Source organism: Erwinia sorbitola (assembly GCF_009738185.1).
Taxonomy (GTDB): domain Bacteria; phylum Pseudomonadota; class Gammaproteobacteria; order Enterobacterales; family Enterobacteriaceae; genus Erwinia; species Erwinia sorbitola.
Window position 1 is genome coordinate 1,761,888 of record NZ_CP046509.1, and the last position, 57,671, is coordinate 1,819,558.

At 55.3% G+C, this 57,671-nt stretch carries 41 protein-coding genes (2 of these 41 cut by a window edge); 17 read left to right on the top strand and 24 right to left on the bottom strand.

Features of this window, described 5'->3' with window-relative positions; translation table 11 throughout:
• The 3 genes from fepD to GN242_RS07955 form a co-directional block, all read left to right on the top strand.
• Positions 1-817: the 3' portion of a Fe(3+)-siderophore ABC transporter permease gene (gene fepD / locus GN242_RS07945; RefSeq protein WP_156287240.1), read on the top strand. It extends 209 nt beyond the left edge of the window; 817 of the gene's 1,026 nt are visible here — the last part of the coding sequence; its start codon lies beyond the left edge, outside the window; it ends in the stop codon at positions 815-817.
• Positions 818-1,200: 383 nt separating this feature from the next.
• Positions 1,201-2,232, top strand: coding sequence for an iron-enterobactin ABC transporter permease (fepG, locus tag GN242_RS07950; protein ID WP_156287241.1), 1,032 nt, complete (start codon positions 1,201-1,203; stop codon positions 2,230-2,232).
• Positions 2,233-2,234: 2 nt separating this feature from the next.
• The gene (locus GN242_RS07955) at positions 2,235-3,041 is read left to right on the top strand and encodes an ABC transporter ATP-binding protein (RefSeq protein WP_154751582.1); all 807 of its coding nucleotides are present in this window, start codon (positions 2,235-2,237) and stop codon (positions 3,039-3,041) included.
• 103 nt (positions 3,042-3,144) lie between these two features.
• Here GN242_RS07955 and GN242_RS07960 read toward each other — a convergent pair whose 3' ends face one another.
• From GN242_RS07960 to fes, 3 genes are read right to left on the bottom strand one after another with little or no spacing between them, the layout of a single operon-like run.
• On the bottom strand, positions 3,145-11,682 hold the full coding sequence (locus tag GN242_RS07960) for a non-ribosomal peptide synthetase (RefSeq protein WP_156287242.1): 8,538 nt from the start codon (positions 11,680-11,682) through the stop codon (positions 3,145-3,147).
• 60 nt (positions 11,683-11,742) lie between these two features.
• Positions 11,743-11,955 (bottom strand): MbtH family protein, encoded by a 213-nt coding sequence (locus GN242_RS07965; RefSeq protein WP_154751580.1) that lies wholly within the window; start codon positions 11,953-11,955, stop codon positions 11,743-11,745.
• Between the two features lie 5 nt (positions 11,956-11,960).
• A complete protein-coding gene (gene fes / locus GN242_RS07970; protein ID WP_231617143.1) occupies positions 11,961-13,307 on the bottom strand; it encodes an enterochelin esterase in 1,347 nt (448 codons plus the stop codon).
• A 369-nt stretch (positions 13,308-13,676) separates the two neighbouring features.
• Here fes and GN242_RS07975 point away from each other — a divergent pair, with 369 nt between their 5' ends.
• The 5 genes from GN242_RS07975 (at position 13,677) to GN242_RS07995 (ending at position 21,857) form a co-directional block, all read left to right on the top strand.
• Positions 13,677-15,803, top strand: coding sequence for a TonB-dependent siderophore receptor (locus GN242_RS07975; RefSeq protein WP_231617155.1), 2,127 nt, complete (start codon positions 13,677-13,679; stop codon positions 15,801-15,803).
• 446 nt (positions 15,804-16,249) lie between these two features.
• Positions 16,250-18,436: a TonB-dependent siderophore receptor gene (locus GN242_RS07980; protein ID WP_156287244.1), complete on the top strand. Its 2,187-nt coding sequence runs from the start codon at positions 16,250-16,252 to the stop codon at positions 18,434-18,436.
• Positions 18,437-18,575: 139 nt separating this feature from the next.
• The gene (locus GN242_RS07985) at positions 18,576-18,923 is read left to right on the top strand and encodes a two pore domain potassium channel family protein (protein WP_154751577.1); all 348 of its coding nucleotides are present in this window, start codon (positions 18,576-18,578) and stop codon (positions 18,921-18,923) included.
• A 217-nt stretch (positions 18,924-19,140) separates the two neighbouring features.
• Positions 19,141-21,090 (top strand): sigma-54-dependent Fis family transcriptional regulator, encoded by a 1,950-nt coding sequence (locus GN242_RS07990; RefSeq protein ID WP_156287245.1) that lies wholly within the window; start codon positions 19,141-19,143, stop codon positions 21,088-21,090.
• Between the two features lie 17 nt (positions 21,091-21,107).
• Complete coding sequence (locus GN242_RS07995; protein WP_154751576.1) at positions 21,108-21,857, top strand: lipoyl protein ligase domain-containing protein; 750 nt, start codon at positions 21,108-21,110, stop codon at positions 21,855-21,857.
• Between the two features lie 37 nt (positions 21,858-21,894).
• Here GN242_RS07995 and GN242_RS08000 read toward each other — a convergent pair whose 3' ends face one another.
• The 3 genes from GN242_RS08000 to GN242_RS08010 all read right to left on the bottom strand — a co-directional run bounded on the left by GN242_RS08000 (position 21,895) and on the right by GN242_RS08010 (position 25,876).
• Positions 21,895-22,950, bottom strand: a complete 1,056-nt coding sequence (locus GN242_RS08000; protein WP_154751575.1) for a 2,3-butanediol dehydrogenase — start codon at positions 22,948-22,950, stop codon at positions 21,895-21,897.
• 217 nt (positions 22,951-23,167) lie between these two features.
• Positions 23,168-24,625: an AMP nucleosidase gene (locus tag GN242_RS08005; protein ID WP_156287246.1), complete on the bottom strand. Its 1,458-nt coding sequence runs from the start codon at positions 24,623-24,625 to the stop codon at positions 23,168-23,170.
• Positions 24,626-24,685: 60 nt separating this feature from the next.
• A complete protein-coding gene (locus GN242_RS08010; protein WP_156287247.1) occupies positions 24,686-25,876 on the bottom strand; it encodes a LacI family DNA-binding transcriptional regulator in 1,191 nt (396 codons plus the stop codon).
• A gap of 703 nt (positions 25,877-26,579) precedes the next feature.
• Here GN242_RS08010 and GN242_RS08015 point away from each other — a divergent pair.
• The 4 genes from GN242_RS08015 to GN242_RS08030 all read left to right on the top strand — a co-directional run bounded on the left by GN242_RS08015 (position 26,580) and on the right by GN242_RS08030 (position 29,725).
• On the top strand, positions 26,580-27,023 hold the full coding sequence (locus GN242_RS08015; protein ID WP_154751572.1) for a PTS sugar transporter subunit IIA: 444 nt from the start codon (positions 26,580-26,582) through the stop codon (positions 27,021-27,023).
• A 25-nt stretch (positions 27,024-27,048) separates the two neighbouring features.
• A complete protein-coding gene (locus tag GN242_RS08020) occupies positions 27,049-27,336 on the top strand; it encodes a PTS sugar transporter subunit IIB (RefSeq protein ID WP_062742735.1) in 288 nt (95 codons plus the stop codon).
• Between the two features lie 10 nt (positions 27,337-27,346).
• Complete coding sequence (gene ulaA / locus GN242_RS08025) at positions 27,347-28,606, top strand: PTS ascorbate transporter subunit IIC (RefSeq protein WP_154751571.1); 1,260 nt, start codon at positions 27,347-27,349, stop codon at positions 28,604-28,606.
• A gap of 213 nt (positions 28,607-28,819) precedes the next feature.
• Positions 28,820-29,725, top strand: coding sequence for a LysR family transcriptional regulator (locus tag GN242_RS08030; protein WP_154751570.1), 906 nt, complete (start codon positions 28,820-28,822; stop codon positions 29,723-29,725).
• Between the two features lie 53 nt (positions 29,726-29,778).
• On the opposite strand, the gene aroD is transcribed toward GN242_RS08030, so the two are convergent.
• From aroD to GN242_RS08065, 7 genes are all read right to left on the bottom strand, one after another.
• On the bottom strand, positions 29,779-30,537 hold the full coding sequence (gene aroD / locus GN242_RS08035) for a type I 3-dehydroquinate dehydratase (RefSeq protein WP_156287248.1): 759 nt from the start codon (positions 30,535-30,537) through the stop codon (positions 29,779-29,781).
• Between the two features lie 23 nt (positions 30,538-30,560).
• A complete protein-coding gene (locus GN242_RS08040; protein ID WP_154751568.1) occupies positions 30,561-31,790 on the bottom strand; it encodes an MFS transporter in 1,230 nt (409 codons plus the stop codon).
• A gap of 12 nt (positions 31,791-31,802) precedes the next feature.
• Positions 31,803-32,666, bottom strand: coding sequence for a shikimate dehydrogenase (locus tag GN242_RS08045; RefSeq protein ID WP_156287249.1), 864 nt, complete (start codon positions 32,664-32,666; stop codon positions 31,803-31,805).
• A gap of 62 nt (positions 32,667-32,728) precedes the next feature.
• Entirely contained in the window at positions 32,729-34,726 is a 1,998-nt protein-coding gene (locus GN242_RS08050; RefSeq protein ID WP_156287250.1) for an oxidoreductase, read from the bottom strand.
• A gap of 302 nt (positions 34,727-35,028) precedes the next feature.
• Positions 35,029-35,385 (bottom strand): Aca2/YdiL-like domain-containing protein, encoded by a 357-nt coding sequence (locus GN242_RS08055; protein WP_156287251.1) that lies wholly within the window; start codon positions 35,383-35,385, stop codon positions 35,029-35,031.
• Between the two features lie 335 nt (positions 35,386-35,720).
• Entirely contained in the window at positions 35,721-36,320 is a 600-nt protein-coding gene (locus GN242_RS08060) for a hypothetical protein (protein WP_154751564.1), read from the bottom strand.
• A 17-nt stretch (positions 36,321-36,337) separates the two neighbouring features.
• Positions 36,338-36,634 (bottom strand): hypothetical protein, encoded by a 297-nt coding sequence (locus GN242_RS08065; RefSeq protein ID WP_154751563.1) that lies wholly within the window; start codon positions 36,632-36,634, stop codon positions 36,338-36,340.
• Between the two features lie 310 nt (positions 36,635-36,944).
• On the opposite strand from GN242_RS08065, the gene GN242_RS08070 reads away from it, so the two are divergent.
• Positions 36,945-39,308, top strand: coding sequence for a membrane-bound PQQ-dependent dehydrogenase, glucose/quinate/shikimate family (locus tag GN242_RS08070; protein ID WP_156287252.1), 2,364 nt, complete (start codon positions 36,945-36,947; stop codon positions 39,306-39,308).
• 36 nt (positions 39,309-39,344) lie between these two features.
• Here GN242_RS08070 and GN242_RS08075 read toward each other — a convergent pair whose 3' ends face one another.
• The 8 genes from GN242_RS08075 to GN242_RS08110 all read right to left on the bottom strand — a co-directional run bounded on the left by GN242_RS08075 (position 39,345) and on the right by GN242_RS08110 (position 50,197).
• Complete coding sequence (locus GN242_RS08075) at positions 39,345-40,499, bottom strand: CdaR family transcriptional regulator (protein ID WP_156287253.1); 1,155 nt, start codon at positions 40,497-40,499, stop codon at positions 39,345-39,347.
• A 91-nt stretch (positions 40,500-40,590) separates the two neighbouring features.
• Positions 40,591-42,033, bottom strand: a complete 1,443-nt coding sequence (gene pyk / locus GN242_RS08080) for a pyruvate kinase (protein ID WP_156287254.1) — start codon at positions 42,031-42,033, stop codon at positions 40,591-40,593.
• Positions 42,034-42,155: 122 nt separating this feature from the next.
• Positions 42,156-43,307 carry a glycerate kinase family protein gene (locus GN242_RS08085; protein WP_154751559.1) on the bottom strand — a complete coding sequence of 384 codons (1,152 nt, stop codon included), beginning with the start codon at positions 43,305-43,307 and terminating at the stop codon, positions 42,156-42,158.
• A gap of 16 nt (positions 43,308-43,323) precedes the next feature.
• Entirely contained in the window at positions 43,324-44,637 is a 1,314-nt protein-coding gene (locus tag GN242_RS08090) for a GntP family permease (protein ID WP_154751558.1), read from the bottom strand.
• A gap of 368 nt (positions 44,638-45,005) precedes the next feature.
• Complete coding sequence (locus tag GN242_RS08095) at positions 45,006-45,794, bottom strand: inositol monophosphatase family protein (protein ID WP_156287255.1); 789 nt, start codon at positions 45,792-45,794, stop codon at positions 45,006-45,008.
• A 23-nt stretch (positions 45,795-45,817) separates the two neighbouring features.
• Entirely contained in the window at positions 45,818-46,879 is a 1,062-nt protein-coding gene (locus tag GN242_RS08100; protein ID WP_154751556.1) for an ABC transporter ATP-binding protein, read from the bottom strand.
• Positions 46,876-49,107: an ABC transporter permease gene (locus GN242_RS08105; RefSeq protein WP_156288225.1), complete on the bottom strand. Its 2,232-nt coding sequence runs from the start codon at positions 49,105-49,107 to the stop codon at positions 46,876-46,878. The genes GN242_RS08100 and GN242_RS08105 overlap by 4 nt, the downstream gene beginning before the upstream one ends.
• 61 nt (positions 49,108-49,168) lie before the next feature.
• Complete coding sequence (locus GN242_RS08110; RefSeq protein WP_154751555.1) at positions 49,169-50,197, bottom strand: ABC transporter substrate-binding protein; 1,029 nt, start codon at positions 50,195-50,197, stop codon at positions 49,169-49,171.
• Between the two features lie 230 nt (positions 50,198-50,427).
• On the opposite strand from GN242_RS08110, the gene GN242_RS08115 reads away from it, so the two are divergent.
• Both GN242_RS08115 and GN242_RS08120 read left to right on the top strand, forming a co-directional pair.
• Positions 50,428-51,468 (top strand): LacI family DNA-binding transcriptional regulator, encoded by a 1,041-nt coding sequence (locus GN242_RS08115; RefSeq protein ID WP_154751554.1) that lies wholly within the window; start codon positions 50,428-50,430, stop codon positions 51,466-51,468.
• Positions 51,469-51,576: 108 nt separating this feature from the next.
• Positions 51,577-52,590: a zinc-dependent alcohol dehydrogenase family protein gene (locus GN242_RS08120; protein ID WP_156288227.1), complete on the top strand. Its 1,014-nt coding sequence runs from the start codon at positions 51,577-51,579 to the stop codon at positions 52,588-52,590.
• An 18-nt stretch (positions 52,591-52,608) separates the two neighbouring features.
• Here the strand turns inward: GN242_RS08120 and GN242_RS08125 are convergent, their stop codons facing one another.
• Positions 52,609-53,481 (bottom strand): LysR family transcriptional regulator, encoded by an 873-nt coding sequence (locus tag GN242_RS08125; protein ID WP_156287256.1) that lies wholly within the window; start codon positions 53,479-53,481, stop codon positions 52,609-52,611.
• Between the two features lie 99 nt (positions 53,482-53,580).
• On the opposite strand from GN242_RS08125, the gene GN242_RS08130 reads away from it, so the two are divergent.
• Together GN242_RS08130 and GN242_RS08135 are read left to right on the top strand one after the other, a co-directional pair.
• The gene (locus GN242_RS08130; RefSeq protein WP_154751552.1) at positions 53,581-54,570 is read left to right on the top strand and encodes a nitrilase family protein; all 990 of its coding nucleotides are present in this window, start codon (positions 53,581-53,583) and stop codon (positions 54,568-54,570) included.
• 515 nt (positions 54,571-55,085) lie between these two features.
• Positions 55,086-55,895 carry an alpha/beta fold hydrolase gene (locus GN242_RS08135; RefSeq protein WP_154751551.1) on the top strand — a complete coding sequence of 270 codons (810 nt, stop codon included), beginning with the start codon at positions 55,086-55,088 and terminating at the stop codon, positions 55,893-55,895.
• A gap of 61 nt (positions 55,896-55,956) precedes the next feature.
• On the opposite strand, the gene GN242_RS08140 is transcribed toward GN242_RS08135, so the two are convergent.
• Together GN242_RS08140 and GN242_RS08145 are read right to left on the bottom strand one after the other, a co-directional pair.
• Positions 55,957-56,985 (bottom strand): methionine synthase, encoded by a 1,029-nt coding sequence (locus GN242_RS08140; RefSeq protein ID WP_154751550.1) that lies wholly within the window; start codon positions 56,983-56,985, stop codon positions 55,957-55,959.
• Positions 56,986-57,012: 27 nt separating this feature from the next.
• A protein-coding gene (locus GN242_RS08145; RefSeq protein ID WP_156287257.1) for a DUF1852 domain-containing protein crosses the window boundary here: on the bottom strand, positions 57,013-57,671 show its 3' portion. 319 nt of this gene lie beyond the right edge of the window; 659 of the gene's 978 nt are visible here — the last part of the coding sequence; its start codon lies beyond the right edge, outside the window — the gene reads right to left on this strand; it ends in the stop codon at positions 57,013-57,015.

A 57,671-nucleotide genomic window follows, 5' to 3' on the forward strand; every position in this document is an offset into this window, starting at 1 on the left:
TCTGCCGCGTACCCTGGCCGGCATCCTCGTTGGTCTGGCACTGGGTGGCGCCGGGGCAGTGATCCAGGCGCTGACGCGTAATCCGCTGGCAGACCCGGGGATTCTCGGTGTCAACGCCGGAGCCAGCTTTGCTATGGCCATTGGCATTACCCTGTTTGGCGTCAGCAGTATGGCCGGGTGGCTGGGCTTTGCCTGGGGCGGGGCGCTGATTGCCAGTATTGCGGTTTGGGCGATAGGCACGTTGAGCGGTGGCCGGGTCAATCCGGTGCGTCTGACGCTGGCCGGAGTAGCACTCAGCGCGGTACTGGGCGGCCTGACTTCGTCACTGTCGCTGCTCAATCCGCAGACTTTTGACCAGCTGCGCTTCTGGCAGGCAGGAACGCTGGATATCCGCTCTACAGGCAATTTAATGCTGGTCGCCCCGGCAATTATCGCAGGTGCCGTGCTGGCGCTGGCGGCTTCGCGCTCTCTTAACAGCCTGAGCATGGGAGAAGATATTGCTGCCGCGCTGGGGACGCGAGTGGTGCTGATCCGGCTGCTGGCGCTGCTGGCGGTAATGCTGCTGTGTGGTTCTTCCACGGCGCTGGTAGGGCCAATTGGATTTGTTGGCCTGATGGTGCCCCACGTTGCCCGCTGGTGGGTGGGGGCGGATCAGCGCTGGATTCTGATCTACTCGTTTTTGATGGCCCCGGTGTTGCTGCTGACTGCCGATATCGCCGGGCGCTTTATGGCGCAAGGGGAGCTGCGGGTATCGATTGTTACCGCATTGATTGGGGCTCCAGTATTGATCTGGCTGGTTCGCCAGCGCAGGAATTAGGCTATTTTACTTGTCATTCTGAACCCGGGCAGTGCTCACAAATTACGCGTAATTTGAACGCCCTTCAGGGCGGCCCGAAGGGCGAGCGCTCCGCGAGTACAATCCTCACGTACCGGGTGTACGCTGCGGTTTTTGCGCGCTGGCCGGATTCAAACTGACTGCGACAATAACGCCTAATGGTATGGGCTATTTTACTTGTCATTCTGAACCCGGGCAGTGCTCACAAATTACGCGTAATTTGAACGCCCTTCAGGGCGGCCCGAAGGGCGAGCGCTCCGCGAGTACAATCCTCACGTACCGGGTGTACGCTGCGGTTTTGCCACGCTCTACGGGTTCAAACTGACTGCGACAATAACGCCAGACAGGCCAGGGATTAAGGAAAAGTGCATAAAATTTTACTGATTGGTCGTGCCGATGGATGGCTGAATCTGCGCCTGGCGTCACGGGTGTTGTGGGTGAACCTGGTGCTGATGCTGCTGGCCGCCCTGCTGGTGCTGTTTGCGCTGTGCTACGGCACGCTGAATATCAGCCCGCTTCAGGTATGGCAGGCATTGCACGGGGAAGGGCCACACGGATTTATCACCGTTATCAGCCAGTGGCGTGCGCCGCGTGCGGTGATGGCGCTGGTGCTTGGCGCCGGTCTTGGCGTGAGCGGGGCGATTTTCCAGTCGGCGATCCGTAACCCGCTCGGCAGCCCGGATGTGGTCGGTTTTAACACCGGGGCCTATACCGGCGCGCTGGTGATGATTATCGCGTTTGGCGGGAGTTACTATCAGATAGCGGCGGGGGCACTGGCAGGCGGTATCGGCTCGGCGGCGCTGGTTTATCTGCTGGCATGGCGTCAGGGGATTGTTGGTTTTCGGCTGATTATCGTGGGAATTGGCGTGGGCGCAGTGCTGGCAGCGTTAAATACCTGGCTGATTGTGAGCGCCTCGCTGGAGAGTGCCATGAGCGCAGCGCTGTGGGGGGCCGGATCGCTGAACGGCATCACATGGGTGAAAAGCCAGCCCGCGCTGCTGCTGGTGCCGCTGACTCTCTTTATTGCGCTGTTACTTGGCCGCCGTTTGCAGCTGATGGAAATGGGCGATGACAGCGCCCGGGCGCTGGGTGTTAATGCCGAGTCCAGCCGTCTGTGGCTGATGCTGTGCGGAATTATCCTCACGGCAATTGCTACCGCCAGTGCCGGGCCTGTTGCGTTTATCTCCCTGGCCGCGCCGCAGATTGCGCGTCGCCTGACCGGGGCTAACGCCGTTCCGCTTTTTTCCGCTGCCACTACCGGCACACTGCTGCTGCTGGCAGCTGATGTTATCGCCCAGCATGCTTTTAACGGGATACAACTGCCGGTGGGGGCTGTAACGGTCAGCATCGGCGGGCTGTATCTCATCTGGTTACTTATCAGGGAGTCACGACGTTAATCATGGATACCACTTTATCCCCCCGTCTTCAGGCCGCCGGGCTGACGCTGGCCTACGATCAAAAAGTGATCGCCAGCGAGCTTAACGTCCAGATCCCCGATCGCCAGTTTACGGTGATTATTGGCCCGAACGCCTGTGGCAAGTCTACTCTGCTGCGCGCCCTGTGCCGCCTGCTGAAACCGCGAAGCGGTCAGGTGCTGCTTGACGGTCATGATATTCATCAGATGGGCACCAAAGCGCTGGCGCGTCAGCTCGGGCTGTTGCCACAGCATGCGATTGTGCCTGAGGGTATCAGCGTGGCCGATCTGGTAGCACGTGGCCGTTATCCTCATCAAAGTCTGCTGAAGCAGTGGAGCACTGCGGATCGTGAGGCGGTAGCGGTAGCGATGCAGGCGACCAATGTCAGTGGGCTGGCGGATCGTAGCGTTGATGAGCTTTCCGGCGGCCAGCGTCAGCGGGTTTGGGTGGCGATGGTGCTGGCGCAGCAGACGCCGCTGCTGCTGCTGGATGAGCCAACGACCTGGCTGGATATTGCCCACCAGATTGAGCTGCTGGATCTGTTCCGTCAGTTAAATCAGGAGAACGGACATACGCTGGTGGCGGTGTTGCATGATTTAAATCAGGCCTGTCGCTATGCCGATCATCTGATTGTGATGCAGGATGGGAAAATTATTGCCCAGGGCAAACCGTCAGAGATCGTCGATGCACCGCTGGTACAGCAGGTATTTGGTATGGCCAGCGTGGTGATTGACGATCCGGTATCGCATACGCCAATGATTGTTCCCTGCGGTCGTTATCACCAGCCATAAAAAAGGGCGACAATATTATGTCGCCCGGCGGGGTGTTAAACAGGACGAGATATGCTTCGCCCGATTCAGAAGAGACAGGGCCGGAGATATCCGGCCCCTCGCGTTACGCTAAATCCTTACACTCCTCCATCAGCCCGGCCAGTAATGGCCCCAGTGTGACCAGTGTTTCCGGTGACAGGATATCCATATGCTCACACGCCAGCTCATGCACGTGCAGCTGCCGGATATAGGGTGCCCAGCTCTCCTGCACATCCATGCCTTCCGGCAGGGTATTTTTTGCCACAAACAGCGTGGCCTCTCCCTCGAAACGCGGGGTAGTGGCGGTACTGAGACGCAGCACTGCATCCGCGTAGTTGGCGACAATAGTACTGAACATTGCGGCTTTCTCTTCCAGCAGCAGCGCGTCATCGTCGGTGGTTGCCATAAATTCAGCCTCCTCCCGCGCCACTTCTGCACGTGCATCCTCTTCTGACGGGCTGGTCCAGTCCTGACCTTCCGGCGGATAGGTATCCAGCAGGCCGAGGAATTTCACCTGCTCGCCCTGCTGTTGCAGACGTGCTGCAATGCCCTGGGCGAGGGTGCCTCCCAGTGAATAACCCAGCAGATGATAAGGCCCCTGCGGTTGAATAGCGCGCAGTGTCGCCAGATGACGATCGCACATGTCGTCCACGCTGGCACAGGCAGCAATCACCCCGTCAGGTCGCGGTGACTGAAGGCCAACAATCGGGAAATTACCCCCCAGATGGCGCATCATGCCGGAGTACTGCCACGCAAAGCCGGAAGCCGGATGAATACAGAACAGCGTTGGCCCTTTGCCGCTGCGGAACGGCAGGCTTTCACCGTTGGCACGGCTCTCTGCGTTAACGCCGCTGGCGCTGTCATCCAGCAGACGTGCCATATTTTCCACGCTGCGTGCCGCCATTATCTGCCCGATAGAGAGCGGCTGCTCCAGGCGACGGCGCAACTCCGCAGCCAGGCGCATCGCCAGCAGAGAGTGGCCTCCCAGCGCAAAGAAGTCGTCGTCGGCATACACGGTATCGCGAGCCAGCAGGCTGGAGAACAGCGCAGCCAGCAGCTGTTCATGGTGGCTTTGCGGCAGACGGCCTGCGGATTGTGCTACCTGCGGCGATGGCAGCGCCTTACGATCCAGCTTGCCATTAGCACTTAGCGGGAAGTGGTCGGTCAGCACGTAGCTTACCGGCAGCATATGTGCCGGTAGGCGCTGCGCCAGCTGCTGATGCACCACCGCAGTGTCCAGCTCCATGCCGGGCTGGGCAATCAGCCAGGCAACCAGCTGACGGGCATCGGCACCTGCTGTCGTTACGCTGCCCAGTTCGCGGGCGGCCACCACGGTTTGCGCCACCCCCTCAAGGGTTAACAGCGCCTGCTCGATTTCGCCCAGCTCAATACGCTGACCGCGAATTTTCAGCTGATCGTCGCTGCGTCCAAGGTACTCAACGGCACCGTTTTCCAGCCAGCGGGCGATATCTCCGGTGCGGTACATCCGCTCACCGTCGGCAAACGGGTCGGCAACAAAGCGCTGTGAGGTCAGGTCAGCACGATACAGATAGCCCTCGGCCAGCTGTACGCCGCACAGGTAGAGATCCCCTGCCACGCCAGGGGGAACCGGGCGCAGCAGTCCGTCAAGGATACGCAGCTCGGTATTCCACACCGGGTAACCAATCGGCACGCCTGCACCGTGGCACTGCTGTAAGCTTTCACCGCTGGCAGGATGATAGGTAACATCCACCGCTGCTTCGGTCGGGCCGTACAGGTTATGCAACGGAGCGTCGATCAGCGCCTCATAGCTGGCTGCCAGATCGCAGGAGAGCGCTTCACCGCTACAGAATACACGTTGCAGGCTATGGCAGCCTTTATCGCTGCCGTCGCGGCTCTCCAGTGCCGTAACCCAGGCTGCGAGCATCGAAGGCACAAAGTGCATGGTGGTCACGGAATAATCTTCGATCAGCTGCACCAGGGCATCCGGATCGCGATGGGCTTCCGGCGGGGCCATCAGCAGCTGAGAACCGACCATCAGCGGCCAGAAGAACTCCCAGACGGAGACGTCAAAACTACATGGTGTTTTCTGCAATACCACATCCGTTGCGTCCATCGGATACTCATCCTGCATCCACCACAGGCGGTTAACGATCGCCTGCTGGCCCACGACGACGCCTTTCGGCCGCCCGGTAGAGCCGGAAGTGTAGAGCACATAGGCCGGGCGCTGTGAGTCGGCGGCGGGCAGCGGGTGCTGCGGCTGGCGGCTGGCATCTTCCAGCTGGTCAAAGGCCAGAATTGGCCCCATTTCCGCAAAGCGCGCGGCTAACGAACTTTCGCTGATAATCAGACGCGGACGGGCATCAGCTACCATATAGCCGAGACGGTCATCCGGATAGCCAGTATCCAGCGGCAGCCAGGCCGCACCGGCCTGAAGAATGGCGGTCAGTGCCAGGCTGAGGCGCACCGAACGCGGCAGGGCGACGGCGACGATATCGCCCGGTTTTACCCCGGCGGCAATCAGGCGGTCGGCGAGCAAACGCGCCTGCTGCTGCATCTGACGGTAGGTCAGACGGTGTTCGGCGTCCAGCAGCGCCAGTGCGTCAGGTGTACGCTTAACCTGCTGCTCAATCGCCCCCTGCAAGGTTCCTGCTGCCACCGGGTAAGCGGTGTTGTTAATGCTGGCAATCAGCGCCTGTTCATCAGGCGTTTGCAGCTGCCAGCGTGCCAGCGGCAGATCGGGTTGAGCCACCAGCTGTGCCAGCAGCATCAGCAGGCGGTCAGCAAAGCGCTGCGGATGCGGCACCGCATCGCGATACTCCATCAGCAGATGCAGACGTTCGCCGGGCAGTACCAGCAGGGTCAGCGGATAGTGGGTGTAACCCCGGTTGCTGATCTGGTCGCAGCGCAGCCCGTTATGGCCCTGCAACAGATCGGCGTTGTCCGGATAGTTCTCCACCACCAGCAGGGTATCAAACAGCGTGCCGCTGCCCGCCAGCTGCTGGATCTCGCCCAGGCCAAGGTCGTCATGTTCGATTAGCTGAATCTGCTGTGCCTGATGGTCGGCGAGCTGCTCCAGCAGCGGACGCTGACTGTCAAAGCGTATGCGTACCGGCAGGGTGTTACTGAACAGGCCCGGGTGATGTTCCTGACCATCGATCTGTCCGAAGCGCCCGGAGACCGGGGATCCAAACACCACATCCTGATGGCCGCTTTCAATCGCCAGCTGCATCCCCCAGATACCCTGCATCACGCTGTTCAGCGTCAGCCCACGGCTGCGGCACAGTGCCAGCAGGCCGCGTTCCAGTTCCGGATCCAGTACCAGATCGAGGTCGTGAACTGGCCCGTTGTGTGCTGCATCGCCAAACAGTAGCGTCGGGCGTGCATCCTGCAATACCTGCTGCCACAGCTGGCGCGAAACATTGGCATCACGAGCGGTCAGCTGACGGACAATATCTGCGTAGCTGAAACGGTGCGGGGTCAGCGACTGCGGGCCGTGATACAGCGCGCTAAACAGATCGCCTAAGATCACCGGCGTAGACCAGCCGTCCACTACCAGGTGATGAGCATTGAGCATCAGCGTAAAGCGGGCACTGTCAGCATGCTGCACCAGCAGCGCATGCAGCATTACCGGCTGACTGAACAGATCCCGCGCCAGCTCATTTTTCTCCAGCGCCAGCAGCGCTGCGGCTTCTTCAGTGGCTGACATCGCAGGCAGCTGCTGGCGATCCAGCATCCAGAGGTGTTGTTCCGCTGGCAATACCGGGATCAGCTGCAATGGCTGTAACGCCTGTTCGCTGTCAAAACGTGCCGCCAGCTGCGGATGGTGGCGCACGACGGCATCCAGCGCTGCACGCAGGCGGTTTTCATCAAGTGCGCCGCTAAAGGTAAGGCGCGTCAGTGAGTTATAGCTGCCGCTGTTGTCGGCAGTTGCAGCATGGAACAGCAGTCCTTTTTGCAGCGGCAGCAGCGGCAATACTGCGGCCAGCGGGCCGTGACGCTTGCCCAGCTGCACCACGTCCTGCTGGCTGACGCCGTCAATAGCGACTTCCGCCGCGACTAAGGTATCCGCTGCCTGCTGAGGATGGCGACGGGCGAAATCACTTAGTGCATCGCTGGCGGCAGCCAGCGCCTGATGCAGGGCATCGATATCTTCTTCGCTGAATACCCCATTGAGCCAGCCCCAGTTGATCGCCAGCTGTGGCTGCTCTCCGGACTCATCCACAAAGATATTGATCTCCAGGCCGTGCAGCTGTGGCATCTCCGGAGACTGATATACCGCAAAGGCATCGCGGAAATGTTTACGCGTGCGCTGTGGCGTCCAGAGGCCATCCCCCGCACTGAAACGCCCGAGGTAGTTGAACAGCACTTCCGGCGCGTGCTGCTGCGCCAGCGGCTGTAGCTGAGGGGCACGAACCGCATCGAGATAACGCAGCTGACCATAGCCCACGCCGCGATCCGGTACTGCCCGCAGCACGCTTTTCACTGCCCGCAGCGCATCGCGCAGACTGCCGGTATCGCCTTGATCCAGTGTCACCAGCAGCGGATATTCGGCGGTCAGCCAGCCGATGGTACGGGCCAGGTCATAATCGCCCGTCAGCTCGGCGCGGCCGTGAGATTCGAGGGTGTAGCGCAGCTGACTGACCTTAAAGCGGTCGATGAGCGCCAGCGACAGTGCACACAGCAGCGTCTCTTCCACGCTGGCGCGGAACTGCTGCGGCAGGGTGGTGAGCAGCGCCTGAGTCTGGCTGCCGTCAAGCAGGGTGCGCTTCTCTTTCAGCGCGCTGTGAATGTCCTGCGCGTGCAGCGCTCGCTGGCCGAGTCGCGGTACCGCAGGCTGTAACATACTTTGCCAGAACGGCAGTTCAGCGGCACGGTGCGAGACGTTGCTTAACAGCGCGGCAGACCAGTCATGTAACGAAGTTTCTTCCGGCGGCAGGGTCAGCGGGGTACCGCTGATAGCCGCTTCCGCTGCCTGACGCAGCTCCTCCAGTAACACACGCCACGAAACGCCATCCACTACCAGGTGGTGGATCACCAGCACCAGGCCAAAGCTCTGTTGATTATGCTGAAGCAGGGTCGCCTGCATCATCACGCCGTTTGCCGGGTCGAGGCGTGTCACTGCGGCATCAAAGGCATCTTCTGCGCAGGCTTCAGGCGCATCATGCAGAGGTTGAGTCTCAACCCAGCGGGTAAATCCGGCAGGGCGGGGTTCACCCACGACCAGCTGTCCGTCGCGGGTAAACGCAGCCAGAGCCGGGTGGGCGCTGCTCAATGCGGTCAGCGCCTGTTCAAGCTGGGGGCGCTGCAACTGCGCCGGCACCTGAAGATATACGCCGTGGGCGAAACGCTGGTTAATTCCGCCATGTTGGTTAAACCAGTGCAGGATGGGCAGTCCGCTAATCGCACCGTGCTGTTTAACTTTGTTGATCGACGTGCCTGAGATCAGCGGCTGCATATTTTGCGCCATGCGTGCCGGGGTGCGCTGGGCGAAGATATCGCGGGGGCGCAGCAGATAACCGGCGCGTCGGGCGGCGGTACCCAGCCCCATGGCGGAGATACTGTCGCCGCCCAGTGCAAAGAAGTCATCGTCAGCGCCGACGCGCTCCATCCCTAACAGGTCGGCGATCGCCTGGCAGATCAGCGTTTCCTGCGGGCCATCCGGTTCACGACCCGGTTTAAACGCCATCTGCTGCGGTTCAGGCAGCGCCTGACGATCAATTTTACCGTTGACGTTCAGCGGCAGCTCATCCATCACCACCAGGATGGCCGGAACCATATAGTCGGGCAGGGTCACCGCCAGTTTTGCCAGCAGTTTAGCGGACAGCTGGTCGTCGGCGCGCAGGGCATCATCACTGACGGAGCAGTAGCCGATCAGGCGATTGGTGGCACCGATAGGCTGGGCAATCACCACGGCGGTACTCACTTCGTCCAGTGCCACCAGCGCATTTTCCACTTCGCCCAGTTCAATACGGAAACCACGTACTTTGATCTGGTGATCGACGCGGCCGATAAATGCCAGCTGGCCATCGCTGCGCCAGCGCATCAGATCGCCGCTGCGGTACATTACCTCGCCCTCAAGGAACGGGTTTGCCACAAAGCGTGCGGCGGTCAGATCGGGGCGGCGCAGGTAGCCACGGGCAATCCCGGTACCAGAAATATAGAGTTCGCCAACGCAGCCTACCGGAACCGGGCGCAGTTTGCTGTCCAGCAGCCATACCCGGGTGTTGCCCACCGGGCGGCCAATCACCGGCTGGTCAGAGACCATCACGCTGGCTCCCAGGGTATCGATGGTGTATTCGGAGGGGCCATAGTAGTTATGGATCTCCAGCTCCGGGTGCTGCTGCATCAGTTTCCACAGGGTAGGGGTGGCGGCTTCACCGCCGATCATCACAAACGCCGGGCGGTGGCTTTCTGGCTCAAACAGTCCGGCATCAATCATCTGTGAGAAGAAGGATGGGGTGATATCCAGTAAATCAACCGGTACCTGTTTCATCTTCTGCAACAGAGCCCAGGCATCGCGCCTTAGCTCTTCATCAAAAATATTCAGCTCGCAGCCCATCATCATGCAGAACAGCGGTTCCCATGAGGAGTCGAACGAGAAGGAAGCGGTGTGACCGGTGCGCATCCGGCGGGGATGGCTGCGGTGGAATTTCTCAATCGCCGGGCCGAACAGATTGGCCTGATGGGAGAGGAACAGGTTCAGCAGTCCGGCGTGGGTGCTCATGACCCCTTTCGGGCGTCCGGTGGAGCCAGAGGTGTAGATCATATAGGCGAGGTGCTCACCGCGCTGGGCGACGCGGCGCTCGCTGTCGCTGACCGGGGTCGCTGCATGTGCATCACAGGCGGCGCGCATGGCGGCCTCATCAATACAGAGACAGTTGCCCTCGGGCATCTGAGCGACGGTGCTGCTGTGGGTCAGAATAAGCTGAGGCTGCGCGTCATCGCACATCAGCGCCAGGCGTTCACGCGGATAGTCGAGATCGAGCGGCATATAGGCAGCTCCGCTCGCCAGTACGCCGAAGATTGCCACCAGCGAGTCAACGGAGCGCGGAATACCGATAGCCACCACATCTTCCGCGCCGAGGCCGCGTGCTATCAGCTCACGTGCCAGCTGCATGGCCCGGGCCGAGAGCTGACCGTAAGTGAGGCTGATTTCACCGCATGCTACGGCCACGGCGTCCGGCCGGGCCTCTGTCTGACGCTGCAACATAGCCAGAATAGAGACGGCACCTTGCGGTGGCGTCACGCTGATCCCCTGCGACCAGCTGGCGATCTGCTGCTGCTCATCGTCGGCAATCAGCGCCAGCGATGCCAGCGGTCGCTGCGGCTGCTGCGCCAGCTGTTCCGCCAGGAAAGCAATACGTTCGCCGTGCCAGGCCAGAGTCTGCGCGTCATATTTTTCGCTATTGGCCACCAGTGTCACCTGGAGTTGCCCGAGCTGGAAGCCGATTTCAAACTCCAGATCGTCCACCGGGCCCATTGCCAGCGTATGGCTGATAGCATCAATACCGTCAAACGTCAGGCTATCGTGGTAGACCTTAAGGTTAATCACCGGGCCATACAGCGACTGGCTGCTGCCTACCATGCCAAGATCGCGGCGCAGCTGTTCAGCTTCGTAGCGCTGATGGCGGCGCACCAGCTTGATCTCGTTTTGCAACGTCTGGCTGATTTCGGCCAGCGTCATGGTCTCTGCAATATTCAGCAGCAGCGGGAGGACGTTTACGACCGGACCCGTGGCGGCCAGCGCGGCGGAACCCATACGTCGCATAAACGGGAAGCCGATGCTCAGGCGTGACTCACCGCTGATGCGCGCCAGATACGCTACCAGCAGGGCGCTGGCAATTTCTGCCGGAGCGCTCTCCTGCATACCGGACTGGTGAGCCAGCGCCGCCAGCAGTGCCGGGGGTAACGTCACCTGCTGTTTGAGAGGCGCACTGCTGCTGCCGCTAAAGGACTCACTGGAGAGTGAGATAGCCGTTGGATAGTTTTCACCATGCTGCTGCCAGAACAGCGCCGCTCGCTCGCAGGCGGGTGAATGCTGCCAGGCCTGGTACTCTGCGACCACTTCACCAAACGAGATAAACGGTGACGGTGAGGGCAAATCACCCTTGCGCAGTGACTGATATATGGCTGCCACGCGACGTGTCAGGGCTTCAAAGCTGAAGCCGTCAAGCATCAGATGGTGATAGCGCTGATACCAGAACCAGCGATCTTCACTGACGCGGATCATCAGCTGGCGGTAGAGCGGGCGCTCACCGTCGGCAGGCAGATCGGCGGCCAGGTCGGCCTGCATCATCTGGTGCGCCGCCTGCAAACCATCGTTGCGCTGGCTGAAATCTACCCATTCAACAGGCTGTACCTGTTCTGGCGTACGCGCATGGGGTAGCCGCTGCACGGCGCTGCCGTCTTCGGCCAGGCAGAACGTCGCCTGTACGGTGTCCGCTTCTGACATTGCCTGGCGGATGGCGGCATCCAGCATCTGGCAGTCAATATCGCCATGCAGTTCACTGTAGTGAGCAACGGCAAAAGTGTTTTTCTGATGGGCGATCTGATCGGCAATCCAGATACCCGGCTGCGCGGCAACCAGAGGATATTCGGTAAATTCAGCCTCTATTTCAGGCTTGATCTGAGCTTCTGACACGGTGGCAATTCCTGTCGGCAAATCGAAAAAAAGAGAATGTTCGGTAATGTCAGCGTCGGATTAACCGGCTGTTTTCAGCCCGGCGGGACGCATATCCTGCCAGTTTTCTTCGATGTAACTGATGCATTCGGCGCGGGTTTGCGGACCAGCGACGCTCTGCCACCCGGCAGGGACGTCCGAAAACGCTGGCCAGAGGCTGTATTGCTGGCGCGCATTAAGCAGTACCAGGAAGTCGAGGCTTTCATCATCAAAGGGGTTTTGTTGTTCAGTCATGGTTATTACCTGTTCTTGCCAGAGAATGGAGGAGAGTTAAAGTCGGCCAGCAGCCAGCGTAAGCCGTCCAGCAGCCCGCCGCGCCAGCACAGGGCATCGTGCCCGCCGGAGAAAATACGGAAATTGATATCGTGCCCGACGGGGAGCAGCGCCTGGCGTATCTGTTGGTTAACCCAGGCCATATCGCCTTCGCGATCGCCAGCTTCCTGGAAGATTTTTAAGCGGCCTGCGGGCAGTTCGCCGTTGATGACCTGGCCGGTGAGCCAGCCCATCTCATGCTCTCCGGACTCAGAAAAATGGGTTACCAGGCGGAAATTTGGCCACCAGAACGAGCCGGACTGGCTGAGGATGCGGCCAAAGCGCTCAGGCCAGTGCAGCCCGGCATACATGGCCGCCAGGCCGCCGTAGCTCTGCCCGGCAACAACGGTGCGGTCGCCCAGCTCACTAAATTCAGCCCGGCTGCGGGCCAGCGGCAGCAGCTCCTCCTGTACCGCCTGCCAGAAGCGGGCATTGCACGGCAGCTCTTTTTCACGCCACTCGCCGTTAATCACATCAATAAACAGCCAACAGGCGGCAGGAAGGTGGCCGCTGTCGGTTTCGGCACACAGCGCGGAGAATAACGGCTGACCGCTGACCCAGTTCTGACCATCGAGCAAAATTACCAGCGGGCGCTCTTGCGGCGTTGAGCTGCTGCCGGTGGTGTAGAGCCAGATACGGCGCTGATTGCCGAGGAGTGTGCTGTTCCAGGTAAACTGTTGAAGCTGGTGGCTGTCTGGCTGAATGGCCTGGCCGCTGTCCAGCGCGTGCCACGCGGATTGATCGGGCGCGGCGGGCATATGGGCGGCAGAGAGGGCATGACCACGGCTGTTAAGATGGGCATTACTGCGATTTAACGGATCGGCAATCGCCAGCGGGAACAGTGAAATCCACCATTCGCGCTGTTGCTTACGGCGTGTGTCGTCATCGCTACTGAAAGCAGGCGGCAGCCGATCGGCAGTCACCGGAATCAGGCTGTAGCTGCCGCGCCAGTGTTCATCAATCTCCGTTGACCAGTGCCAGACATCGGTACCCGGCAGGCGTTGCAGGCTCTGGGGCTGAGGGCTGTGGTGATCGGTGACACAGTTGATATCCACATACACCTGACGCAGCGCTGAATGGTTTTCATCCCCAGCCGGATCGCGCCAGAAAAAGCTCATTTTAACGATTCCTGCGTTACAGGCTTCCACCAGCGGGGTGCCATCCTGTGCCATTTGCTGCCACCAGGCTTCTTCTCCCACGTTATCGGCCGCCAGCCGCTGTGATGCAGTGCCTGCTGGCTGACGTAGCGGCCATATTTTGTGCCGTATTGTCACGATAATTTTCCTTTATTTACATTTAATTACTTAAATGGAGAGACTTTAATTCATCTTACAGTAAACGGCGCTAATGCAAATACTATTGAGAATAGTTTGCATTTGCAATAAGATGCGGCACAACTTTCTAATGGGCCCATAAGTTGTAAGTAAATAAGGGGTTTCTTAGGGGGGTGGGAAGAATCGACGAGAGGAGTGGCGAACGTGATTCTTAAACTGGGCTCCAGCCAATCAGTGCATCTAATGAATTGGCAGGGTTTAACGGTTTTTTTTATCGGCAAGTCTGTTCAGACGGGATAACAGCACATGTTTAATAAGATTAAAAAACAGTCACAACCAGGTATTGCAGCATTTTCTGACCAACACACCATGCGTTTATTACTGGCGTCAGCGTTATTTATCATGCCCGCCGCACAGGCGGCCAGCGATAACGATAATACGCTGACGGTCACCGCAGAAACCCAGGAGAGCGTTACCGCGCCTACCAAAGGGATCGTGGCAAAAGAGAGTGCTTCAGGCACCAAAACCGCCACGCCATTGCGTAAAACTCCGCAATCTATTTCAGTGGTCACCCGCGAGCAGATGGATGATCAGGATGCTCACTCCGTCGCGGACGCGCTGAGTTACTCCAGCGGTGTGGTGACAACCTATCGCGGTAACTCCAACCGTAACGATGAAGTGATCAGCCGTGGCTTCCGCTACGCACCAAAACTGCTGGATGGTTTGCACTTCGGCCTTTCCAGCTCCAACGGCGGTGCCGGGCAGCTGGATCCGTGGCTGCTGGAGCGCGTTGAAATTGTTCACGGCCCGGCATCGGTGCTCTATGGCCAGGTCAGCCCGGGTGGGCTGGTGCTGATGACCAGCAAACGCCCGACGGCAGAAAGCATTCATGAAGTGCAGCTCAGTACGGGTAATAAACACTACGGCGAAGCGGCCTTCGATTTCGGCGGTAAGCTGAACGATGACAATACGCTGTTCTATCGCCTGAACGGCCTTGCCAGCACCAAAAACGAGTTTGTGAGAGACAGCAAACAGCAGCGTATGGCCATCGCCCCTGCTATTACCTGGCTGCCAAACGAAGATACCAGCTTTACGCTGTTAACCAGCTATCAGGATGATCCGAAAGCCGGTTCACGTAACTTCCTGCCGCGTGCCGGTACGCTCTATCCAACCGCTGCGGGCTATGTGCCTTACGATCTTAATGTCAGCGACTCCGATTTTGCCAAGTCAAAGCGTCAGCAGACCTCCATCGGCTACAGCCTGGAACACAGCTTTAATGAGGCGATATCATTTACTCAAAATCTGCGTTACAGCCACCGCAACGAGAACTATAAATATCTGGTTTATAACGTGGATGATGGCGATCGTACCATGACGCGTATGGCGCAGCATGAAACGGCGATGACCAACGAGTTTAACGTCGATAACCAGCTGAAGGCGCTGTTTAATACCGGTGCTGTGGAGCATACGGTGCTGGGTGGTTTTGATTACCGTTACTCCCATATCAACAGCAAAATGTACCGTGACTACGGCAGCAGTTATCCGATGGACTGGACTAATCCGAGCCATGTTGACGTTGACGAAAGTCTGTTAGAGCTGGCAACTGATAACAAAAAAACCCTGAATCAGTACGGCGTGTATGTACAGGATCAGCTGGAGTGGAATAACTGGAACCTGCTGCTCTCTGGCCGTAATGACTGGTCGCAGGTAAGAAACCAGGACTTTACACCGGGTGGATCTGATATCACCTATAACGACAGCAAGTTTACTGGCCGTGCCGGGCTGCTCTACGCTTTCGATAACGGCATTTCACCGTATGTCAGCTACAGCACCTCGTTTGAGCCAGTGCTTGAACAGGCTGCACCAGGTGCCGATCCGCTGAAACCGACGACCGGTGAGCAGACCGAAATTGGGGTGAAATATCAGCCAGTGGGGGTCAACGCGATGATGACCGTCTCCTTGTTTGATATTAACCAGAAGAACGTCAGCTCTTATAACCGTCTGGTCAATGCCTACGAGCAGATTGGTAAGGTCAACTCGAAAGGGGTTGAAACCGAGATCCATGCGCAGCCAACGCCGGAAATCAAGCTGATCGCAGCCTATACTTACACCGATGTAGTGACTAAACGTTCGACAGATGAGGCTAAGGTTGGTCACAGCCCGAACGCGATCCCACGTCATGCGGCTTCTGCCTGGGCCAGCTACAGCTTCCTGCACGGTGAGCTGAACGGTCTGACTGTGGGTACGGGTGTGCGTTACATCGGTCGGGCACCGGGCGATGATATCGGTGAATACTATGTACCGCATTACACCCTGTATGACGCAATGGTGAAGTATGAACTTGGCCAGGCCGTTCCGGTTCTGAAGGGAACCACCCTGCAATTTAACGTGCAGAACCTGACGGATAAACACTATGTTTCATCCTGTGCGGGTCAGTGGGCGTGCTTCTACGGCGCAGGCCGTACCTTCGTAGCATCGGTAAACTACCGTTGGTAAACGGGTAGTGTATATTCTTATTTAAACATCATCATTATTGTACAGCGTTATTATCATCCTTTAGCCACCCTCGCCGGGGTGGCTATTTTTTTTCTGTTTTACCACTCCAGTCAGCTACCTCCAGGCGTTACTCAAGACACGCCATTTCTTCTTTGTTTACATATTGTTACTTTCCCTTATCTGTACCAGTCATTTCTGAGTTTAAAAATGCTAATGCAAATGTTATTGAGAGTGATTTACATTTGCATTAATATGCAGCGCAACTTAGCTGGATAAAGCTGTAACTCTGCATTTAGTAAGGTTTTTTTTAGCTGAGGGAGAATGCGTGCGGACGCAGACGATCCGTGCCATTGCGTATGTCAGCCAGTGCCAATCAGCAAAGCTAATGGGTTGGCGGGCTTTATCGGTTTTCGTAGACAAGGCTGTTTCAGACGAGATAACACAATATGGTGAATAAGATAAAAACCCAGGCACGACCTGGCGTGGCATTACCCTCCGGGCCTTACGCTTTACGCCTGCTGCTGGCTTCCTCGCTGCTGGCCGCGCCTGTGGCTCAGTCGGCCGGTGACGATACCCTGACCGTAACGGCGGAAACGTCGGAAAGCGTGACCGCACGCAACGCCGGCATTGTGGCGAAAGAGAGCGCGTCTGGTACCAAAACGCCAACGCCACTGCGAAAAACGCCGCAATCGATTTCGGTCGTCACCCGCGACCAGATGGACGATCAGGCGGCAGCTTCAGTGTCTGATGCCCTGAGCTACACCAGCGGGGTGGTCACAAACTATCGCGGTAACTCTAACCGTAACGACGAAATTATCAGCCGGGGCTTCCGTTACGCGCCAAAACTGCTGGACGGCCTGCACTATGGTCTTTCCAGCTCCAGCGGTGGGTCAGGGCAGTTGGATCCGTGGCTGATGGAGCGCGTGGAGATGGTACACGGCCCGGCGGGCGTCTTATACGGCCAGGTCAGCCCTGGTGGCCTGGTGGTGATGACCAGCAAGCGCCCGACGGCCGAGAGTATTCATGAAGTTAAACTGAGTACGGGTAATCAGCATCTCGCGGAAGCAGCGTTTGATTTTGGCGGCAAGCTGGATGATGACAACACGCTGTTTTATCGACTGAACGGTATCGCCTTTACCAAACATGAATTTGTGAAGGGCAATAAACAGCAGCGCATGGCGATTGCTCCGGCGATCACCTGGCTTGCCAGCGAAGACACCACGTTCACCCTGCTGACCAGTTATCAGTACGAGCCGGAAGCGGGCGCCCGTAACTTCTATCCGCGCGCCGGAACGTTGTTCAGCACCAGTGCAGGCTATGTGCCTTATGACTTTAACGTCAGCGAAACCAATTTCAATCGCTCCACCCGTGAGCAGACATCCATCGGCTATGAGCTGGAACACAACTTTAACGAGGCGCTGTCGTTTAAACAGAACCTGCGCTACAGCCACCGCCAGGAAGAGTATAAATATCTGGTGTATAACGCCACGGGTGCAAACGACCACACCATCACGCGTATCCCGCAACATGATAAGGTGCTGACCAATGAGATGGGCGTGGATAACCAGTTAAAAGGGCTGATCAGTACCGGCAGCGTGGAGCACACTCTGCTTGGCGGGCTGGATTATCGTTACAGTCACGTTAACAGTAAGCTGTGGCGCGATCGCTCAGGGGATTACGAGCTGGACTGGACCAATCCTGTCCATATTGATATTGATGAAAGCAAGCTGCTGCTCTCTTCCGATACTCAGAAGACCCTGAATCAGGTCGGTGTTTACTTACAGGATCAGCTGGAGTGGCAGCAGTGGAACCTGCTGTTATCCGGGCGTCATGACTGGTCGCAGGTGCATACGGTCTCCTATACCGGTGATGGCAGCGATGAGACCTACAACGATAATCAGTTTACGGGGCGTGCAGGTCTGCTGTATGCCTTTGATAACGGATTGTCGCCGTATATCAGCTACAGCACCTCTTTCGAACCCACCTTACAGGCCAGCGCGCCGGGTGCCGATCCGCTGAAACCGACCACCGGAGAGCAGACCGAGCTTGGCATTAAATATCAGCCGGCAGGCAGCAATACGGCGCTGACGTTATCGCTGTTTGATATCAATCAGAAAAACGTGACAACCCTGAACTCCACTACTCAGTTCTATGAGCAGACAGGCAAGGTTAACTCGAAAGGATTCGAAGCGGAGCTGCACGCGCAGCCGGTGCCGGAAATCAAATTCACTGCCGCTTATACCTACACTGATGTTGTCACCAAAGAGACGACCAAAGAACAGGAGCGCGGCCATAGTCCGGCCGGTGTACCAACCCATTCTGCATCGGCATGGGGCAGTTACAGCTTCCTCAGCGGCCCGCTGAATGGCTTTACGCTTGGCAGCGGTGTGCGCTATGTCGGTAAATCCCCGGCGGACAGTATCGGTGAGTACGATGTTCCGAGCTTTACGCTGTATGACGCCATGGCGAGCTATGAGCTGGGGCAGGCGGTGCCTTCCCTGAAGGGAGCAAAACTTCAGCTTAATGTGCAAAACCTGGCAGATAAGCACTATGTATCAAACTGTAGCAACGCCTACGCCTGTTTCTATGGTACCGGGCGCAGCGTGGTGGCTTCCGTAGATTACCGCTGGTAAGCGTACGGCCCGGCCCGGTTGTGACGGGGAATATTTTCTGCTGTTAGCCACTCCATGAGGGTGGCTATTTTTTTAGTTAAATCTCTCTAAGATAGGGGGGCGAACTGACCGCAGGATTTATCATCAAAGGAGAGAGAAAATGTATGAGTCGCGTAATATGCCGCTGCTTCCCTTCAGGGATTTTTTAAAACGCCTGTTATTACATTTCGGAGGAGCGGTACTGCTGGTGATGATCACCCTGCTGGCAGGCATGGCGGGCCATATGCTTTTCGATACCGATATCACCTGGCACGATGCGACGCTGAACAGCGCCTTTATCGCCAATGGAATCGGCCCTTATCTCGTGCCACAAAATCTCGCCGGAAAAGTATTTTTCGCTATTTACGGCATGTTTACCAGCTTCGTCTTTATGACCACGCTCGGCATGGTGCTGGCTCCAGTTGCGCATCGCCTGGTACATAAATTTCACCTCGATGATGAGGCGTAACCTCAAATAACAGTGCACTGATACAGTTATCGTCAGCCTCTGCCGCGCAGGCCGGGGCTGACCGCCACAGTTTCATGCGCGCGATCACAGAATGCCCTGTTACACCGTGAAAAACTTGTTTCAGCTATGCGTCTGTTAAAAAATATCGCTTTATGGCTGACAGGCGTAGTGTGACAGCCAGAAGGTCACTATTCCGTATGTTCCACAGGAGATTGTCGTGAATCAAAGCCAGCGCGAACACATTGCCACGGTAGTAGCCAGCGTCAGCGATAATGCGCAGCATCGGGCAGTGTGTCAGCACGATCAGGCGATTCGGGACTCATGGCAGCGGTGCGTTGAACGCTATGGTCTGGATCCCAGCCGGATGCAGGCGGCGCATATTCTGCCCTGGCATGAGCTGCGCGAGCACCGCGAGCATCTGGAAGAGTTTCGCCGTATTGCCCGGCATGGCCTGAGCGCGCTGTACCAGCAGATAGCTCCCGCAGGCTATGTCGTATTACTGACCGATGCGCAGGGTGTGACGGTGGATTATCTGGGCGATGAGAGCGCTGAAATCAGCCTGCGCCGCGCCGGACTGTTCCTCGGCGCACAGTGGTCGGAAGCCTGGGCGGGAACCTGTGCGGTAGGTACGGCGCTGGCAACCGGAAAAGCGCTGACCGTGCATCACAATGACCATTTTGACGCTACTCATATTGCGCTCTCCTGTTCGGCGGTGCCGCTGTTCGATCCGCAGGGGCAGCTCAACGCTATTCTGGATATCTCCGCGCTCACCTCGCCGCAGCCAAAATCCGGTCAGCAGCTGGCATTACAGCTTGCCCGGCTGCATGCCCATCAGATTGAAAATGCCTGGTTTGAGCATCGTCATCGCACTGACTGGGTGCTGAAACTCAGCCCGGCATCTCCATTTGTCGAAGTCAGCCCGGATTACCTGATCGCTTTTGATGCCCGTGGCCGCCTCATCGGCCATAACCACCGCGCACAGCGTATGCTGGAGCAGGAGCTTGGCATTGAAGCTGCGTCACCGCACGGGCGCAGTAGCTTGCTCGGGATGCCCATCGAACAGCTTTTTAATACCTCAATTAACAGCCTGCCGGACTGGCTGGCCAGCGCCAGCGGGCGTCAGGGTACGCTGGAGCGCGTGAACAGCGGCGAACGGCTGTATGTGACGGCGGTGCAGCCTGCAAGGCTCCCTGAACGTCCGGTGATCAATACCTCAGCGCAACTTTTACCTGCGCCGCTGGCGGCACTGAATGGCGGCGATCCGGCATTGCAGCAGCAGCTACAGCGCGCTGCACGGCTGCTGAATGCGCCGCTGCATGTGGTGGTTCAGGGGGAAACCGGTAGTGGGAAAGAGTATTTTGCCCGCGCGTTTCATCAGTCCGGCGAGCGCAGCTCCCAGCCGTTTATTGCGCTGAACTGTGCCGCTATTCCTCCGACGCTGATCGAAAGCGTACTGTTTGGTCATCTGCCGGGAAGTTTCTCCGGGGCCGGAAATAAGGCACGACGCGGCCTGATCCAGGAAGCGGACGGCGGCACGCTGTTCCTTGATGAAATTGGTGATATGCCGCTGGAGATGCAGACGCGACTGCTGCGTGTACTTGCCGAGCAGGAGGTGTTGCCGGTCGGGGCTTCACGTCCGGTGGCGGTTAATATTCGCGTGATTTCAGCATCTCATCATGTGCTGGATCAGCTGGTGGAGCAGGGGCGTTTCCGCGCTGACCTGTTCTATCGTTTACAGGGGGCGCGTATTACTCTGCCCGCGCTGCGCAGCCGCAGCGATCTCGACTGGTTAATTGATAAGATGCTGGCGGGAAAAGCGTCGCTGTCGCAGGCGGCCCGCCAGTGTCTGCACCAGCATGGCTGGCCGGGTAACCTGCGGGAGCTGAGTAACGCGCTGGATTATGCCGTGGCGATGTTTGAAGGTGAACGGATTGAAAGTGCGGATCTGCCGGAGGGAATCGGAACAACAGCTCCTGTGACGCTGGCGCAGGAGGGCGCGCTAACTGAACAGGCACTGCCGGAGGAGGCGCAGCGGCTGATGGCGTCTCTGCACGCTGCACGCTGGAACCACAGCGCGGTAGCGCGCCAGATGGGGATCAGCCGTATGACACTCTATCGCCGTATGCAGCGCTACGGTATTCAGTCTCCAAATACTCTGCCCGCATAGCAGGGCCACGGAGAGCAATGATAATAAAAGTCAAAACCCCGGTGGCCGGAAACGGCCCGTTTTCACTCCCCCACGGGCGATTGCTATTCTGCCCTGACCCGGCCGTGGCGGAAGACGGGCTGTTTACCCTGGCTGCCGCAGGCCGCAAGGTGGCGCAGATCTGGCATGGGCCACAGTCGCTGGTGGTGCCCTCAAGCTATAAACGTTTCAGCAACCTGGATAAAGTGAGGGCACAGTATGCTGCTGCCGGGTGTCCGGTATTTTTACGCAAGTCCGGCGGCGGGCTGGTGCCGCAGGGGCCGGGGATTATTAATCTCAGCCTCGCCTGGCCCATCGAACGCACTTTTGGTGAGGCGGCAGAGGATGTATACCGTTACCTGTGCGGCATATTAAGCGATGCGCTGCGCAGTCTCGGCGTCGTTACTGGCTGGCAGGCGGTGGAGGGTTCGTTCTGTGACGGGCGTTTTAATCTTGCCTGTGGCGAAGGTCGGCAGGCGCGTAAGATCGCCGGAACGGCCCAATACTGGCGGGCGATCCCGGGTGAGGCGGATGCGCCGCGCCGCCATGTGGTGCTGGCGCATGCGGTGCTGCTGGTGGATTGTGATCTCACGGCGGCACACCGGCTGGCTAATCAGTTTGAGGCGATACTGGGCAGCGGGCACTGTTATCAGGCGTCGAAAACGGTGAGTGTGGCGCAGATGCTGCCGGCAGGGAGTAGCGGTTTGTGTGATGAGGTTATTGATGCGCTGATTGCGCGTTTACAATAGGGGCGAGGCCAGCCTCGCCCATGGTATTAGCGTGGGATTATTGCGGTGGACGCACCAGGATCTTCACCTGATTTTTCTCTTTCACCAGCGCTTCAAAACCTTCTGTTACCAGATCGTCTAATTCAATGCGTTTGGTAACCAGCTTTTCGGCCTGGAAATAGCCCTGAGTCATCAGCTCCATAACCGCCGGGAAAATGTGACGGTAGGCGATGATGCCTTTTACGTTACGTTCTGCCAGTACGACTTTATTCGGATGGAATGACGCTTCGCCTTCCCAGATCGACACAATGATGGTTTCGCCTTCGTAACGGGTGCTGTCGATACACTGTTTCAGCACTACCGGCACGCCGGTCACTTCGAAAGCAACATCCACACCACCCTTGCTCAACTCACGGATAGTCTCTACGGCGTCCTGCTTGCTGGGATCAATCACCACGTTAGCGCCCAGTTCGCGGGCTTTTTCAGCGCGCTGCGGGGACAGTTCCACCACGTAAATCTCTGAAGCGCCCGCCGCGCGCAGTGCTTCGATCACCAGTAGCCCAATCGGGCCAGCGCCAAATACCGCTGCTTTATCTCCGGCTTTCAGCTTGCTCATGCGTACGGCGTGCAGCGCCACAGCGGCAGGCTCAACCAGCGCGCCCTGTTCGTAAGAGAGGCCGTCCGGCATACGATGAACCATATGCTCGTCAACCATGGTAAAGGAAGAGAATCCGCCGCCACCACCGGACAGGCCATGGAAACCGAGGTCGCCACACAGGTTATATTTGCCTTCACGGCAGGCTTCGCACTCGCGACAGGCGAGAATCGGTTCAACGACTACGCGGTCGCCAGCTTTGAACTTAGTGACGCCGGTGCCAACTTCCACCACCTCACCGGAAAATTCATGTCCCATCACAATTGGGGCAATATCGTGGCTGATTTTATGAGGCTTATCTACAGGGACAAAGATCGGTCCAGCAAGATATTCATGCAGGTCGCTGCCGCAGATGCCGGTCCAGGCTACTTTGATTTTTACTTTGCCTGCGGAAACCTGAGGTTCTTCGATATCGTCGATGCGAATGTCATGTGCTTTATACCAACGTGCTGCTTTCATCTTCTTTTCCCTTGAGATTGGTCAAAAACCTGTCCATTACCACATACATTGTGGCCGGTGCAGGAACTCAGGGCTGCATATTGCGAAAAGCATGCCAGAATGAATTGTTTATTTAATTCATTGATTTATAAGTATTAAACTTAAATTTCTGTTACAGGAACGATGAAAAGAGCATAAAATGTGACACCTGTATCAGTGACAGGTGTCACAGGTGGGGCTAGCGGAAAGGCGGTTCGTTAAAGGTGCGCAGCTTGCGTGAATGCAGGCGGTCGCCTTCGGCACGCAGCAGGTCAATGGCGCGAATGCCAATCTGTAAGTGTTCGGAAATCGCCCCTTCATAGAAGCGGTTTGCCTGGCCCGGTAGTTTAATTTCACCGTGCAATGGCTTATCGGAGACGCAGAGCAGGGTGCCGTAAGGAACGCGGAAGCGATAACCCTGTGCGGCAATGGTCGCGCTCTCCATATCCACCGCCACGGCGCGACTGAGATTAAAGCGCAGCGCAGAAGCAGAATAGCGTAGCTCCCAGTTGCGGTCGTCGGTAGTAACCACCGTGCCGGTGCGGAGGCGCTCTTTAACCGCTTCTCCCGGCATTCCGCTTACCAGTTTGGTGGCGTCATACAGCGCACGCTGCACTTCAGCAATACTTGGAATAGGAATATCAGGCGGCAGTACCGCATCCAGTACATGATCGTCGCGCAGATAGGCGTGTGCCAGCACATAGTCACCAATGCTCTGACTTTCGCGCAGCCCGCCGCAGTGGCCGATCATCAGCCATGCATGGGGGCGCAGCACCGCGAGGTGATCACAGATAGTTTTGGCATTTGACGGGCCAACGCCGATATTAACCAGCGTAATCCCCTGGCCATCTTTGGCGATCAGGTGCCAGGCGGGCATCTGATGCTTTTTCCACGCCAGATCGGAAACCGTCTGCTCCGGGTGCGGTGTATCGCCAGTGATCGTGATGCCACCTGCGCAGGAGAGTGCCTGGTAAGGCGAGTCCGGGTCAGCAATCTGTGCGCAGGCCCACAGTACAAACTCATCGACGTAACGCGTGTAATTAGTGAAAAGCACGTAGGGCTGGAAATCTTCTACCGGGGTGCCGGTGTAATGGCGCAGACGTGCCAGCGAAAAATCGGTGCGCAGGGCATCAAAGTGCGAGAGCGGGAAAGTCTCCCCCGGGGGCAGCAGGCCGTCAGCATTTTCATCGCCAATCTGCGACAGTTCAGTGGTAGGAAAATGCTGGGCAATACCGGCACTCATGCTGCGATCCAGGGCCAGGCTGGAGCCGTCGATCACATAGGGAAACGGGATCTCCTGCTCTGACGGCAGCACATCGATCTGCACCTGATATTCGCTGGTCAGTATTGACAGCTGCTCGCTGAGATAGTGGCGCAGCAGTGCCGGGCGGGTGATGGTGGTGCTGTAGTTTCCGGCGCGGGTAAAGCGTCCAAAGGCACGGGTAAGACGTTGTGAAGGTGCGATGCCGTTCCAGCTAACGCGCAGCTGCGGATAGACAAACAGACCTGCTGCACGCTGTGTCGCATCGGGCAGGCTGCCATCAGCAACAAAGGCGTTAATGGCGTCGCGCAGGGCTTCTACCGCCGCGTTGTAATGGTTTTCCAGGCTGTCGAGCGCCTCAGTGACGGTCAGGGATCGTGCTACGGGGTAAGTCATGTTATCTCCTTGAATCGTGTGCACGTTTGTCTTACAGATTTACTGAAGATAACACCATAATTAGCTGCTGGCACCCGGCTCAAGGCTGAATTTTACCTGCTCTTCCAGCGGCTGTGGGGCATCATCTAGCATTGCCATCAGGCGCTGACCCACCTGATGGCCGAGCTTTTCGTAATTAAGGCGCATTGAGGTCAGCGCCGGAAAGGTGTGATCGCAATTGGCTGAACCGTCGAGGCATGCCACCGCCATATCGTAGGGAACTTTGAGCAGCCGCCGCTGGCACTCCGAAAGCACGCCGAAGGCTATCTCCTCATGGCTACAGATAATTGCATCCAGATCCGGCTGATTTTGCAGCAGCTGGCCCAAAGCATAGCGGCCAAACTCTAAGCTGGGCGCATCGGGAACGGTAATCATCAGATCGGCATTTTGATAGTGCGCCATCATCGCTTTATGCCAGCCGTTAAGCTGCTGCTTGTGCAGGCGGTTATCAGTCTGCGCACCAATAAAAGCAATCCGGCGGTAGCCTTTGTCCAGCAGATGTGTGGTCAGCCGTTCGGCGGCGTCGTTGATGGCAATATCGAGGATGATATCAGCAGAAAAACGCTCTGCGCCGCAGACATTTACCGTTACCAGTTCTGCGGACTCAATCAGGTCGCAGGTCTTTTTTGACAGCTGCGCACCAAAAAGCACCAGCGCCGAAGGGCGGTGTTGCAGTAGTTTCTCTACCAGCGGCGTTTCACCGTACTGATGGTATTCATGACAGGCCATAATCAGCTGAAAAGGCTGTTTACTCAGGGTTTGTTGCAATGCCTGAACAAAACGGGTGCTGGCGCGGTCATGCTGAAAGGGATAGAGCACCGCTACCGTATGCAGCTGGGATGAGGCCAGCGTGGCAGCGGCCTGATTGGGCACGTAGCCGAGAGTGATAACAGCCTGCTGAATCTTCTTTAATGAGGCATCAGACACCTGGCTCGGATCACGTAATGCGCGTGAAACCGTCATCGGTCCGACGCCTGCATGGCGGGCAACATCCTGAAGTGTTACGCGCGTACCGCTCTGGGCTGCCAGTTCACTGGCCTCCGGGCTGGCCTCATAGCCGAGTGCGCGGGCGGCCTGTTCCACTTTACTGCGGACTTTTTCAGAAACCAGCTCAGGTGTGCGCATTACGCGCGACACGGTCATGGCCCCAACGCCGACGTAATCGGCCACATCCTGTAGCGTCACCCGACCACTACTGCGACGCTTGCGCATTCTGGTTTCTCCTGATTTTTTGATTCCACGGTGGCGGGCGAGGCATGCCTCGCCCCTACAGCGCCGTGGATATTGAGTCGTTGGCGCATCCCGTTTCCGTCATGGCGGGCGAGGCATGCCTCGCCCCTACAGCGCCGTGGATATTGAGTCGTTGGCGCATCCAGTTCCCGTCATGGCGGGCGAGGCATGCCTCGCCCCTGCAGCGCCGTGGATATTGAGTCGTTGGCGCATTCAGTTCCCGTCATGGCGGGCGAGGCATGCCTCGCCCCTGCAGCGCCGTTGATACTGTGTTGTTAGCGCTTCCGATCCCTGTAGGGGTCAGGCATGCCTCGCCCCTGCAGCGCCGTGGATATTGAGTCGTTGGCGCATCCAGTTCCCGTTATGGCGGGCGAGGCATGCCTCGCCCCTACAGTGCCGTTGATATTGAGTCGTTGGCGCATCCAGTTCCCGTCATGCCTCGCCCCTGCAGCGCCGTTGATACTGTGTTGTTAGCGCTTCCGATCCCTGTAGGGGTCAGGCATGCCTGACCCAGTCAGTTTGCCGCGACAGGCTTCCGGCAACAACTTATTCTCCGGCTGATGATAAGCCGATCACAATTAATGATAGTTATAACAGTTAGCGTTATCTTTTTAGATGCTCATCACATTAATCCGGTCGTTGTCGCACTACTCTGCTCGGGCGATTAGAGAGAGGTGACACTAAAATGCTTAAAGAATTACTGACAGCCGACGTTGTTCAGATTATCCCTGCCTGCGCTGACTGGCGTGAGGCTGTCTCACTTTCCTGTCAGCCACTGCGTGATAACGGCACCATTGAAGCCAGCTATGTCGAGGCAATTTACCGCTCGCATGAGGCTATTGGTCCATATTACGTCGTTGGCCCCGGTATCGCTATGCCTCATGCACGTCCTGAAGATGGTGCCAACAAAATGGGCGTCAGTCTGACGGTGATCCGCGAGGGCGTGAATTTTGATTCTGACGGCAATGACCCGGTACATCTGCTGATCGTGCTGGCCGCGACCGACAGTAACAGCCATATCGGCATTATTACCGCGCTCGCCCATCTTTTCGATACCCCTGAAGATACCGCGTCGCTGATGGCAGCGACAGAGGTTGAACAGATTTTATCCATTGTTTCACGTTACTAATTCACCCCAGGAAAAGGAAAATACAATGAAAATTACCGTGGTATGTGGCAACGGTCTCGGTACCAGCCTGATGATGGAAATGAGTATTAAAAGTATCGTTAAAGAACTGGGTGTTAACGCGGAAGTTGACCATGTCGATCTTGGTTCAGCTAAAGGCACCGCCAGCGATATTTTCGTCGGCACCTCTGATATTGCCGAGCAGCTGGTGGCACAGCAGGTGGGTGGCAAGATTGTCTCCCTGAAAAACATGGTAGATAAAGTGGCGATGAAAGAGCGCATCTCTGCGGCGTTGACCGAACTCGGCGCATTATAAGGAAGCCAGAATGGAATTTTTCCGTTTCTTAATGAGCGATGTGTTATCCGAACCCTCTATTCTGGTGGGGCTGATAGCGCTAATCGGTCTGGTGGCGCAGAAAAAACCGGCCACTGAAGTTATCAAAGGCACGGTGAAAACCGTAATGGGCTTCCTGATCCTCGGGGCAGGGGCCGGACTGATCGTCTCTTCACTGGGCGACTTTGCGGCTATCTTCCATCATGCTTTCGGTATTCCGGGTGTCGTGCCGAACAACGAAGCGATTGTTGCTGTAGCGCAGAAGAGTTTCGGCACTGAGATGGCGATGATTATGTTCTTCGCTATGGTGATTAACATCGCTATTGCCCGCTTTACACCATGGAAATATATCTTCCTCACTGGTCATCACACGCTGTTTATGTCGATGATGGTTGCGGTGATCCTGGCAACCGCAGGGATGAAAGGTGCCAGCCTGATTGCCGTAGGTTCGCTGGTAGTTGGTGTATCGATGGTGTTTTTCCCGGCGATTATCCATCCGTATATGAAGAAGGTGACCGGATCTGACGATGTGGCTTTTGGTCACTTCTCGGCAATCTCTCAGCTACTTTCCGCCTGGATCGGCAGTAAATTCGGTAATAAAGAGAAGTCTACCGAAGATATGGAAGTGCCGAAAAGTCTGCTGTTCCTGCGTGATACGCCGGTGGCGATCGCCTTTACCATGTTCTTTATCTTTATCTTCACTTGTCTGGTAGCAGGCCCGTCCACGGTGAAAGAGATGAATGCCGGTGGTAAAAACTGGTTTATGTTCTCGCTGATGCAGTCCATCACCTTTGCTGCCGGTGTCTACATTGTGCTTCAGGGTGTGCGGATGGTGATTGCCGAAATCGTCCCGGCGTTTAAGGGGATCTCTGACAAACTGGTGCCAAACGCAAAACCGGCACTCGACTGCCCGGTGGTGTTCCCTTATGCACCCAATGCTGTGCTGGTGGGCTTTCTGAGCAGCTTTGCCGCCGGGGTGCTGGGGATGTTCCTGCTGTATGCGCTGAATATGACGGTGATCATTCCGGGCGTGGTGCCGCACTTCTTCGTCGGCGCTGCCGCCGGGGTGTTCGGTAATGCCACCGGCGGCCGCCGTGGCGCCATCCTTGGTGCCTTCACCAATGGCCTGCTGATCACCTTTATTCCGGTGTTCCTGCTGCCGGTGCTGGGCAGTATTGGACTGGCGAACACCACCTTCAGTGACTCGGATTTCGGTGCTGTCGGTATCCTTTTAGGTCTGATTGTACGTTAATCGTTGCTTAATTAGTCAGGGGCCGCTCTGTTTTCAGCGGCCCCTCCTTATTTATCCTTTTACTGATACCCCCCTCTATCTTCCATGATGCGCATCAAGTTCAATTTCACCTCACGCTATTAAGATAATTCTGTTCAATATGCCGTTAATAATATGAAGAATCTTGTCAGGGACGGCTTTTATTTACCGGGAACATCACCGTGAGTCAGAATCATGAACCTGAAGCAACTCTACTATTTTAGGCGCCTGGCCGAAAAAGAGCATTATACTGCCGCCGCTGCCAGCCTGTTTATTACCCAGCCCTCTCTCAGCCACGCTATTTCTGAACTGGAAAAAGAACTTGGCGTGATGCTGTTTGCAAAGCAGGGAAGAAATATACGTATTACCGAAGAGGGAAAACAGTTTCTGCCCTATGTGGAAAAGGCCATTGCTGAACTGGAGAACGGCTGTGCTGCGCTGCAAAAATTTAACAGCAACGCACGCGAAACCGTTAACCTGGCTTTTATCTATACCATGGGGGAGCGGGTGGTCCCGCAGCTGATTGAACGCTTTGGCCAGCAGCCCGGGCAGCCGCCCGCAGACTTCAGCTTCTTCCAGGGCACGACCAGCGCTATCGTGCAGGAGCTGAAAGCTGACAGTTTCGATCTGGCAATCTGCTCACATTTAAGCCATGAAAATGAGATCGAGTTCACCCCGATTATCAGTCAGGAGCTGGTGCTGGTGACCTCCCGACATCATCCGCTGGCGCAGCGTAATACCATGAGCATTGATCTCAGCGAGGCGATGGCGTGGCCATTTGTATTTTTCTCAGAAAAAAGCGGATTAAGACCTTTTATTGATCGGATATTCAGCCAGAAGAATCTGGTTCCTAAAATTGCCTGTTATGTTGAAGAGGATACGGCGATGGTGGGATTAGTCAGTATTAATTATGGCATTGCCATTATGCCGCGCATTACTACGCTGGATTATTCCGATGTGAAAGTAATGAGTATTACCGATCCGGGCGAGACACGTTATATTTATCTGGCGGCACGAAAAGGCCGGCAGTTATCTCCGGTTGCTAATGCTTTTAAGCAGTTTATTATTCAGCACTGCCAGTCTGAGCTGGAGTTAAAATAAAATATCAGCAGTAAGGGCGGGTAACCCTGTATCACGGGATACCCGCCTTGCTATTAGTGGCTCAGTACATTGAGCATCTCACGCAGCGACTGCACGGCAATCTGCCCCGGAGCCGATGCCTGGCGCGCTGCTCCAAAGGTCATCGCTGAACCGAACACTTCCCCGGCCAGACGGCTGATCACGCCGGTTTTCCCCATCGACATGGTAATCAGAGGACAGGTGGCGTGTTCCTCTTTCATGGTCAGTGTGGCATCCAGCAGTACCAGCACATCATGGGGCGACTGCGGCATCACCGCGATTTTCGGCAGGTCAGCACCCAGGGTTTGCATCCGGCAAAGACGGGCAATAATCTCCGTTTTACTCGGTGTCTTATGGAAATCATGGTTGCTCATAATCACCTTCACGCCAGCGCTATGTGCCTGGGCGACCAGCGCGCGGATGCGTGGTTCCTCGTTAAACAGCTCTACATCAATCAAATCCACCAACCCGCTGCGGGCAATCTCGCTATTAAGATTAAAATAGGCATCATCGCTCAGTTCATGCTCGCCGCCCTCCTTTTTACTGCGGAAGGTAAACAGCAACGGCACCTGCGGCAAAATAGCGCGGACCTGTTGCAGCGCAGCCTTTACGGCATTCACGTCGTCAACGGACTCAAAGTGGTCAGCGCGCCACTCAATCACATCTGCCTGAATTTCTGCCAGCTGACGGGCATCTTCACTAATGGCGGCCAGTGTGCGTCCTATCAGAGGAACACAGATTAGCGGTTTGCCTGCGCCAAAAGTGATGTTTTTAACGTTTACGATAGCGGTCATAATATTCTCTCTCTGATGGCAGGCTAAACCTGCACACGATTAATCTGCAAGGCCGCGCTGCGCGCTGCAAGCTGGCGATAGCCAATAAACAGGGCAAGGGCGAAACCCGCCGCTGCAATGCCAACGTCAAACCACATAATACTGGCGATACTGGTTTGTGACAGCTTCGCGGTGATCAGCGGAATGGTGAATGTGGCCAGGCTCCCGGCGCTGTAGAAAATACCGGTAGCTTTCCCTTTGGCGTGTGGGAAGCTCATCGCCATAATCGTCAGACCCAGCTGCATGACCCCACCTGCCGCCGAGAAGCCGATTACAAAGGCGAAGCCAATCACCACCGGAGGGGTTGGATGCAGGCAGACGGTTATTAGCGCCAGCAGCGAGATAAAGGTATACAACATCAGCAGGTTCACTGAGCTGACGGCCTTTTTCACCAGTGCAGCGGTCACAAATACACAGGTCAGGGAGCCGACGGTATAGATACTTAGCAGCTTAATCGCCGAGGCGTAGGACATTCCGGCAACAAACTGGCCGTACTGCGCCAGCCACTGGCTGACCAGGTAGAACGTTGCCATTGAGATATAGCCGTACAGCGTGAAACAGGCGATATCCAGCAGGTTGCTGTTGTTCTGCTGCGGCTGCGGTGAGGTGCCGGTCTGTTCGCTGGTGCTGATGACCGGTTTTGCCAGCGCCCGGTGATCCGGGAACGGACGTTTCAACAGGTAGATCGCATTCAGCAGCATAATGGCGGCCGCCACGATGAACGACCAGCCAAACCACAGATCCGCCAGCACGATAGCGCTGATAATAAACGGCAGCAGGAACTGTCCACCTGACACGAAAGCTTTGATCAGGATATTAGCGGTGCTGGCTGAGTTGGGGAACGACTCCATCAGTGCCGGGTAGGTGCCGGAATCAAGGAAGCTGTTTGCCATGCCGGCGAGGAAGCCGAAGGCAAAAGCCGTGGTAATGCTCTGCGAACTGAGAATGCCAAAGAAGAAGCCCAGATAGCACAGCATTCCGAGATAGATAAAAGGCTTACGGCCAAACTTATCAGACAGCATGCCGGAGATAAACAGCACGACCAGACGGCCAAAACCCAGCGATGAGATCACCACAGAGACCCCGGCGGCGTTGGTCTGCCACTGCTGTTCCAGGTGAGACATATTGAGGGTCATTAACAGCACCCCCATGCCATGCACCAGATAGTTAAGGTACAGCCCGGCGGCGGTGGGAATGTAGGTATTTTTTTTCATAGATGCCTTCACTCAGAACAGGATGTTTTTGATGTAGTCGACCGGCATTTCTTTCCCTGTCCAGATTTCGAAGGCTGCCGCCCCTTGCCACAGCATCATGCCTAACCCGTTGACAGTGCGACAACCTTTTTTGCGGGCGACTTCCAGCAACCGGGTTTGCTGTGGCTTGTACACCACATCAGAGACGATAAGATCGGGGCGCAGGAAGCTCTCATCCGGCAGTAGCATCACGCCTTCAAACGGCTTCATGCCAATGCCAGTCGCATTGGTAAAAATCATGCTGTCATCGATCTCATTGCGCAGCTTTTGCGTATCGGCAATATCGTAAAGATTTACCACGCAGCGGGTATTGTCCTGGATTTTACGGATTGTGGCCTGCGCATTATCCCAGAAGGCGTCACGCTGGTTGAAGATGGAGATTTCGCGCACACCGTCCAGCGCAGCCTGCACACAGATTGCCGTGGCGGCACCACCGGCACCACACAGCGTCATTTTCTCGCCGATAATATTGATATTCTCCTCCACCAGCGCACGCATATAGCCCGTGCCGTCGGTGATATGCCCGGTCAGTACGCCGTTATCATTAACCACGGTATTCACCGCGCCCACCAGCTGTGAGGCTGGAGAAAGCTGGTCAAGATGCTGACATACGGTAGTTTTATTCGGCATTGAGACATTAAAGCCACGCAGGTTTAGTGCACGGAATCCGTCGATCACCTCTTTCAGCTCTTTATTGCCCACGTCGAACGCCAGATAGACGTAATCCAGACCAAGATGGGCGAAAGCCTCGTTATGCATGGTGGGAGAGAGGCTGTGACGGATGGGGGTGGCGATCAATCCAATCAGTTCGGTATGACCAGTGATGCGTTCTGCCATGATGCTATCCTCATAATGTTAAAAAATTCATTGCTTCCCGGCGCAGGGGAGTCTTCACCGCATCACGCCAGGCAGCCCATATCTTCCAGAGTGGTGAGCACGTCATGCCCTTCGCGAACGCCATCAATAATGCGACGTGCCATCACGCTGTCGCCGATGTTCATAACTCTTATCTGCTCGCTGGCCGCCCACTGTTGCAACGCATCCAGCCCTTGCTGGTTGGCGCGCATACCGAGGCAGACAAAGCCGAAGTCGAAGGGCAGTTCGTGCAGGGCATCGTCTTTCTTCACGCTAAAATGCTCACCATGAACCGCCATCAGCCGGGTCTGCATCCACAGCGTGACCTGGTGTTCGTCGAGCATTGTCAGCATTGAGTTTTTGGTGATCAGATCGAGGTCGCGGCCCGGGGCATCCAGCATTTCTACCAGGGTGACGCGGGCACCGCGTTTGGCGAAAAATTCGCAGACGTCCAGCCCGACAGCACCACCGCCTACGACCACCACGCGTTTATCTGCGTTGTCGGTAAAGTTGTCGATACCGGAAAGCAGGCCGGTAATGGAGAACACCCGGCTGCCAGGGCGGTCGATAAAGTCCATCAGACCGTTAATCGGCGGCAGCAGCGGGGTGGAGCCGGTGGCGTTGACTACCAGGTCAGGAAGAAGGGCGGCGACATCGCTGACGCTGGCATGTTTACCGGTGATCACTGCAAGGTTGTTCAGCGCGCGCAGGCGGCGTTCCATAAACTGCGGGAACCCGGCAATCCTCTGTTTTTCAGGCAGGCGGGCGATGTCGCGTGCCAGGCCGCCCAGCTGCGGCTGTGCTTCCAGTAGCCAGGTCTGACAGCCGACTTCGGCGGCGGTGCAGGCTGCTTCCATGCCAGCAGTGCCGCCGCCAATCACCACCACCTTGAGCGGCCGGCTGACATGGCGCTGCCGGTAAGCATCACCGTGCAGAATATCGGGGTTGATTGAGCAGCGGATGGGGCGTGAACGTGCAATGCGATGGTCGGCGCAGCCAATATTGCAGGAGATGCAGTGGCGCATCAGGTGCTCCTGACCACTTTGTACTTTATTGACCCACGCCGGTTCGGCGATAAGCCCGCGCCCGATGGCCAGCAGGTCGGCGTCACCGCTGGCGAGGATATCTTCTGCAATGGCCGGATTACGGATATTGCCGGCGATCACCGTTGGTTTGCCGAAGCGCTGGCGCACGTCCCGTGACAGGTAACGTTTCCAGCCGTCGGGCAGATCCATCTGGTCAATCTGTAATTGCAGGGTATCGTTTAATGCCGCTGAGACGTTGAGCATATCCACGTTCTGCTGGCAGTGTTCCAGCAGGGCCAGCATCTCCTGCGGATGATTACCGCCTTCTACAAAGTCATCCATGCTGAAACGCAGGCTGATAGGGAAGCGGGGACCAACTTTCTCACGCACTTTATCCACCACCAGCCGCACGATGCGCGCACGGTTCTCCGGCGAACCGCCAAACTCATCTTCACGCTGGTTGTAGATTGGAGAGAGAAACTGACACAGCAGATAGGAGTGCCCTGCATGGATCTCAACGCAGTCAAAACCTGCCTGACGGGCGCGCTGTGCAGCATCACCAAATTTATCTACTACCTGATAAATTTCCTCCACGCTCATGGCGCGTGGGATTGTGCCGTTCTTTTTCGAAGGCTGCGTTGAGGAGGAGAGGGGCTGCTGCTGATTAAGGCGTGCCGCGTAGGCAGATGCTCCGGCGTGGTTAAGCTGAACCGAGACGCAGGCACCATGCTGATGCAGGCGTTCCGTCAGGCGAAACAGGCCGGGAATATACTGGTCATTATCAATGCGTAGCTGGGTCGTGCCGTTAGTGGCAAACGGGAAATCAATGCAGACATTTTCAATCGTTATCAGTGCAGTGCCGCCTTTTGCTCTCAGCGAATAATAATCCAGCTGCTGTTCACTGACTTCTCCATTTAACCCGGCAAAATTAGTTCCCATCGGCGGCATAATAATACGATTTTTTAAACGCATGCCATTGATGGTAATTGGGGTGAAAAGATGGCGATAACGATTCATAATATTGGCTCCGTAGCGACTTTTGCCGGGAAATAAATTCGGCTGGCGGTGAATATCAATAGTAATATTATTGGTATTAATACTACGAGGCGGGAGATGTAATGAATAATGCTTTTTTTTGTGCAATCAATAGAAGATTTCTATAGGATTAACAAATAGATCTATAGAATTTCAGTATAATTAACATTTGTAACCGAAGAGGAACATGCGGCCCTGCGTCAGCGACATGATAGTACTGTTACTATGTCATTATGCCTGCTTAACTGGCAGGCATAAGCGTTATTTAATAATAATTCAGTAGGTTAGCAGAGCCGTTCCAGCCCGCGAGAGTAAAGTTCAGCAGCCACTGACTGATAGGTTTTCCATGCTAAAAGATCTTCGCCCGGTCTGGCCTGTTTGAATTCTTCAAAGGTAGGGAAATATTTCATAGTGTTATTTCCGATACGCAGGTTAATTTTGTCAATTATGGCGTTCATGTGATGTTGACGTTGAATCAACAACTCTTCAAAGCGGTGGATAATTTTCTCGCTGATCTCTTCTTGCCCCAACTCTCTTTTTTTCCACGCTGCGGGATCGTTATCCTTAGCAATATAGCTAGCAGCTTCTTCGATACTGAGAAGGAAAATATGACGTAATGCCTGGAGTTCTAAATAATTCATTTAATCTACTCTCTGTTAATTTTTTCTCACTCTAACATTAATTGCCCATCGCCAAGATGGCAGGGGATGATCTGCGTCATAAACGGGATAAATAATGTCTGTGTAAATCAGAGTGATAACGATTTCAGAACAGTGCATAAGTGATGCAGGTTACACATTGCAAAATTAGATGGTCTGCTGAAAAGCGGATCCACCGCATGCTGACCTGGGAAAATATAAGAGACCGGGTGACGAGATAACTCCACAGAAGACCCTATCGTGGCAAGAAGTTACGCGAGCGACTCAAACTGCCCGCAAAATTTACGGGCAGTAGAGGTCTGTGTGACAAAGTCCGATCAGGCGATTGCTGCGGCCATATTTCTTAACTCAGGCAGGCCGCTGAGATCCTGCTCCAGCACCAGATCCTGGTGAATTTTCAGGATCACCGCTTTCACCACGTCAGAGGTTTTTTTCATCCCCTGTCCCAGCATTAGCTGGTTGAGTTCGGCCTGCTGACGGTTGGTGATTTTCATCGACAGGCGGCGGGAAGCTTTGGCATTTGCCATATCGCTACTCAAAAAGGATTTCAACTTCTGCTGCGGGTAGCGTCCGTTTGTCAGCGCATGGAGATACCAGAGAATCAGCACTTTGTTGAAATTTTCATTAAGCGTCGCATCAATTTTCTGCGTTGCTATATAAAGAATATCCAGGTAGTGCGCAGGTACTCTCACCTCCAGCGATGAGCTGGACTGCTCGAATACCTCTTTGATGCGGGCGTTAGACTGTGCCGGGATAGCGGCAACTTCGTCACAGCGGTCACAGACGGCAGCCAGAATATTTTTTACCGTACCGCGTTTATCGCTGAAGTCGACATCGCGCATCCGGTAGGTAGCGGAGGTTTTACCGCAGTTATGGCACAGTAGCGTCCTTGTCTCACCTTCTTTAACAATTCTCATTGTTCACCTCTTCCTTGTTACAGATGCACGCTGATAAAAATCATGTCAGGTTCCATAAAATAAAATTTTACGTACCACCAACCTCCACATTTCCAGCTACGGCAGATATGCACATCTACCTCAGGATCCTGATGATGCGGGCTACAATGATACCCGGTACCGCTGGTTTTCCTGATCAGTTCAGCGACCCAAACGTTATCAACCTCGCCTGTCGCAAACAGGTTTTTAACGTCTATATTCCTGCGAACCTCATGATCATATGCGCCTTGATGGAGGCAGTGTATTGCCTGACGTTTCACATCCGTGAGTTTCATTTCTTCGTCCCTCTATTATGTACGCATGAAGACGTACTTTCAAATGCCTACTATTACGATTCTGGCTGGATTCTAAGGTCTGAGGTGACGAAAAGGAGGGGATGACAGTGAGAAGACGGAAGAGAATTTCAACTTTCAGAGACGGCTCGCAACCTCGATACAGGCAAAAGTGTGATCTGTACGGAATAGTTACCGATAACAATTAAAATAATTTTAGTTTTTATATCAGATTTTTTTAGTTAAATTAGTGTGAGTATATTGTAATTATTTGTCAGGTAATAATTGCGCACTTTAACACTAAGGGATACCAATGCTTAACAAGATAACCAGTATTGTCATCGCGATTGTCGGGATCGCGACGCTCTACATGGGTACAAAATTGCTGATGATAGGCGGTACGCCGTTCTATGCGCTGATGGGCCTCGGTCTGTTGGTAACAGCGGTAACACTGTTTATGAAAAAAAGAATCGCGCTGACTCTCTACGCTCTGCTGATGTGGATGGTGCTGGCGTGGATGATTTATGAAGTCGGTTTCGATAAGTGGCAGTGGATCCCGCGTGGAGACATTTTCGGCCTGATCGGCCTGTGGCTGGCAATGCCATGGGTTGTTCGCCCGCTGTATAAAAATGAAGGGCGGCGTTTTCATCCGTTCCTCGGTACTACGGTGATTGTCATTGTGGCGCTGGTGGTGGGGATGATGTTCTACGATCCTTTGCCGCAGGCCGGCACCATCACCACACAGCGTCAGAGTAGCAATACTGATGTGGCTGGCAATGACTGGACGGCCTACGGCGGCACCGCCAATGGTTTGCGTTTCTCCAGTCTGAAACAGATCACTAAAGATAACGTCAACAAGCTGGATGTTGCCTGGATCTACCATACGGGTGACGTGCGTGACGCCGAAAAAGATGCCACCGAATACACCTTTGAAGCCACGCCGCTGAAGGTGAATAACAGCGTCTATATCTGTACGCCGCACAATGAAGTGCATGCGCTGAATCCAGAAACCGGAGCGCTGAAGTGGAAATATCAGCCAGCGAAGGATGCTTCTTATCTGCAACAGCATCAGACCTGTCGTGGCGTGAGCTTCTACGATGGCGGTGATGTGCAGGGTGATACCACAGCTGGTCAGCCAGCGCTGTGTCGTAAACGTATTTACAACGCCAGTAATGATGCAAAATTGATCGCGCTGGATGCCGATACCGGCAAGCTGTGTGCTGATTTTGGCAAAAATGGCGTGGTAGATCTGCATACCAATATGGGCCCTGTACGCCCGCATGCACTGATGCAGACAGCGGCACCGCTGGTGGCGGGTAATCTGGTTATTGTTGGCGGTTCAGTCATGGACAACGGCTATAACACAGGCAATCCGTCAGGAGTGATTCGTGCCTATGATGCGATGTCAGGTCGCCTGGTATGGAACTTCGATCCGGCCAACCCGGAAAATACCCAACCGATCGCCGCTGACCAGAGCTATCCGCAGGATACGCCAGTGGCGTGGGGCACGCTGAGTGCCGACCTGAAAAATGGTCTGGTGTATGTGCCGTTTGGCAATGCCTCGCCGGATGAAGTGGGAATGAAACGTGACGCGAACAGCAACACGGAAAAATTCCGCGATACGCTGGTGGCGTTGGATCTGAAAACCGGCAGCTTTAAATGGCGCTTCCAGTCGTCGAAAAATGACCTGTGGGATCGTGATAATCCATCGCAGCCTTCACTGCTGGATATTGACTACCAGGGGCAGAAACAGCCAGTGGTAATCCTGCCGACCAAAACCGGCAACCTGTTTGTACTTAACCGCCTTACCGGTCAGCCGGTATATCCGATTAATCAGGTAGATGTCTCTACTCAGGGCATCAGCGGTGAAAAATATTCCCCGACACAGCCTGTTTCGGCGCTGAATTTTATTCCGGCACCGCTAAATGAGAAAGCGATGTGGGGCCTGACGCCATTTGATCAGATGGCCTGCCGTATCGACTTTAAGTCACTGCGCTATGACGGTAATCCGTGGACGCCAGCGACGGAAGCTGGCTCAATTATCTTCCCGGGTAATATCGGCGTATTCAACTGGGGTTCCGTGGCGGTTGATCCCGAGCGTCAGATTCTGATCGCCTCTCCGGTGCGTCTGGCTTACAAATATAATCTCATCAAACGTTCAGCGGCCACCGCCGACAAGCGTCTGTTCAGCAAAGATGGTACGCCGTACTGGAATGAGAACTTTGAGGGTGATTACGCCATTCATATTCAGCAGCTCTCCTCCAGCCTGGGTATTCCGTGTATTGCACCACCCTGGGGTCGTATGGTGGGTGTCGATCTGAAAACCGGTAAAACTGAATGGCTGCGCCGCGTTGGCACCACCAAAAACCTCAATACCAGCTTCCTGCCGGGCCGCTTCCCGATTGGTTTCCCGATGGGAATGGTGGCTCACGGCGGGCCGTTAACCACGGCGGGTGATGTGGTGTTCCACGGTGCAACGGCCGATAACTTCTTCCGCGCTTACGACGTAAATACGGGTGAACTGCTGTGGCAAACTGAACTGCCAGCAGGTGGCCAGGCGACGCCTGCTACCTATATGGGCAGCGATAAGCAGCAGTATGTGGTTATTGCCGCGGGTGGACATGGTTCGCTGGGCACTAAAGCGGGTGATTCAGTAGTGGCTTTTCGTCTGAAGTAACCTGAACCGGGGAGCGGCCTGTATTGCCGCTCTCCGTTAGTTATTATCAAGCTGGTCGGCCACATAGAGCAGGAAGCGGTCGTCCAGATTACTGAGGTTCATTCCGGTCAGTTCGGCAATTCGTTTGAGGCGATAGTCCAGGGTGTTTTTATGAATAAACAGCGCTTTTGCCGTAGTGCTGGCGTGCAGATTATGTCGAAACCACGCGCGCAGCGTTTTACGATAGACACCGCTCTCATCCATTGCCTTTAGCCTTTTCAGCGGGCTGATCAGTTCAGCCGCCTGCCAGCCATCCGATAAACTATCCAGCAGCACCGGCAGCTTGCTGTCCTGATAAACATAACAGTTCAGTTCGGGCATTCTCAGCTTGCCCACTTTCATAGTGGCTTTCGCCGTGCGATACGATCGCTCGACGCCGCCAGATCCCGGAAAAAAATTCCCCAGCGCCAGGCGTACTTTTAGCGAACTGCCCTGTTGCAGGCGCTGATAAAGCCGATCCATCCGCTGCTTATGCTCGTCAGGCTCCCAGCGTTCGGCGTGCAGGTGAGCGGGGCGCAGCACCACCATTTCGGTCAGCGAGACAATCGCCATTAAATCATCCTGCCCGGTTTCGAGCAGCAGTGACTGTAGTTGTTGCAGCTCACTCATTGCGCTGGTGACGCCCAGCTGGCCGCTTTCAAGCTCAACCACCATTGCCACGCGTGGCCGTTGCAGATCAACCCCAAGACGCTGTGCCCACTCGGTGGCGGTGGCGGCATTGCCGGTATTGCGGATCAGGCTTAACACCAGCTCCTCACGCAGACGGCTGTTATGTGCCAGTAGTTGCAGCAGGCGTGCCTGTTCCAGCATCATTTCTGCTGTCATGCGCACCAGCTCGCCATACTGCATTAATCCCTGCGGATTACCGGTGAGGCCGATTACGCCGACAATCTGATTATTAAGCTTGAGTGGCAGGTTGATACCGGGTTTGACCCCGTGAAGAGAGTGCATCGATGCATCATCAATAGTCACCACGCGCTGCTGGGTTAAGGCTAACAGCGCACCTTCGTGCATTTCTCCGATGCGCGCCGGATCGCCGCTGCCAATAATGCGTCCGTTGGCGCCCATCACATTGACGTTGCAGTGGATGATTTGCATGGTTCTGTCGACGATGGAACAGGCAAGCCTGGCATCGAACAGAGATTCACTCATTGATTCACTCCGGACAGGATCAGCTGATGTGCGCCGCGCTCCCGGATGAAGAGCGCGCGGCGCAGCGGCTCAATGCCGCAGAGGGTTTAACTTAATCGACCAGTGAGATACGGCAGGTGTTGGCGCTGCCAACTTCGCCAACGCTGTCACCCTGAGTGACAACCACCAAATCACCCGATGACAAATACCCCTGTTCGCGCAGAATAGCGATCGCATCCTGTACCGACTGTACGCCTTCGGCATGGCCGTTAAACAACACGGGTGTCACGCCACGGTAAAGCGCGGCCAGGTTCAGCGTGGACTGATGCCGTGAGAGGGCAAAGATAGGCAGACTTGAGGTAATACGCGACATCATGCGCGCAGTACGCCCCGACTCGGTCATGGCGAGTACCGCTTTTACGCCGGTCAGGTGGTTAGCCGCATACATGGCGGACATCGCCGTCATCTCTTCAATATTGCTGAACTCGACGTCAAGGCGGTGTTTCGAGGTGGTCGTGCCGGGCACCCGCTCCGCCCCGAGGCAGATGTTATGCATCGAAGTAACGGCTTCCACCGGGTAACTGCCTGCGGCGGTTTCTGCTGAGAGCATCACCGCATCGGTGCCATCGAGCACGGCGTTGGCAACGTCCATCACCTCTGCTCGTGTCGGCATCGGGTTGGTAATCATTGACTCCATCATCTGCGTGGCAGTGATCACCACACGGTTAAGCTGGCGGGAGCGGGCAATCAGGCGTTTCTGAACCGCCACCAGCGCAGCGTCACCTATTTCTACGCCGAGATCGCCGCGCGCTACCATGATCACATCGGAGGCAAGGATCATATCGTCCATGCTCTCATCCGATGCTACTACTTCAGCACGTTCAACCTTCGCCACGATCAGCGCCTTGCAGCCCGCCTCGCGCGCCAGACGGCGGGTGAAGCGCAGGTCTTCGCCGCTGCGCGGGAATGAGACGGCAAGATAGTCGACATTCATTTTGGCGGCGGTGAGAATATCTGCTTTATCTTTTTCGGTAAGTGCATCGGCAGAGAGGCCGCCACCCAGTTTGTTAACGCCTTTATTATTCGACAGTACGCCGCCAACGGTAACTTCGGTATAAATGATCGTGCCGGCTACGCGCAGTACACGCAGCTGAATTCGGCCATCGTCCAGCAGCAGGATATCGCCAGGTACCACATCATCCGGCAGGGATTTATAGTCGATACCCACGCGCTGGTTATCGCCCTCGCCTTTATCCAGCAGGGCATCAAGAATAAATTCATCGCCGACGGTCAGCAGGGCTTTACCCTCTTTAAACGTCGACACGCGAATTTTCGGCCCCTGGAGATCGCCTAAAATGGCTACCTGACGCCCGAGACGGCTGGCGACATCGCGCACTCGCTGTGCCCGGGCGATATGATCTTCAGCAGTACCATGAGAAAAGTTCAGCCTGACGACGTTGGCGCCGGCTTTAATGATTTTCTCCAGATTATTATCCCGGTCGGTAGCCGGGCCCAGGGTGGCAACAATTTTGGTGCGTCTTAATACTTCAGACATGGTCACATCCTTGGTTAAATGTCGCATTCTCTAGCTGATAGTTTGAGTTGCAGGTTCGGTGCCTGCAACCCACTGGTATACACCCTTCTTCTCCAGATGTATTGACGTTGATTAATCAGCTATTAAAAAGAAGCCATCGCTGTTTTTTTGATAAGTCGGCCAATATTTTCGCAGGTGCGTTCCATATTTGTGGCTCCTTCGGGCAACAGCGATTCTATGGTTGCTGCATGAGGAATAATACCGAAGATGGCATCAATACCTGCTTCATACAGCGAATCGATATCATCGCCAATACTGCCCGCAACTGCAATCACCGGAACATGATGCTGCATGGCGGTTTGTGCAACGCCAAAGGGAGTTTTACCAAACCGGGTCTGAAAGTCGATACGGCCTTCACCGGTGAAGCAGAAATCCGCGCCGGCCATATGACTGGCAAGACCGCTGTATTCCACCACGATCTCAATGCCTTTACGCAGCGTGCAGCGGGTGAACGCCATCAGTCCGGCCCCCAGACCACCTGCTGCACCAGCGCCAGGTGCAGCCGCAACTTCTTTGCCCAGCTGCTGTGAGATTATCGCAGCATAGTGCGCGAGGTTACGATCAAGCTCAGTAACCATCTCCGGGGTGGCTCCTTTTTGCGGCCCGAACACTGCCGAGGCCCCCTGGGATCCACACAGTGGGTTAGTCACGTCACAGGCTACCTGAATATCAACCTGTGCCAGGCGACTGTCCAGCCCGGAAATATCAATGCGGTGTAATTCACCCAGTGCGCCACCGCCAGCAGCTAACCGCTTGCCATGGCGATCGTAGAAGCGCACACCCAGTGCCTCGGCCATTCCGGCACCGCCATCATTTGTGGCGCTGCCACCGATACCGAGGATAATCTTTTTAATGCCTTTATCCAGGCAGGCACTAATCAGCTCCCCGGTGCCCCAGGTGGTGGTCAGCAGCGGGTTTTTGGTCTGCTGATTGACATAATGGATGCCGCTGGCCGACGCCATTTCAATCACGGCGATATCGCCGCTGCCCATAATGCCGTAACAGGCCTCAACGGGTGTACCCAGCGGGCCGGTGACCTGCTGCGTAAATATTTCGCCGCCGGTGGCGTCAATCAGCGACTGGGTGGTGCCTTCGCCGCCGTCCGCCATCGGAACATGAATATAGTTTGCGTCAGGAAATACGCGCTTAAGGCCGGTTTCCATTGCGATGCACACCTCCTTCGCCGTCATGCTCTCTTTGAAGGAGTCAGGTGCTAATACAAAGGTCTTTTTCATTGCTGGTACCTTATTCTTAACGTGCAAAGCCATAGAGAAGGGTCGCGACAAGCGTCATCGTCCCGCCCACCATTGCCTCATAAGGCAGTAACATCATACGTTGCCTGATACTCATATTCATGCTCTGGGCGGTGACGTGGAAGTAGTTGCCCTGAGGCAGTGAGTCAATAACAGTGGCTCCGGTGTGTACCATCACCGCTGATGCAATCGGTGCCATGCCAATATCAGTAATAGTATGGCCGAAGGTGCTGGTAGCGAGAATTACCCCGGTGGAGGTCGAAGCGGTCGCCCCCGCCATCAGGATGCCCGAAATAGGGGCAAGGAAGGTGCCAGAAATCCCCATCAGGTGAATGAGCTGCACTACCTGGGTGGAGAGATCAGAGGCGGCAATCAGCCCGGCAATGGCACCAGCACCGATCAGGATCAGCACGGTGGCGGTCATTTTTTCCAGGCCGGAAGTGGTGTATGCCAGCATCTTTTCTTTTTTGCCCATCGCCAGCAGCCCGACAAAACCTGCTACCGGCAGCACATACATGGCGTCCAGCTTAAAGGAGGTCAGGGCGCTGATATGGAAGATTGAGCCGATCGGATTGACCATCAGCAGAATGACAGCCAGCAGCGGAGCAACCACCGCTTTGCCCAGCGTTGGGTAGTGCGTCCCGTTTTTTGTAGAATCCGGGCCATAAGCGGCCGCAGCTTCGGCATCCGTGACCTTGACGCCTCTGTTTCTCAGCAGAGAGGCAACCAGTACCGTCACCAGCAGGCCGAACAGCGCGGGAATAAATCCGGCAATCATCACATCGCTCAGATTAATATGAAATCCGTTTGCCGCCGCAATAGCGTTTGGATTGGGTGAGATAATATTCCCTGCTTTCCCTCCGCCGGATAAAGCCAGCAGCAGGGCAATTTTGGAAATGCCAATTTTATTACCAACGGAGAGTGCAATGGGTGCGACAATTAATACGGCTACCGGAATAAATACCCCAACGGCGGTAATTATCATTGTTGCCAGCGCCAGCGAAATAATCGCCTTGCTTTCGCCCATTTTCTTTACGATTGCCTGAGCAATAGTTTCTGCCGCGCCTGACTCCATCATCACACCGGCCAGGACGCCGGCCGCCAGCACGCGGATTACCGTGCCCATCACGCTTTGCGTACCGGTGGTCAGCAATGCAATGGTTTGATCAAGGCTGCCGCCGCCGATAAATGCCCCAATAATCGCTCCCAAAAATAGCGAATAGACCGGGTTGGTTTTTTTAAGTATGAGGAAAATGGCAATAAACAGACCTGCCAGTGCCCCATACCAGGCGAGGGGTTCGGAAATATTCATTTTTTGACCTCTATATTTTTATAATAGACAAAAGTCCCTGGGTTGGCGTTATGTTACGAATTAAACTTTACAATGTTATAAATAGTGAACTGACAGACTTTATTCACTGAGGATATTTTAAGCGTCAGTAAGAAATATCACTATGTGCAGTGACACAAATAAACCGTGTGATAACAGGAAATACCTGGGCGTTTGCCCAGGAGGAAGAGAGGCTTATCACAGGATGGCGCGTCGCGGTATCCGGGTTAAGAGCGGAGGAGGGGAACGCTAAACTGAAGATCACGCGCCAGCAGCGGCGCGTGATCTGGTTCACTCAGAGACAGACAATCGAGAATATTAAGATATTTTTTTATGCAGTGATCAAGCCACTACAGCCTGGCAATTTTCAGCAGGTCGGCTTTGGCACCCGGTGCCACCGCCAGCACGGGCGCACCGCGCAGCAGAGCTTCGCCGTCAGTATTGAATGCATGCGTCCAGCCGCCGGCCTCGTTGACCAGGCAGTAGCCTGCCAGGCAGTCCCAGGCGTGCATATAAGGTTCGTAATAGCCCACCAGCCGCCCAGCGGCGACCCAGGCGAGCATCATCGCCCCGGAACCATTACGGAAGAAGTTACCGCCCACGGCGGTGATCCCGGCAGCGATTTCACCTACGCGTTCCGGAGTGACATAGCTGTTGGCTCCAAAGCCGGTAACGTGGTTCTGCATGGTTCGTGATGGATCAACATGCAGCGGTTTGCCGTTAAGCGTGGCTCCCTGGCCGCGTGCGGAAACAAAACACTCCTGCTGGCACGGGGCCATAATGACCCCAATCACCGGTTCGCCCTGATGAATAACGGCGATCGACACACACCAGTTCGGCATACCGTTCACAAACGGACTGGTGCCGTCTATCGGATCCACTACCCAGGTAAAACCTGAGCTGCCAGCCTGTAAACCGAACTCTTCTCCAAGAAAACCATCATCCGGGAACGCCCGTGCAATCTGCCCGTTAATCAGCAGCTCCACTTCGCGGTCGGCAATGGATACCACGTCCTGTGCATCGCGTTTAGTTTCAATCACCAGCTGGTCACGGTGATTAAAGTATTCCAGCGCTTTGGCTCCGGCTTCGCGAGCAGCCTGTTCTGCCAGCGCCAGGCGGCGGGAAATATCTTCACTCATATTCAGTCCTTATTCATGCGGGATCACTGGGCAATCAGCGCCAGTCCCTGAGGTTTGAAATCCACGGCGACACCGGTACCCGGAGCCAGCTGGCTTTCCATCTGTACATCGACAATAAACAGCGCGCCCAGACCCGTTTGCACTTCATATTCAATATGGTCACCCAGCCAGGTGCTGTGGGTGATCTCACCGTTCAGCGCGCCAGCCGGATCGGTACGCAGGGTAATAAACTGCGGACGTACCGACAGCTGCGCTGCGCCAGGGCGGGCGTGAGCACCGGGAACGCGATACTCACGACTGCCGAGTGCTATCACCGCCTCTTGCCCCTCAATCCTGCGAATATCGCAGGGCAGAATATTGGCTTCACCCATAAAATCGGCAATAAACACCGATGCTGGCGACTGATACAGCTCCTGCGGCGCGCCCTGCTGGGCAATATGCCCCTCTTTCATGACAATAATCTTATCGGATACGGCGAGCGCCTCTTCCTGATCGTGGGTGACGTACACCGCGGTAAAGCCGAGACGCTGTTGCAGATCGCGGATTTCGGTACGCACACGGCGGCGCAGGCGTTCATCGAGGTTGGAGAGCGGTTCATCCAGCAGCAGCACCTGCGGCTCCAGCACCAGCGCACGCGCTACGGCAATACGCTGCTGCTGGCCGCCGGAAAGCTCTGCGGGCAGGCGCTGGCCCATACTCTCCAGCCCGACCAGCTTCATCCCCTCACGGGCGCGATCCTGCGCCTCCTTGCGTGACAGGCCGCCAGAGAGCAGGCCATACATCACATTTTCCAGTGCGCTCATATGCGGAAATAGCGCGTAGGATTGAAACACCATCGCCACGTCACGCTCGTTGGCGGGCAGATGAGTGACATCTTTGCCGCCAATCAGGATCCGCCCGGAGCTGGGGTGCTCCAGCCCGGCCAGCAGGCGCAAAGTGGTGGTTTTACCGCAGCCAGATGGCCCGAGCAGCGTCACCAGGCTACCCGGTTCCACGGTCAGTGAGAGACCGGGCAGGGCGTTAAAGTCGCCAAACTGTTTGGTAACGTTGTCAAATACCACTGAACCGGAACGGATGGTTGTCATACGGCACTCTCCTGATGTAAAGCCGGTGGCGTGGCCAGCGGGGTGGTGGCAATGCGGGTGGCGCGGCGCAGACGGCGTTCACCGACCAGCAGCTGGAAGGTGAGGATCACCGCCAGCATTACCACAATAAGTACCGAGGAGTAGGCAATCGCCACGCCGTATTCCCCGTTTTCAACCAGCCCGACGATATACGAAGTGGCCATGTTGTACTGCGCACTGACAAGGAAAATCACTGCGCTGATTGAGGTAATCGCCCGTACAAAGGCGTATACCAGCGCCGCGCTGATCGCTGGTTTCAGCAGCGGCAGAATCACCTTACGCAGCGTACGGAAGCTGCTGGCACCGAGCGTCAGCGAGGCTTCATCCAGGCTGCGATCGAGCTGACTCATGGCGGCAATGCCTCCGCGTACGCCCACGGGCATATTGCGGAAAACAAAGCAGGCGACGAGGATCAGCGCGGTGCCGGTGATCTCCAGCGGCGGCAGGTTGTAGGCCATAATGTAGCTGACGCCAATCACCGTGCCGGGAATGGCAAAACTGAGCATCAGCATAAACTCGAAGGTCTGACGTCCGGCAAACTTCTGTCGTACGATCAGCCACGCGGTTAGCAGGCCAACAATGGCGGTGAGCGGCGCGGCAATCAGTGCGATCTCCATTGTTGTCCAGAACGAGTTCCAGGCCACTCCGGTCCACACTATCTCTCCTGCTCCCCAGTGGAAGCCGAAGGCCCGGGCGTAGTGCGCCAGCGTCAGGCTGCTGTCCAGCCCCCAGGATTGCACAAAGCCGCCAATCAGGATCATGCCGTAGATCACCAGCGTGAACAGGCCCCAGGGGATCACCAGCGCGTAAACGGCATAGCGCAGTCCGCGCGGTAGTCCGCAGTGCTGACCGGAGTCCCCTTTGCCGGTGACGGTGGCAAAGTTTTTACCAGACAACCACAGGCGCTGAAGAATAAAGGCGCTGAGGGTGAAACACAGCAGGATAATCGCCAGCACTGCCGCCCGGCTCGGATCATTCTGCGCCCCGACCACTGAGAAGAAGATCTCCGTCGACAGTACGCCGTGGCTGCCGCCCAGCACCATCGGGTTACCGAAGTCCGCCATGCTTTCGATAAAGCTGATGAGAAAGGCATTAGCCAGACCAGGTGCCATCAGCGGTAGTGATACATAGCGGAAGGTGCGCCAGCGATTGGCACGCAGCGTCTGTGATGCCTCCTCCAGCGACGGGCTGACGCCCTCGACCACGCCAATCAGCACCAGGAATGCAATCGGCGTAAATGAGAGCACCTGAGCGATCCAGATCCCGGTCAGGCCGTACAGCCAGCGGCCCGGTTCGATGCCGAACAACGAGGCCAGCAGTTCGGTGACCACGCCCGCGCGGCCAAACAGCAGCATCAGCGCCAGACCAATGACAAATGGCGGCGTAATAATGGGTAGTACGGTCAGCATCCGCAGCCCTTTTTTAAACGGCAGCGGGGTGCGGGTGGCAGCCAGTGCAAATGCCAGACCAAGCAGAGTGGATCCTCCGGCGGTCATCAGCGCCAGCCACAGAGTACGCCAGGCCGTGCCACAGCCACCGCTGCCGCTGAGGCAGCCGAGGCTCCAGATGGCCGGATCCTGAATATTGGCGATCATCCCATCCGGTTTAAATGAGCCGTCCACATCCTGTACTGAGGCGACAAACATACTGAGCACCGGATAGAGCACGAAGGTGGTAACCAGCGCCACCAGCAGCACAATCGCCGCGACAACAAAGGCATCACCGCGCAGCACGCCCCGTTCTGCCAGAGCAAAGGAGAAGAGCAGCAGGAAAGTAGTCAGCAGCAGGATCGCTCCGGCACCAAAGGCAGGCTGGCCGTCACTGAGTGCGCCAAACAGCTGCTCACTCCACAGCCAGTTCCAGCCGCTGTAGCCGATGGCGTGGCCCTCAAACAGTAAAAACAGTACGCCTGCGGTGCTCGCTCCCATCAGCAACCAGGAGCGGTGATTGCCGACGGGCAGCAGGCGGCCCAGCCCAGTGATCAGCAGCATCAGCACGGCGATGGCCAGCCAGGGGCGCTGAAACAGTGCAATTTGCCACAGCGCCGGAGCCGTCTCACGTTCCTGCCAGAGCTTGCCCAGCCAGCCGAAGTCGAAAAATCCGGCTTCCAGGCTGTACCAGGGCAGGAGCAGGACAGCGAGTGCGCCCAGCACTAAGGCCCCGTCCAGGCGGCGGTTTTGAGCATTCATCATAACCTCGATGGTTAATTATCCGGCCTCCCGCGCGGGCGGGAGGGGAAGGGAGGAGGGATTACTGGGCGCTGGCGCCAATCTCTTTATCCCAGCGGCTGAGTAGCGCTTTACGTTTGGCTGAGTCACCGTAGGTTTTAAAGTCGTAATCAATCAGTTTGATATTCTCAAAACGCGGTGCGTATTCAGAGATGGCGGCATTTTTGTTCGACGGCAGCTGGAAGGATTTGGCGTCTTTCATATGGGACTGCGCCTCGGCACTGAGCGCCCAGTCGTACCATACTTTTGCGGCAGCGAGGTTTCGCGCCCCTTTTACAATCGACATTGAGCCGATTTCGTAGCCGGTGCCTTCGCACGGTGCCACTGCTTTCACCGGGAATCCATCCACCTGCATTGCTACCGCATCATGCATAAAAACGATGCCGATAGTTGTTTCACCACGCGCTGCTGCTTTCACCGGCGCTGAACCGGATTTAGTGTACTGGGAAATGTTGGCATTAAGTTTTTTCAGGTAATCGAAGGCCTTCTCTTCACCCATGATCTGCACCAGCGTGGCGAGGGTGTTATAGGCTGTGCCGGAGGAGTTCGGGTTTGCCATCTGGATTTCACCTTTCCAGGAGGGATCGAGCAGATCGGCCCAGCAGGCCGGAGCTTTCAGCTTTTTCTCCTCCACCAGCCTGGTGTTGTAACCCCATCCCAGCGCCCCGGCGTAGACGCCGACGGTACGGAACTGCGCGCTTTCGGCCTGCTTCTGCGCCCAGTCCTGCTGCTGGTCGAGCAGTGGCGATTTGTACGCCTGAGTTAAGCCTTCATCGGCGGCCTGCATATGCGGGTCGCCGGTGCCTGCCCACCAGATATCGGTGCGCGGGTTTCGTGCCTCAGTACGGATACGTGCATAGGCTTCACCCGCAGAGAGGCGCACCATACTGACTTTGATATCCGGGTGTTGTTTCTCAAACAGGTTAGTCATTTGCTCACAAACAACCACATCAGCGGAGCAGATCATATTCAGCTTATCGGCGGCCTGAGCCGGAAGGGCTGTGAGCGCAGAGCCAGCGGCGATGGCTGCTATCAAAGTGACGCGATGCATGGTGTTCTCCTTCGGTGTGTAGGGTAGGCGATACGTTGTCGCCAGGTTTTGTGTAGACGTTTTGCACGTGTGTGCAATTAATTAATGCACAAAAATTGTGCTGTCAATCTTGCTGTAGCGCAATTCAGCTACTGCGTCACAAAATTGAAACAATCACGCTACAAAATTATTTGCACAGCCTTGCAAAGTGCGACAGACTCACTGACAACGCAAAGCGGGCGTATGTGAGGATGGCGATGGAAAAGGCAGTGGTCAGCGCGAAAGATGTGGCAGAGATGGCCGGGGTTTCCCGATCGGCGGTATCACGAACTTTTACGCCGGGAGCCAGCGTATCGGCAGCAACGCGTAAAAGAGTGATGCAGGCGGCGGAGGTGCTGGGCTATCACGTCAACCATCTGGCGCGGGGACTGGTGCGTAACCGCAGTGGCATCGTCTGCCTGATTGTCTCGGAGCTGGCAACGCCGTATCGCGCCAGCCTGGTGCGGCTGGTGACTCAGCATTTACAGGAAGCCGGAAAAATCGCCATGCTGATCAATACCGACCGCTCGGATGACAGTGTTTCCCAGGCGTTGCAACAGGCAATTAACTACCGTGCGGATGCCTCCTTTGTCCTCTCCGGCATGCCTGAAAGCGCCATTGCGCGCCTGTGCCATAAGCACGGTCAGCGGCTGGTACTGATTAATCGTAACGACGTAATGCCCGGTTCGTTAAGTATTAATCTCGATAACGAAGAGGCGGCGAATCGCGTGGTGATGGCGTTTGTCCGCGCAGGCTGCCAGCATGTGGCCTTTGCCAACTCGCTGGCAGGAACGCCAAGCCTGATGGCACGTGAACGCGGGTTTATGCAGGCCGCGGAAGCCGCCGGACTACAGGTTAGCGTGGAGCGATTTGGCACCACCTCCTATGAGAGCGGGCAGATTCTGGCACACCGCCTGCTGACCCGTCGCCACCGTCCTGATGCGGTATTCTGCGTTACCGATCTACTGGCCTGCGGTTTTATGGATGAAGCGCGGCACCGTTTTTCCCTGCGTATTCCTGAAGACCTCTGCGTGGCGGGTTACGATGATATCCCGCAGGCGGCCTGGTCCTCTTATCATCTCACTACCTTTACCCAGCCGGTGGATCGCTTTGCCCGCGACGCCGTTGCCTGGCTGGTGGCCGAAGAGCAGCGCGAAGACAGCCAGCCCCCGGCACTGGATCAGGAGATGCCGGGCGAAACGCGAATGTACCATGCGGATTTTATCTGGAGGGGGACGATACGCGGGGGATAATATTGCGTGATAGCGCGTAGTGCGTATTACCCGCATCCGCAGATGGTGTATACATGGCTGCTGTAAATAACTGGCATACGCCAGACCTATACCCATCAGGAGACAATGATGAAAGCAATAGCGATCAATAATCCCTTCAATCTGGATAGCGTGAAACTCACTGAGGTACGCGATCCGGGTCAGCCTGGCCACGGGGAGATCCGTGTTGCAATCAAAGCCAGCTCGCTGAACTTCCATGACCTGATGGTGGCAACCGGCGCGATGACCGTGGAAGAGGGGCGTATTCTGCTCTCTGACGGTGCTGGTATCGTCGAGGCGGTAGGCGAGGGCGTAACCGGGTTCCGCGTTGGTGATGCAGTCGTATCTACCTTCTTCCCGATCTGGACGGCAGGTAAAGCGACCCAGGCAGTGGGGGGATTTGCTCATACCCCTGGCGATGGCGTTGATGGCTTTGCCAGCGAATTTGTGGTGCGTGACGAGAATGCGTTTACCCATGCGCCTGCGGGCTGGTCGCATACAGAAGCGGCAACCATTACCACTTCCGGGCTGACCGCCTGGCGTGCATTAGTGGTCAATGGCCGCTTAAAAGCGGGCGAAACGGTGCTGGTGCAGGGAACGGGTGGCGTCTCGATTGCCGCGTTGCAGCTGGCGAAAGCCATGGGCGCGCGCGTTATTGCCACCTCTTCCTCTGATGAAAAGCTGGCGGCAGTGCGTCAACTGGGTGCTGATGAGACGATCAACTACCGCACCACCCCTGAGTGGGGCGACAAAGTGCTGGAACTGACTCAGGGAGAGGGCGTTGATCATATCGTTGAGGTCGGCGGCCCTGCCACCATAAATGAGTCGCTGAAGGCAGTGAAGGTTGGCGGACATATTGCGGTGATCGGTGTGCTCTCCGGGACGGATGCCGCGCTATCCATTTTCAGCGTGCTGGCAAAACAGGTGCGTATTGAAGGGCTGATTGTAGGCAGCCGTCAGGATCAGATCGACTATGTGAAAGCACTGGAGCTGATGGAGCAGAAACCGGTGATTGATAAGGTATTCAGCTATGAGTGCTTAGGTGAGGCATTTGCCCATCTGCAAAGCGGCAGACACTTTGGCAAAGTGTGTGTGAGCTGGTAAGTCACGCCGCAGGCCCGCTCAGGAAGCTGCGCGGGCTTTACCTGCTTTTATCCCCGCAATAAAATTGTCCCTGACAGCATCCTCAATATTGCCGTTCCAGGCGATACCAACCTGCCAGCTTATTGACTCCCCGGTTAACGGGATAATATTCAATTCCGCCGGTGCGATATGAATCACGCTTTGCGGCAACAGCGCCACGCCAATACCGGCAATTACCATTGCTACGATGGTCTGAATATCGTCAACCAATTGAGTCGATGAACTAAAAAGTTCACTGGCTTGCAGGAAGCGATCGATTTGCGCATTTAGTCCCTGACCGCGTTCAGTATGAAGCCGCAGCAAAGGCAGTTTTTTTAACCATTGATCAATACTGAGCGGGGTATTCTGTGGTGCAATCAGCACCAGCTGGTCATTAAACAGCGGCAGATAATCAAGCGGCAGCGAGGGGGGTACCCGCACAAATCCCACCTGCAGCTCATTATTTTGCAGCAGCTGGTATTGCTGCGCGGAGGGCAGATCCGCTAATGACACATCGATGCCCGGATTGCCCTGGCGAAACCCGGCAATGCAGCGCGGCGCTAAGTAAAAGCTCGACAGCCCAAACCCGACAGCCATATTCCCTTCAACGCCTGCTGCCACCTGCGCGGCATGATGCATAAATACCTGGGCCTGTCTGACCACTTTTTCCGCCTCGGGCAGCAGACGCCTGCCTCCGGCGGTTAGCGTCGTTCCCTGACGACCCCGTGAAAACAGGGAAACATTGACGATGGATTCGAGAAGATTGATCTGTTTCGTCAGCGCTGGCTGTGAGACAAACAACGCCTGCGCCGCATCGGCATAATTCCCTTTCTCCGCCAGTATCACAAAAGCTTTCAGCAACCGCAGGTTCATTTTGCATTCCTTATGGTTATCAAAAATGGAAATGAAGTGATTATACAGTTATCAGCAAGCCTGGTGTAATTCAGTCCGGACTATCTCAGGAGAAACACCATGCGTGAGTTACACCCTTTAAAAGCGGCCAGCGTACAGTTTCAGCATCAGGCCGGGAACAAGAAATATAATTTGTTGATTATGGAGAAATTTATTGAGCAGGCCGCTCTGCAACAGGTCAATATCCTCACTTTCCCTGAAATGTGTATCACCGGATACTGGCATGTTCCTAAGCTCAGTTCATTTGAGGTTGCGGCTTTGGCTGAATCCGTTGAAACCAGCCCCTCTCTGGCATTGATCCGTGCTCTGGCTGTGAAACATCAGATGCTGATTGGTGCCGGGCTGATCGAACGCGCAGCCGATGGCCGCCTGTATAACGCTTATGTTGCCTGTATGCCGGACGGCTCAATGCATATCCATCGTAAACTTCACGCCTTTGAGCACCCGGCAATCAGCAGCGGCGATCGCTTCACTGTGTTTGATACGCCCTGGGGAGTGAAGGTGGGGATCCTGATCTGCTGGGATAATAATCTGGTGGAAAATGTGCGCGCCACGGCGCTGCTTGGTGCCGATATCCTGCTTGCGCCGCATCAGACCGGCGGCACCAACTCGCGCAGCCCCGGCGGAATGAAGCCGATCCCGCTGGAGTTGTGGGAGCAGCGGGCGATGCGGCAGGAGGAGATTACCTCGGCATTTAAAGGGCCAAATGGGCGGGAATGGCTGATGCGCTGGCTGCCTGCACGTGCTCATGACAATGGACTGTTTATTTTATTCAGCAACGGCGTGGGCGCAGACGATGATGAAGTGCGCACTGGCAATGCCATGATCTTAGATCCGTACGGAAGGGTGGTAAAAGAGACCTGGGCTGCTGGCGATGAAATGGTCAGCGCGGAGCTTGATTTAACCCTGCTGGCGATGAGCACCGGTCGTCGCTGGATTTATGGTCGTCGCCCGGAACTCTACCAGATACTGACCCAGCCACAGGGTTATGAGCGTGATGCAATAACGGCAAGATTTTCGGATAAGGTGCCGCAGAGAAACGTGCAGTAGTGTCACGGTAAGAAGGTAGCTGAAAAAGTGCCGTAACCGTTGGAATTACGGCATTCTTTCACGTTGCATAAAGATGTTTTTATGAAACCACAACAGCTATCGTGCAGTTGTTCTCACCTTCGCAATACAGGGACATAGAATACTCCTGCTACTAAACGGAAAAGTACTTCCGGCTGAAAATAGATTGCTCTCAGGAAATGAATCAGCATGAATTCGATGAGATAGCCGCAACATCCTGTTGTGTTGCCTCACTGATTCTTTACTGGAAGATTTTTGCACATTTATCCCCTCAGTGGCACGACAGACAGGCGACAACAGCATGGCATGTTGACGACATCCTGCAACGGACAGATAAATCCTACGCGAAGTGAGCAGAAGGTCGGTGTGGAATGATACCTGTCTGTGAGTGCTATTCAGCACGTAGACATTAGTGCTCTTCAACCAGTAAATGCTTCTTAAACTGATGCGCGATCGGATAGGTTAGCTGTTCATTCACTTCACGCTAAGAGAAAAACATGCCTGTTTTACATACCAATCATGGTGATATTGATTATGAAGATATCGGCACGGGTGACACAACTCTGTTCCTGATGCCGGGGTGGTGTCAGCCAAAAACCGTCTTCAATGACTTCTCCGGACTGGCCTCCGCTTTCTTCCGTGTTGTGACGATAGACTGGCGCGGTCATGGAAAATCTACCACCGATGGTCAGGATTTTGACGGTGCAGCGTTATTAACAGAAGCGTTAACCCTGATTGAGCACCTCGGCTTGACGCGCGTAGTGCCTGTTTCCGTTGCACATGCCAGTTGGATCGCCGTCGATTTGGCAGAACAATTAACCGACCGTGTGCCTGCGGTGATATTTCTTGATTGGATCATGAATCAGCCAGCAACTGAGTTTTACAAGTCAATTAACGAGATGCAGCATGAAAATAGCTGGGAACATGCACGGAATGAATTGTTCGAGTTTTGGTTGGCCGGTAGTGATTCGCCAGTCATGATCGAGCATCTGAAAACTGAGATGGCTGCATCCAGCTACCAGCTGTGGCGACTGGCAGGTCAGGTGATTGCTGATGCCTATCGCCAATATGGATCGCCTCTCCAGCGCCTTGAAAAGCTTAAAAATCCACCGCAAGCTACCCACATCTACTCCCTCGACAGAAACGACGAATACCTTGCCCTACAGCAGCGTTACGCTTTGGCGCATGATTTCTTTAAGGTGAAACGCCTGGAGAATGCCAGAACTCATCTGGCAGTGCTTGAAAAACCGGGGGATGTGCTGGCAGAGATTGTGGAATCTGTATCGCTCAGTCCGGCTGGTGTTTGATATATCTGGTGAATATCAAACCGGACTGAGTTTCCTTTAACTGAACATATCCCGGACGAAGTTAAGCCGTGAGTTCCCGGCGGACAATTGCTGCGCCTGCGCTTAATGCATTCAGTTTGCCGTTAGCTACCGTACGGGATAACGGCGTCATGCCACAGTTAGTAGAGGGATAGAGCTTATCGGCATCAACAAACTGAAGTGCTTTTCGCAGAGTGTTGGCGACTTCCTCTGGGGTCTCGATGCTGTTAGTGGCCACATCTATGGCTCCAACCATCACTTTTTTACCCCGAATCAATTCAATCAGATCCATCGGGACACGCGAGTTTTGACACTCCAGTGAGATGATATCGATATTAGAGGTTTGCAGTTTGGGGAAGATCTCTTCATATTGACGCCATTCCGATCCCAGCGTTTTTTTCCAGTCGGTATTGGCTTTGATGCCATAGCCATAGCAAATATGTACGGCAGTTTCACATTTCAGGCCTTCGATTGCTCTTTCTAAAGCGGCAATACCCCAGTCATTTACCTCATCGAAGAATACATTAAACGCAGGTTCATCAAACTGGATAATATCGACACCAGCAGCCTCTAATTCTCTGGCTTCCTGGTTAAGAATTTTGGCGAATTCCCAGGCCAGCTTTTCGCGGCTTTTATAGTGATTGTCGTAGAGCGTATCTATCATCGTCATCGGGCCAGGCAGTGCCCATTTAATCGGCTGCTTAGTTTGCTGACGTAAAAATTTAGCATCTTCCACAAAAACAGGCTTTTGACGAGTCACCGGGCCAACAACGGTCGGGACACTTGCATCATAGCGATTACGGATTCTGACGATTTCACGTTTCTCAAAATCCACGCCGCTCAGATGCTCAATAAATGTAGTGACAAAATGTTGGCGCGTCTGCTCGCCATCGCTGACAATATCTATGCCTGCCCGCAGCTGATCGTCCAGACATAAACGCAGCGCATCCAGTTTGCCATCAATTAATGCTTCATCCTGCAACTTCCAGGGTGACCAAAGCGTCTCTGGTTGAGCCAGCCAGGAAGGTTTAGGTAAGCTGCCAGCAGTTGAAGTGGGTAACAAAATTTTCATAATAGATGACCTTGTGTTTTAAATTAATCAGAGAGCGTAATTTGCAGACCATTGCTCAAGAATTTCCCGGTAAGGTTTAATGAAGTTCTCCTCAGTAAACTTTCCCTGCTCAATAGCCAACTGGCTACGCTCTTCTCGATCATAAACAATGTCAGTTAATGAATAATTCTGGTTACTTAAGTTTGGTTGATACTCTTGGCCTGCTGTAGAGTTGGCATTGTAAATCTCAGGGCGGTAAATCTTTTGAAACGTTTCCATCGTGCTGATGGTGCTGATAAGTTCAAGATTGGTGTAATCGCCAGTTAAGTCACCCGCAAAATAAAAAGCAAAAGGCGCAACACTATTTTTTGGCATGAAATAGCGAGCCTGTAATCCCATTTTATTAAAATAGAGATCGGTCATTGACAGTTCATTTTGTAAATACTCTACGCCCAGCACCGGATGCTCATATTCAGTGCGGTGATAGGTGTTTTTACTTGAGACGCTCAGGCAGATAACAGGTGTTTTAGTAAAGTTCTGCTTATAACTGTCTGAGTTAATGAAATGTTTGAACAGATTACCGTGCAGATCGCCAAAATTATCTGGGGTAGTGAATTCGGTTTTGTTCTTGTTATGCTCCAGCAGTACTACGCTAAAGTCATAATCTCGCACGTAAGAGGAGAAATTATTTCCTACAATACCTTCAA

Bases quoted from the DNA above. Each gene is read 5' to 3' on its own strand.
- GN242_RS08045 (WP_156287249.1), bottom strand. From the start codon at position 32,666: ATGGCAGAACGCATCACTGGTCATACCGAACTGATTGGATTGATCGCC.
- GN242_RS07980 (WP_156287244.1), top strand. From the start codon at position 16,250: ATGGTGAATAAGATAAAAACCCAGGCACGACCTGGCGTGGCATTACCC.
- GN242_RS08115 (WP_154751554.1), top strand. From the start codon at position 50,428: ATGGCGATGGAAAAGGCAGTGGTCAGCGCGAAAGATGTGGCAGAGATG.
- pyk (WP_156287254.1), bottom strand. From the start codon at position 42,033: ATGTCTGAAGTATTAAGACGCACCAAAATTGTTGCCACCCTGGGCCCG.
- GN242_RS08020 (WP_062742735.1), top strand. From the start codon at position 27,049: ATGAAAATTACCGTGGTATGTGGCAACGGTCTCGGTACCAGCCTGATG.
- GN242_RS08090 (WP_154751558.1), bottom strand. From the start codon at position 44,637: ATGAATATTTCCGAACCCCTCGCCTGGTATGGGGCACTGGCAGGTCTG.
- GN242_RS08125 (WP_156287256.1), bottom strand. From the start codon at position 53,481: ATGAACCTGCGGTTGCTGAAAGCTTTTGTGATACTGGCGGAGAAAGGG.
- GN242_RS08105 (WP_156288225.1), bottom strand. From the start codon at position 49,107: ATGAATGCTCAAAACCGCCGCCTGGACGGGGCCTTAGTGCTGGGCGCA.
- GN242_RS08130 (WP_154751552.1), top strand. From the start codon at position 53,581: ATGCGTGAGTTACACCCTTTAAAAGCGGCCAGCGTACAGTTTCAGCAT.
- GN242_RS08040 (WP_154751568.1), bottom strand. From the start codon at position 31,790: ATGAAAAAAAATACCTACATTCCCACCGCCGCCGGGCTGTACCTTAAC.
- GN242_RS08075 (WP_156287253.1), bottom strand. From the start codon at position 40,499: ATGAGTGAATCTCTGTTCGATGCCAGGCTTGCCTGTTCCATCGTCGAC.
- GN242_RS08100 (WP_154751556.1), bottom strand. From the start codon at position 46,879: ATGACAACCATCCGTTCCGGTTCAGTGGTATTTGACAACGTTACCAAA.
- GN242_RS07955 (WP_154751582.1), top strand. From the start codon at position 2,235: ATGGATACCACTTTATCCCCCCGTCTTCAGGCCGCCGGGCTGACGCTG.
- GN242_RS07995 (WP_154751576.1), top strand. From the start codon at position 21,108: ATGATAATAAAAGTCAAAACCCCGGTGGCCGGAAACGGCCCGTTTTCA.
- GN242_RS08005 (WP_156287246.1), bottom strand. From the start codon at position 24,625: ATGACTTACCCCGTAGCACGATCCCTGACCGTCACTGAGGCGCTCGAC.
- GN242_RS08140 (WP_154751550.1), bottom strand. From the start codon at position 56,985: ATGAAAATTTTGTTACCCACTTCAACTGCTGGCAGCTTACCTAAACCT.
- GN242_RS08030 (WP_154751570.1), top strand. From the start codon at position 28,820: ATGAACCTGAAGCAACTCTACTATTTTAGGCGCCTGGCCGAAAAAGAG.
- GN242_RS08010 (WP_156287247.1), bottom strand. From the start codon at position 25,876: ATGCGCAAGCGTCGCAGTAGTGGTCGGGTGACGCTACAGGATGTGGCC.
- GN242_RS07975 (WP_231617155.1), top strand. From the start codon at position 13,677: ATGCGTTTATTACTGGCGTCAGCGTTATTTATCATGCCCGCCGCACAG.
- GN242_RS08085 (WP_154751559.1), bottom strand. From the start codon at position 43,307: ATGAAAAAGACCTTTGTATTAGCACCTGACTCCTTCAAAGAGAGCATG.
- ulaA (WP_154751571.1), top strand. From the start codon at position 27,347: ATGGAATTTTTCCGTTTCTTAATGAGCGATGTGTTATCCGAACCCTCT.
- GN242_RS08095 (WP_156287255.1), bottom strand. From the start codon at position 45,794: ATGAGTGAAGATATTTCCCGCCGCCTGGCGCTGGCAGAACAGGCTGCT.
- GN242_RS08065 (WP_154751563.1), bottom strand. From the start codon at position 36,634: ATGAAACTCACGGATGTGAAACGTCAGGCAATACACTGCCTCCATCAA.
- GN242_RS07985 (WP_154751577.1), top strand. From the start codon at position 18,576: ATGTATGAGTCGCGTAATATGCCGCTGCTTCCCTTCAGGGATTTTTTA.
- GN242_RS08050 (WP_156287250.1), bottom strand. From the start codon at position 34,726: ATGAATCGTTATCGCCATCTTTTCACCCCAATTACCATCAATGGCATG.
- GN242_RS08060 (WP_154751564.1), bottom strand. From the start codon at position 36,320: ATGAGAATTGTTAAAGAAGGTGAGACAAGGACGCTACTGTGCCATAAC.
- GN242_RS08070 (WP_156287252.1), top strand. From the start codon at position 36,945: ATGCTTAACAAGATAACCAGTATTGTCATCGCGATTGTCGGGATCGCG.
- GN242_RS07965 (WP_154751580.1), bottom strand. From the start codon at position 11,955: ATGACTGAACAACAAAACCCCTTTGATGATGAAAGCCTCGACTTCCTG.
- aroD (WP_156287248.1), bottom strand. From the start codon at position 30,537: ATGACCGCTATCGTAAACGTTAAAAACATCACTTTTGGCGCAGGCAAA.
- GN242_RS08110 (WP_154751555.1), bottom strand. From the start codon at position 50,197: ATGCATCGCGTCACTTTGATAGCAGCCATCGCCGCTGGCTCTGCGCTC.
- GN242_RS08000 (WP_154751575.1), bottom strand. From the start codon at position 22,950: ATGAAAGCAGCACGTTGGTATAAAGCACATGACATTCGCATCGACGAT.
- GN242_RS08015 (WP_154751572.1), top strand. From the start codon at position 26,580: ATGCTTAAAGAATTACTGACAGCCGACGTTGTTCAGATTATCCCTGCC.
- GN242_RS08120 (WP_156288227.1), top strand. From the start codon at position 51,577: ATGAAAGCAATAGCGATCAATAATCCCTTCAATCTGGATAGCGTGAAA.
- GN242_RS08135 (WP_154751551.1), top strand. From the start codon at position 55,086: ATGCCTGTTTTACATACCAATCATGGTGATATTGATTATGAAGATATC.
- GN242_RS08055 (WP_156287251.1), bottom strand. From the start codon at position 35,385: ATGAATTATTTAGAACTCCAGGCATTACGTCATATTTTCCTTCTCAGT.